Annotated in this window: 51 protein-coding genes and 1 tRNA gene (2 of these 52 cut by a window edge); 11 read left to right on the forward strand and 41 right to left on the reverse strand. The window is 45.8% G+C overall.

The window, feature by feature from the left end:
- The 7 genes from BUA34_RS10185 to tyrS all read right to left on the reverse strand — a co-directional run.
- A protein-coding gene (locus tag BUA34_RS10185) for a tetratricopeptide repeat protein (protein WP_072829226.1) crosses the window boundary here: on the reverse strand, positions 1 to 1,879 show its 5' portion. Its footprint begins 353 nt before the window's first position; only the first 1,879 of its 2,232 coding nucleotides appear in the window; it begins with the start codon at positions 1,877 to 1,879; its stop codon lies beyond the left edge, outside the window.
- 11 nt (positions 1,880 to 1,890) lie between these two features.
- Positions 1,891 to 3,348, reverse strand: a complete 1,458-nt coding sequence (locus tag BUA34_RS10190) for an OmpA family protein (protein WP_254794427.1) — start codon at positions 3,346 to 3,348, stop codon at positions 1,891 to 1,893.
- A 247-nt stretch (positions 3,349 to 3,595) separates the two neighbouring features.
- Positions 3,596 to 3,796 (reverse strand): hypothetical protein, encoded by a 201-nt coding sequence (locus BUA34_RS10195; RefSeq protein ID WP_014546551.1) that lies wholly within the window; start codon positions 3,794 to 3,796, stop codon positions 3,596 to 3,598.
- Between the two features lie 126 nt (positions 3,797 to 3,922).
- Positions 3,923 to 4,714: a 1,4-dihydroxy-6-naphthoate synthase gene (locus tag BUA34_RS10200; protein WP_072829230.1), complete on the reverse strand. Its 792-nt coding sequence runs from the start codon at positions 4,712 to 4,714 to the stop codon at positions 3,923 to 3,925.
- Between the two features lie 19 nt (positions 4,715 to 4,733).
- Positions 4,734 to 5,444: a futalosine hydrolase gene (gene mqnB / locus BUA34_RS10205; RefSeq protein WP_072829232.1), complete on the reverse strand. Its 711-nt coding sequence runs from the start codon at positions 5,442 to 5,444 to the stop codon at positions 4,734 to 4,736.
- A 9-nt stretch (positions 5,445 to 5,453) separates the two neighbouring features.
- The gene (locus BUA34_RS10210; RefSeq protein ID WP_072829234.1) at positions 5,454 to 6,410 is read right to left on the reverse strand and encodes a 1-phosphofructokinase family hexose kinase; all 957 of its coding nucleotides are present in this window, start codon (positions 6,408 to 6,410) and stop codon (positions 5,454 to 5,456) included.
- Between the two features lie 8 nt (positions 6,411 to 6,418).
- Positions 6,419 to 7,636 (reverse strand): tyrosine--tRNA ligase, encoded by a 1,218-nt coding sequence (gene tyrS / locus BUA34_RS10215; protein WP_072829236.1) that lies wholly within the window; start codon positions 7,634 to 7,636, stop codon positions 6,419 to 6,421.
- A gap of 294 nt (positions 7,637 to 7,930) precedes the next feature.
- Here tyrS and BUA34_RS10220 point away from each other — a divergent pair, with 294 nt between their 5' ends.
- Both BUA34_RS10220 and BUA34_RS10225 read left to right on the forward strand, forming a co-directional pair.
- Positions 7,931 to 8,548, forward strand: coding sequence for an outer membrane beta-barrel protein (locus tag BUA34_RS10220; RefSeq protein WP_072829238.1), 618 nt, complete (start codon positions 7,931 to 7,933; stop codon positions 8,546 to 8,548).
- An 84-nt stretch (positions 8,549 to 8,632) separates the two neighbouring features.
- A complete protein-coding gene (locus BUA34_RS10225) occupies positions 8,633 to 9,256 on the forward strand; it encodes a hypothetical protein (RefSeq protein WP_072829240.1) in 624 nt (207 codons plus the stop codon).
- A gap of 60 nt (positions 9,257 to 9,316) precedes the next feature.
- Here BUA34_RS10225 and BUA34_RS10230 read toward each other — a convergent pair whose 3' ends face one another.
- The 5 genes from BUA34_RS10230 to BUA34_RS10250 all read right to left on the reverse strand — a co-directional run bounded on the left by BUA34_RS10230 (position 9,317) and on the right by BUA34_RS10250 (position 14,696).
- Positions 9,317 to 10,228 carry a LysR family transcriptional regulator gene (locus BUA34_RS10230; protein WP_254794428.1) on the reverse strand — a complete coding sequence of 304 codons (912 nt, stop codon included), beginning with the start codon at positions 10,226 to 10,228 and terminating at the stop codon, positions 9,317 to 9,319.
- Position 10,229: 1 nt separating this feature from the next.
- Positions 10,230 to 11,759 carry a sigma 54-interacting transcriptional regulator gene (locus BUA34_RS10235; protein ID WP_072829243.1) on the reverse strand — a complete coding sequence of 510 codons (1,530 nt, stop codon included), beginning with the start codon at positions 11,757 to 11,759 and terminating at the stop codon, positions 10,230 to 10,232.
- Between the two features lie 87 nt (positions 11,760 to 11,846).
- Positions 11,847 to 12,317 carry a GatB/YqeY domain-containing protein gene (locus BUA34_RS10240; protein ID WP_072829245.1) on the reverse strand — a complete coding sequence of 157 codons (471 nt, stop codon included), beginning with the start codon at positions 12,315 to 12,317 and terminating at the stop codon, positions 11,847 to 11,849.
- Positions 12,318 to 12,443: 126 nt separating this feature from the next.
- Positions 12,444 to 12,653, reverse strand: a complete 210-nt coding sequence (rpsU, locus tag BUA34_RS10245) for a 30S ribosomal protein S21 (RefSeq protein ID WP_014546541.1) — start codon at positions 12,651 to 12,653, stop codon at positions 12,444 to 12,446.
- Positions 12,654 to 12,761: 108 nt separating this feature from the next.
- Complete coding sequence (locus BUA34_RS10250; protein WP_072829247.1) at positions 12,762 to 14,696, reverse strand: SpoIIE family protein phosphatase; 1,935 nt, start codon at positions 14,694 to 14,696, stop codon at positions 12,762 to 12,764.
- 333 nt (positions 14,697 to 15,029) lie between these two features.
- On the opposite strand from BUA34_RS10250, the gene BUA34_RS10255 reads away from it, so the two are divergent.
- On the forward strand, positions 15,030 to 15,581 hold the full coding sequence (locus tag BUA34_RS10255; RefSeq protein ID WP_072829248.1) for an SPOR domain-containing protein: 552 nt from the start codon (positions 15,030 to 15,032) through the stop codon (positions 15,579 to 15,581).
- A gap of 79 nt (positions 15,582 to 15,660) precedes the next feature.
- On the opposite strand, the gene BUA34_RS10260 is transcribed toward BUA34_RS10255, so the two are convergent.
- Positions 15,661 to 16,113 carry a hypothetical protein gene (locus BUA34_RS10260; RefSeq protein WP_072829250.1) on the reverse strand — a complete coding sequence of 151 codons (453 nt, stop codon included), beginning with the start codon at positions 16,111 to 16,113 and terminating at the stop codon, positions 15,661 to 15,663.
- A gap of 194 nt (positions 16,114 to 16,307) precedes the next feature.
- Between BUA34_RS10260 and rimO the strand changes: the two genes are divergently transcribed.
- Both rimO and BUA34_RS10270 read left to right on the forward strand, forming a co-directional pair.
- Positions 16,308 to 17,621 (forward strand): 30S ribosomal protein S12 methylthiotransferase RimO, encoded by a 1,314-nt coding sequence (gene rimO, locus BUA34_RS10265; RefSeq protein WP_072829252.1) that lies wholly within the window; start codon positions 16,308 to 16,310, stop codon positions 17,619 to 17,621.
- A 98-nt stretch (positions 17,622 to 17,719) separates the two neighbouring features.
- Positions 17,720 to 17,791, forward strand: a tRNA-Arg gene (locus tag BUA34_RS10270).
- A gap of 55 nt (positions 17,792 to 17,846) precedes the next feature.
- Here BUA34_RS10270 and BUA34_RS10275 read toward each other — a convergent pair.
- From BUA34_RS10275 to BUA34_RS10305, 7 genes are all read right to left on the reverse strand, one after another.
- Positions 17,847 to 18,866, reverse strand: a complete 1,020-nt coding sequence (locus tag BUA34_RS10275; RefSeq protein WP_072829254.1) for a hypothetical protein — start codon at positions 18,864 to 18,866, stop codon at positions 17,847 to 17,849.
- Between the two features lie 122 nt (positions 18,867 to 18,988).
- Complete coding sequence (locus tag BUA34_RS10280) at positions 18,989 to 20,074, reverse strand: DUF3108 domain-containing protein (protein WP_254794429.1); 1,086 nt, start codon at positions 20,072 to 20,074, stop codon at positions 18,989 to 18,991.
- Between the two features lie 164 nt (positions 20,075 to 20,238).
- Positions 20,239 to 20,718 carry a 5-(carboxyamino)imidazole ribonucleotide mutase gene (purE, locus tag BUA34_RS10285; RefSeq protein WP_072829257.1) on the reverse strand — a complete coding sequence of 160 codons (480 nt, stop codon included), beginning with the start codon at positions 20,716 to 20,718 and terminating at the stop codon, positions 20,239 to 20,241.
- 12 nt (positions 20,719 to 20,730) lie between these two features.
- A complete protein-coding gene (gene purD / locus BUA34_RS10290) occupies positions 20,731 to 22,014 on the reverse strand; it encodes a phosphoribosylamine--glycine ligase (RefSeq protein ID WP_072829664.1) in 1,284 nt (427 codons plus the stop codon).
- An 80-nt stretch (positions 22,015 to 22,094) separates the two neighbouring features.
- Positions 22,095 to 22,541, reverse strand: coding sequence for a hypothetical protein (locus BUA34_RS10295; protein ID WP_072829259.1), 447 nt, complete (start codon positions 22,539 to 22,541; stop codon positions 22,095 to 22,097).
- Positions 22,542 to 22,577: 36 nt separating this feature from the next.
- The gene (locus BUA34_RS10300; protein WP_139255925.1) at positions 22,578 to 24,002 is read right to left on the reverse strand and encodes a hypothetical protein; all 1,425 of its coding nucleotides are present in this window, start codon (positions 24,000 to 24,002) and stop codon (positions 22,578 to 22,580) included.
- Between the two features lie 16 nt (positions 24,003 to 24,018).
- Complete coding sequence (locus tag BUA34_RS10305; RefSeq protein ID WP_072829263.1) at positions 24,019 to 25,035, reverse strand: TonB family protein; 1,017 nt, start codon at positions 25,033 to 25,035, stop codon at positions 24,019 to 24,021.
- A 141-nt stretch (positions 25,036 to 25,176) separates the two neighbouring features.
- Between BUA34_RS10305 and BUA34_RS10310 the strand changes: the two genes are divergently transcribed.
- The gene (locus BUA34_RS10310; protein WP_139255926.1) at positions 25,177 to 26,040 is read left to right on the forward strand and encodes a hypothetical protein; all 864 of its coding nucleotides are present in this window, start codon (positions 25,177 to 25,179) and stop codon (positions 26,038 to 26,040) included.
- A 182-nt stretch (positions 26,041 to 26,222) separates the two neighbouring features.
- Here the strand turns inward: BUA34_RS10310 and tsf are convergent, their stop codons facing one another.
- The 5 genes from tsf to BUA34_RS10335 form a co-directional block, all read right to left on the reverse strand.
- The gene (gene tsf, locus BUA34_RS10315; protein ID WP_072829267.1) at positions 26,223 to 27,104 is read right to left on the reverse strand and encodes a translation elongation factor Ts; all 882 of its coding nucleotides are present in this window, start codon (positions 27,102 to 27,104) and stop codon (positions 26,223 to 26,225) included.
- 1 nt (position 27,105) lies between these two features.
- Positions 27,106 to 27,846, reverse strand: a complete 741-nt coding sequence (gene rpsB / locus BUA34_RS10320) for a 30S ribosomal protein S2 (protein WP_072829269.1) — start codon at positions 27,844 to 27,846, stop codon at positions 27,106 to 27,108.
- Positions 27,847 to 28,100: 254 nt separating this feature from the next.
- Complete coding sequence (locus tag BUA34_RS10325) at positions 28,101 to 29,024, reverse strand: FISUMP domain-containing protein (protein WP_175545450.1); 924 nt, start codon at positions 29,022 to 29,024, stop codon at positions 28,101 to 28,103.
- A gap of 62 nt (positions 29,025 to 29,086) precedes the next feature.
- Positions 29,087 to 29,896 (reverse strand): alpha/beta fold hydrolase, encoded by an 810-nt coding sequence (locus BUA34_RS10330; RefSeq protein ID WP_072829274.1) that lies wholly within the window; start codon positions 29,894 to 29,896, stop codon positions 29,087 to 29,089.
- A gap of 12 nt (positions 29,897 to 29,908) precedes the next feature.
- Positions 29,909 to 30,607 carry a DNA alkylation repair protein gene (locus BUA34_RS10335; protein ID WP_072829276.1) on the reverse strand — a complete coding sequence of 233 codons (699 nt, stop codon included), beginning with the start codon at positions 30,605 to 30,607 and terminating at the stop codon, positions 29,909 to 29,911.
- 86 nt (positions 30,608 to 30,693) lie between these two features.
- Here BUA34_RS10335 and BUA34_RS10340 point away from each other — a divergent pair, with 86 nt between their 5' ends.
- Entirely contained in the window at positions 30,694 to 31,449 is a 756-nt protein-coding gene (locus tag BUA34_RS10340; protein ID WP_072829278.1) for a flavodoxin family protein, read from the forward strand.
- Positions 31,450 to 31,680: 231 nt separating this feature from the next.
- On the opposite strand, the gene rpsI is transcribed toward BUA34_RS10340, so the two are convergent.
- The 4 genes from rpsI to sppA all read right to left on the reverse strand — a co-directional run bounded on the left by rpsI (position 31,681) and on the right by sppA (position 36,471).
- Positions 31,681 to 32,085: a 30S ribosomal protein S9 gene (rpsI, locus tag BUA34_RS10345; protein ID WP_072829279.1), complete on the reverse strand. Its 405-nt coding sequence runs from the start codon at positions 32,083 to 32,085 to the stop codon at positions 31,681 to 31,683.
- An 18-nt stretch (positions 32,086 to 32,103) separates the two neighbouring features.
- Entirely contained in the window at positions 32,104 to 32,532 is a 429-nt protein-coding gene (rplM, locus tag BUA34_RS10350) for a 50S ribosomal protein L13 (RefSeq protein WP_072829281.1), read from the reverse strand.
- A gap of 558 nt (positions 32,533 to 33,090) precedes the next feature.
- Positions 33,091 to 34,149 (reverse strand): hemolysin family protein, encoded by a 1,059-nt coding sequence (locus tag BUA34_RS10360; RefSeq protein WP_072829285.1) that lies wholly within the window; start codon positions 34,147 to 34,149, stop codon positions 33,091 to 33,093.
- A 24-nt stretch (positions 34,150 to 34,173) separates the two neighbouring features.
- Positions 34,174 to 36,471: a signal peptide peptidase SppA gene (gene sppA / locus BUA34_RS10365; protein WP_254794430.1), complete on the reverse strand. Its 2,298-nt coding sequence runs from the start codon at positions 36,469 to 36,471 to the stop codon at positions 34,174 to 34,176.
- A 69-nt stretch (positions 36,472 to 36,540) separates the two neighbouring features.
- Here sppA and BUA34_RS10370 point away from each other — a divergent pair, with 69 nt between their 5' ends.
- The gene (locus BUA34_RS10370) at positions 36,541 to 38,637 is read left to right on the forward strand and encodes a polysaccharide biosynthesis tyrosine autokinase (protein ID WP_072829287.1); all 2,097 of its coding nucleotides are present in this window, start codon (positions 36,541 to 36,543) and stop codon (positions 38,635 to 38,637) included.
- Between the two features lie 16 nt (positions 38,638 to 38,653).
- Here the strand turns inward: BUA34_RS10370 and BUA34_RS10375 are convergent, their stop codons facing one another.
- Together BUA34_RS10375 and BUA34_RS10380 are read right to left on the reverse strand one after the other, a co-directional pair.
- Positions 38,654 to 39,931: a glycosyltransferase gene (locus BUA34_RS10375; protein WP_072829289.1), complete on the reverse strand. Its 1,278-nt coding sequence runs from the start codon at positions 39,929 to 39,931 to the stop codon at positions 38,654 to 38,656.
- 14 nt (positions 39,932 to 39,945) lie between these two features.
- A complete protein-coding gene (locus BUA34_RS10380) occupies positions 39,946 to 41,445 on the reverse strand; it encodes a lipopolysaccharide biosynthesis protein (protein ID WP_072829291.1) in 1,500 nt (499 codons plus the stop codon).
- A 206-nt stretch (positions 41,446 to 41,651) separates the two neighbouring features.
- Here BUA34_RS10380 and BUA34_RS10385 point away from each other — a divergent pair, with 206 nt between their 5' ends.
- The 3 genes from BUA34_RS10385 to BUA34_RS10395 are packed head-to-tail and all read left to right on the forward strand — an operon-like array spanning position 41,652 to position 44,877.
- Positions 41,652 to 42,518 (forward strand): beta-1,6-N-acetylglucosaminyltransferase, encoded by an 867-nt coding sequence (locus tag BUA34_RS10385; RefSeq protein ID WP_072829293.1) that lies wholly within the window; start codon positions 41,652 to 41,654, stop codon positions 42,516 to 42,518.
- Positions 42,519 to 42,523: 5 nt separating this feature from the next.
- Positions 42,524 to 43,504, forward strand: a complete 981-nt coding sequence (locus tag BUA34_RS10390) for a glycosyltransferase family 2 protein (protein ID WP_072829295.1) — start codon at positions 42,524 to 42,526, stop codon at positions 43,502 to 43,504.
- A gap of 8 nt (positions 43,505 to 43,512) precedes the next feature.
- Positions 43,513 to 44,877, forward strand: coding sequence for an O-antigen ligase family protein (locus BUA34_RS10395; protein ID WP_072829297.1), 1,365 nt, complete (start codon positions 43,513 to 43,515; stop codon positions 44,875 to 44,877).
- Here BUA34_RS10395 and BUA34_RS10400 read toward each other — a convergent pair.
- The 10 genes from BUA34_RS10400 to ptsP all read right to left on the reverse strand — a co-directional run.
- A complete protein-coding gene (locus tag BUA34_RS10400; protein WP_072829299.1) occupies positions 44,822 to 45,592 on the reverse strand; it encodes a polysaccharide lyase in 771 nt (256 codons plus the stop codon). The genes BUA34_RS10395 and BUA34_RS10400 overlap by 56 nt on opposite strands.
- Positions 45,580 to 46,704 carry a glycosyltransferase gene (locus BUA34_RS10405; protein ID WP_072829301.1) on the reverse strand — a complete coding sequence of 375 codons (1,125 nt, stop codon included), beginning with the start codon at positions 46,702 to 46,704 and terminating at the stop codon, positions 45,580 to 45,582. The genes BUA34_RS10400 and BUA34_RS10405 overlap by 13 nt, the downstream gene beginning before the upstream one ends.
- Before the next feature lies 1 nt (position 46,705).
- On the reverse strand, positions 46,706 to 47,920 hold the full coding sequence (locus BUA34_RS10410; RefSeq protein ID WP_072829668.1) for a CDP-glycerol glycerophosphotransferase family protein: 1,215 nt from the start codon (positions 47,918 to 47,920) through the stop codon (positions 46,706 to 46,708).
- An 11-nt stretch (positions 47,921 to 47,931) separates the two neighbouring features.
- Positions 47,932 to 48,999 carry a glycosyltransferase family 4 protein gene (locus BUA34_RS10415; protein WP_072829303.1) on the reverse strand — a complete coding sequence of 356 codons (1,068 nt, stop codon included), beginning with the start codon at positions 48,997 to 48,999 and terminating at the stop codon, positions 47,932 to 47,934.
- A 59-nt stretch (positions 49,000 to 49,058) separates the two neighbouring features.
- Positions 49,059 to 50,270, reverse strand: a complete 1,212-nt coding sequence (locus BUA34_RS10420) for a glycosyltransferase family 4 protein (protein ID WP_072829305.1) — start codon at positions 50,268 to 50,270, stop codon at positions 49,059 to 49,061.
- Positions 50,271 to 50,275: 5 nt separating this feature from the next.
- Positions 50,276 to 51,589 carry a nucleotide sugar dehydrogenase gene (locus tag BUA34_RS10425; protein WP_072829307.1) on the reverse strand — a complete coding sequence of 438 codons (1,314 nt, stop codon included), beginning with the start codon at positions 51,587 to 51,589 and terminating at the stop codon, positions 50,276 to 50,278.
- 24 nt (positions 51,590 to 51,613) lie between these two features.
- Positions 51,614 to 52,984 carry a nucleotide sugar dehydrogenase gene (locus BUA34_RS10430; protein WP_072829309.1) on the reverse strand — a complete coding sequence of 457 codons (1,371 nt, stop codon included), beginning with the start codon at positions 52,982 to 52,984 and terminating at the stop codon, positions 51,614 to 51,616.
- 103 nt (positions 52,985 to 53,087) lie between these two features.
- Entirely contained in the window at positions 53,088 to 53,927 is an 840-nt protein-coding gene (locus BUA34_RS10435) for an EamA family transporter (protein ID WP_072829311.1), read from the reverse strand.
- Between the two features lie 33 nt (positions 53,928 to 53,960).
- Positions 53,961 to 56,240: a lytic transglycosylase domain-containing protein gene (locus BUA34_RS10440; protein WP_072829313.1), complete on the reverse strand. Its 2,280-nt coding sequence runs from the start codon at positions 56,238 to 56,240 to the stop codon at positions 53,961 to 53,963.
- Between the two features lie 17 nt (positions 56,241 to 56,257).
- A protein-coding gene (gene ptsP / locus BUA34_RS10445; RefSeq protein WP_072829315.1) for a phosphoenolpyruvate--protein phosphotransferase crosses the window boundary here: on the reverse strand, positions 56,258 to 57,671 show its 3' portion. 425 nt of this gene lie beyond the right edge of the window; 1,414 of the gene's 1,839 nt are visible here — the last part of the coding sequence; its start codon lies off the right edge, out of view — the gene reads right to left on this strand; it ends in the stop codon at positions 56,258 to 56,260.

The following is a 57,671-nucleotide window of genomic DNA, read 5'->3' on the forward strand; positions in this document are numbered from 1 at the left end:
GCTTTTCCGTGCGAGATTCAGCCTGAGTCAAAGCTTCAAGAGCGTTCTGGTAATCTTTCTTCATGAAGTAGCAGTAACCCATAACGAGGTAAGCTTCAGACACGAGGAAGGATTCCGGAAGGTTGCTGATGATCCACTTAGCCGGCTTGATAGCTTCATCCGGCTTGTTAACCTTAAGGAAGGACCAAGCAATACCGAGCATAGCTTCGTCAAACACCGGAGATTCCTTCTGGACCTGACCATACATCTGAGCAGCTGCTGCGATGTCCGGCTTTTCACCAGAGAAGAAGAGGTGGCCGAGCTTAACTCTTGCAGCGTCCTGAAGATCGCGTTCAGACTGGTTGGAAACCGGCTGTTCCGTAATATCGCGGAAGCAGTTTTCAGCTTCGTCAAACTTGCTCATACGGCTGTTAGCAATACCCATGGTATAGCGAGCGTAGAAGTAGTTTGCGTTACCCGGAAGAATGGAGGCGAGCAAGTCAACGGATTCCTGATAGAGACCCTGTTCGAACTTGATCTGGCCAGCAACGTAGTCAGCGTCAGCCTTCACGTCACTTTCACCGAACTTCTGAGCAATGTTCTGATACTTGTTCATAGCTTCCGTGTACTTGCCTTCCTTATAGTCGATGTTCATCAACTGGAAGTGGTACTTGGCGCGTTGGTCACTCTGCGGATAGCGCTTGATAGCATCTTCGTAGATGGACTTAGCAGCCTTGTGCATACGGAGGTTTTCGAAAGACTTTGCCTTATAGAAAGCAGCCTGGTCGACAAGGTGGAATGCCGGGTACTTGGTCTGAACCTTACCGAATGCATAAGCAGCAGCAAGGAATTCACGGTTCAAGTAGAGACGCATTGCAGCACGGTAGTCGTTTTCAGGTTCGATCTTCAAACGGCGATAGCGTTCTTCACCGATTTTCTCTTCACGGGTATCACCGAAGCGAGAAGTCAGCTTGACAGCCCACACAAAGCCACGGTTCTTCTTAGCCCAGAGATCGTCGTGAGACATTTCGAGGTCAAGAGCGAGGTAACGGAAGATGCTGACATCCTTGACGTTAACCGTAGCACCGAGGACCGGGTAGCCTTCCTTAGTGAAGCGGCCGCGGACACCGAGGTGAGAAGAAAGATAATAGGTCAAGGAGAAGCTCATTTCGAGGTTGCAACCCTTACCACCTTCCTTAGAATCGTGGATGAGGTCAATCACGGAGAGTTCGGCCTTGAATTCGAGAAGACGGTTGAATCCGCGATAGAACAACGAAATGTTGAGGTTCGTCGGAATCTTGTAAGCATCGTCAGCGCCCATGAGCACGAACTTGAAACTACCGTCGCCATCAGCTTCGCTGACAGCCGGAGCAAGGAGGTTCTGCACGGCAACGCCAATGAGCAAGTAACCATACTTCGAAGAAGCAAGCGGGTTCCAGCTGAAGCCTACGTCAGCACCGACAGTGAGCTGCTTGAGTTCATCAAACTGGTTGATGTACAAGACAGAGAGGTCGACACCGAGAGAGAGCAAGTGGAAGAGTCTGTAAGCGTAACCAAACTGAGCGGCAATTTCGCTATAGGATTCGCCACCTTCAATGGAAGCACCGTTTTCGAAAAGAGAGAAGCCCAAAGTGTGCTTGTAGTCAATCGGGTATGTCAAGCTGACATATTCCTGGCTAGCTTCGCCACTAATGGTGCTAAAGAATGCAGCACTGAATTCGAGCTGATCAGTTTCAGAAATACCAGCCGGGTTCACATACATAGAGGTGTTACCACCAAATTCGGCAAACCAGTCATTCTGCTGATACTTATTCGGCGTGTAGGTGGCCTCTGCAAACAAAGATGTGCTGGCTACGGCAAGTCCGAGAGCGGACGTCTTGATGAAACTAGTACGCAACATCACCTACTCCTTTACTTAATATCCGTGCGGGTGAACTCAATACGACGGTTCTGCGCACGTCCTTCAGGTGTTTTGTTGGAAGCAACAGGCTTTGTATCGCCCAAGCCCTTTGTAGTCATACGGCTTTCGGCAATGCCCTTTTCGACAAGGAAATTCTTCACAGCGTTAGCACGGTCTGCGGAGAGAGTCATGTTCTTGTCCTTGTTACCGATGTTATCGGTATGACCCACAATTTCGAATGTGGCTTCAGGGAAGGTTTCCATGATATCGACAACCTTCATCAAGGAGATGTAGGAGTCCTGAGTAATGGTAGCCTTACCGGATTCGAAGTTCACACCTTCAAGAACGAAGACCTTCTTCGGCGGCTGCGGAACTTCGTCCGGGCATCCATCGTCGTCCTTGTAGTTGTTCAAAGCTTCAGCCTGTTCCGGGCAGAGGTCCACACCCTTACAGATGTGAGCGTACTGGGAAAGCATACCCTTAGCTTCAACCCACGGGTCGCAGAGACCGTCGCGGTCGTTGTCGGCATCCGGGCAACCATCGTCGTCCTGGAAGCCATCGAAGTCTTCGGCTTCTTCCGGGCAGTTATCGAAACCAGAGCAAGTGCCGGCGTACTTTTCGGAGAGACCTTCTTCAGAAACCCACGGATCGCAAAGGCCATCGCCATCGGTATCCGGATTACGGGTTTCTTCGACAGCTTCTTCTTCCTTGACGACGTCAGTTGCAGTAAGACCGATATCCAACTTGCCCTTACCACGCTTGATCATCGGGGAAGTGGACTGGCAGAAGAAGTTCGGGTTACCGAGAGACGGGTTCATGAACTTCGGGTCCAAAGAAACGTTCGTGCGGTTCACCTTGATGAACTGGTTGAACGGATAGTAGTTCTTGTAGATGTTGTTGTATTCCACCTTCGTCTGACCGGCAGCCGGGTCAGCAAACACACCGTAGTAGTGGTTTTCCATGAAGATGTTGTTACGGGCGACCAAGTTGGTCGGGCCCTTCAAAGCAAGGCCAGAGTAGCCGTTGCGGAGCACAACGTTCTGTTCGATGTAAGCATCGAGAGACTTAGCACCCCAGGCGAGAATACCGGACCAGCGGTTGCCGTAGACCACGTTGTTGCGGAGCCAAGGCAGAGAAATAAAAGCACCGATACCCGTTGCATGGTTATCGATCACATAGCAATGATGGATGTAGGGGGCTGCGTTTTCGCAAAGGATACCTTCAAGACCGTTCCTCACAGTGAAGTGCGACATTTCGGCGCCCGAAGTACCCATGACGGTCGGACCGCGGCGGCCACCATCGATGATGGTAGACAATGGGTCCTCACCTTTAAGAACAACACCCATGATCAAGGTGATGTTTTCGTTATAAACACCGCGTTTGACAAGGATTGTATCCCCGGCATCCGCATTTCCGAGAGCATCTGCAATCTTTGCGAAATCGCCAGGCACGTTGATATTCTTTGCCATGGCGGTTCCTGAAAGAAGCATCGCCCCGGCCGTAATTAAGACCAGTTTCTTTAGGGTCATACTGCTACGTTTCTCCAATCATAGAACACTTAAATTCGTTAAACATACGCTTGCCTGTTTGGCAAACACAAAACCCATGGTGGAATATACCTTCAAAAATGACTTTAGTCAAATACTTTTCGTCAAAAACGCCATTTTTCGTGTAAAAAATACGCAGGTATAGCCATTTTGGGGAAAAACTTATCTGTCAATCCTCGCTCGGAAGATCGTCCTTTTCCTCCTCCTTCTTTGCACCTTGAATTGAAACACGGATCTCTTGGCAGGTCTTTTTGATATTCTGCAAGACCTTGCGAGCGCGTGTACCAGCAGACTTGTTGCCGCGTTCGAACTTTTCGTATTCGCGTTTGAAATTTTCAATTTCTAGTTCAAGATCGTTTACTAAACTCATAAGCAAACTCCAAAAAAAGATGCTTTTTGGAAAATAAATAAAGTTTTTGCTAAAAATTCGCTGTTTTGCAAAATTACGTTTACGTTTACAAACTATTACATAGGTTTAGAGTAATTCAACAACTTATCAACAGTGTGATAACCGCCACAGATTCTCCAAAGCCCTCCAACCCGCCTCACCGACATTTTCTGAAAAATCATTCACAAACATCGCGATATGGGATCGGATGACTTCTTCGTCATCGATTTGAGCTTTTTCGACAATAAATGGCGTTACCGGATTATTCCTTTGGCGGGCAATTTGCAAACTGCGACGGATTTCGCGTTCGACAGATTCGATTTCGGCAAAGGCAAGTTCCTTTTTGGCAACTGCAATCCCCAGAGGAATCGGAGAACCTGTTTCTTGCTCCCAGAAGGCCCCCAGATCCTGCAAAAGGTGGAGTCCGTCGCGCTTCCACGTAAAACGGTGTTCATGGATAGTGACGCCCTGGAGGGTATTTTTGCTCAAGAGCCCCTGGTAGACCTCGTTAAACAGCGCATAATCGATTTTTGGGGCGTTTTTGAACTTATGGGCGTACCAGAACTTAAAAAGGAGCGCAGCAGTCGTATTTGCGCCCGGAAGGGTTGTCGAAAGGTCCGGATTGAACGTACTCCCCTCCGAAGAGAGCAAAAGCGGGCCACAGCCGTACCCGATAGCGCCCCCGCAACCGAGGCAACGGTAGGTATCCCGAATTTGCGGATAGACCTGAGCACTGATTTTTGCCACATCCAGTTCGCCACGCATAACCATTTCGTTGAGTGTCTGCACGTCGGCATACGTTACTTTCCATTCGAAAGGGGAATTATCGAGCCCCTGGATCAAGGCTTCGTAAATGAACGTGTCATTGGGGCAAGTGGAAATACCGAGAGAGAGTTGCATAAGATTTAGTTGGCTGAATTTAGTGGGTAGAGCTTAGAACCGTACGAAGGGCAGAAAGAGCATCAGGAATGCGCCAGGTGGATTTGTCACGGTCGGTAGCAAAGTTGCTTACCGCACGAATTTCGAGGCAGGGCATGCCGAAAGCATGGCAAATCGAGAAGCAGGCGGCCCCTTCCATCGATTCAACATCGACATTGAAGTTTTCGACACGCTCAGAGGCCATCGCAGCTGTCCCCGTGCAGCAGTTTACAGTGAGACCAGCCACGGATTTCAATTTTGCAAGCCCATCGGGAACGCCTCGCAACGAAGAAGATTCGTAGACGAGTGCAGAGATCGAGTTTTGCGCATTTTCGGAGTCATTGCAAACTTTGTGCCAAGGAACAAATGTTCCATCGCGCTCGACAACGCCCAAATCCCCTACCCTCTCGGAATCGACTCGAACAACATCACCAATGTTAAGTCCACGCCCTGGATAGGCGCCACAAATTCCCGCCTGCACCACATGCGTAAACGGGCCTTCCGCAGCAAAACGGGATAGCAATACAGCCAAATTTGTAGAAAATTGAAGCGAGCCAACACCAAGAACGACCGCAAAACCGCGGCCATCGGGCAATTCAACAATTTCACCTAAACGAATGTTTTTTTGAACAAAGTTTTGACATTCAGGGAAGGTTCCAAAGAATTCCACGTTCGACGCAAAGGCAAACAAAGGAACAAAAAGGTCTTCCATGGCAAAACCTTATTCGAGACGTTCGACCTTTCCAGCAAGTTCGCTTTCAAACTCAGCGACACGATCTAGGCTCAAGTTCCACGGGCGTTCCACTTCGCAACGAGCACAGGCTACGGCCGTTGCCTTGGCCAAGCAATTTTCAAAACTCAAGTTTTGTTCAAAAGCATAGAGCCAGCCCGCAAAGAACGAGTCCCCAGCGCCAATGTCATTTTTGACCGTAATTGTTGGCGGCTGGAGCTGGACTCCCTGGAATTTCTTTTCCATGAGGCGGAAAGCACGAACAGGAGAATCTTCATCCGTCACGACAAGGTTCTTGATGGGCAAGCGTTCAAGAACAGCCGTTGCCGTCATCTTCCAGAACTGCGGACTAGACTTGACCAACGGTATGCTCAAGCGTTCAAGCAGCTTGCAGTATTCCAGCATATTGATTTTCAAGAGTTCGACGCCCTTCGCAAGAAGTTCATCGATTCCATCAATCGCATCGACAAAGATATGCTTGCCATTAAAGTCAAGATCATTGAACATCTTTGCGTTAAAGCCCTGCGGGAACGTTCCACAGAGAGCAACGTATTGCGTGGAATCCCAATGGTCCGTTAGCGTTTGTGCAAAATCGTCGTTCTCGGAATCGGCAAGCATCGGAGATGGTTCGACAAGTTCCGTTGTATCGCCATTGCAGGCAATGGTCGTACAGATACGCGTGTTTTCACGAATCCAAATCGGAACCTGCTGAATGCCACAAACAGAAAGCTCGTCAAAGATTTTCTCGCCATGTCCGGTCCCTAGGAAATGCATCAGACGAGGAGTGCCACCCAAAAGCTGCAAAACACGGCAGCAGTTGATGCCCTTGCCCGAAGCGTATTCCTTGACCTTGGAGATGCGGTGCACTTCGCCTGGAGTAAACTTATCCAGAAAGAACACCCTCTGCCATGCAGGATTGAGACCGAGAACTAAGATTTCCCTAGACATGATAAACCTTAGAAGTTCACCTTGTAGAACTTGCGTTTGCCCACTTGGACAACGAGTTGATCGCCACCCTTGATTTCAATCTGGGCCTGCGGGTCTGCAAGTTTTTCACCGCCAATCTTGACGCCACCGTTCTGCACCATGCGGCGTGCTTCGCCCTTGGAAGCAAAAGCCTTGATGTTCACGAGGAAATCGAGAGCGCCATAAGAACCGGCATCAACGCTACATTCGGCAGCATCGCTCGGAATGGCGTTACCGCTGTGAATTTCACGTTCCTTGGCGGCAGCTGCTTCGGCAGCTTCGGCACCATAGTACTGCGTCACGATGTCGATAGCGAGGCGATGCTTGGCTTCGTTCGGGTTCATCTTGCCCGAAGCGACATCAGCCATCATCTGCTTGACTTCTTCGAGCGGGATGTTCGTCAAAAGTTCGAACCAGTTTTCGACAATGCTGTCGGAGAGGCTGTAAATCTTGTGGTACATCACGTCAGCAGGTTCGTTAAGGCCAACGTAGTTACCGATGGACTTAGACATCTTGACCTTGCCGTCAGTACCGAGGAGAATCGGCATGAAAAGACCGATCTGCGGTTCCATGCCTTCGAAAAGCTGAAGGTCGCGGCCACGGAGTACGTTGAACTTTTGGTCGGTACCGCCGAGTTCCACGTCGCTCTTGATAGCGACGGAATCGTAGCCCTGCATCATCGGATACATGAATTCGTGCAGGCTGATCGGCGTATTGGCTGCATAGCGGTTATGGAAGTCTTCGCGTTCGAGCATCTGGGCGACAGTGAACTGGCCCATGAGTTCGGTAACCTTGCTGAACGGAAGCTTGGAGAACCATTCACCATTGTAATGGATTTCAACCTGATCGCGACGAACAACCTTGAAGAACTGTTCCTGGTATTCCTTTGCGTTTTCGAGCACCTGTTCGTGCGTGAGACGCGGACGGGCCTTGTTGCGGCCGCTCGGGTCGCCAATCTGTGCCGTGTAGTCGCCCACAATGAGCACAACAGTATGACCGAGGTCCTGGAACTGGCGGAGCTTGCGCATCACGACCGTATGGCCAAAATGGACATCCGGAGCCGTCGGGTCCACACCCATCTTGATACGGAGTGGAACGCCGGTGTCGTAAGACTTCTGGAGTTTCTTTTCGAGTTCGTCTTGCGGCACAATGTCAGTAACGCCGCGCATCAAAATTTCAAGCTGTTCTTTTACAGGACGGAATTGCATGATTCTAGTTAATTGGTTAGTGGTTAGTGATTAGTGGTTAGAAAGAAGCTAACGGCGCCAATCACTGGAAGCCCATTTTGAAGGAATGGATAATCATAACGTGGGTAAAGATAGTAATCAGGAGAGCGGTAAATTGCACCCGTAAACACAAGAACACTCTGATAAACAGCCAACTTTGTATCACCAAGATACACGTAAACGTATTTTTACACACAATCAAAATCTAAACGCTTTGAAAAAAACTGCGATTTATTAGCTTTGCATAAAACAAAAAACTTATCAGGAAAACATTATATGAAAAAATTTCTTTTGTCTATTGCTCTCGCAGCTGTGAGCGCATTTGCAATTTCCGCACCGAAAACTCATGACGGTTTCTTCTTGAACGCCACAATGGGCGCAGGTTATTCCAGCTTTGAAGACAAGATTGAAGGCGGTCTCGGCAAGATTACATGCGATGGAGGCGCTTTTGAGGCATCCTTTAAAATCGGCGGTACAATATACCCCAACTTAATCCTTCATTTTACCTTCATTGGCAACTCCATTTTCTCAGACCTCAAATTCAAAGCCGGGCGCGACGAAGAGTCTCTTGAACATGACGGATTCAACATGTTTATGCTCGGTGGTGGTTTAACTTACTACGTTGTCCCTGAACAAAATATTTACGCTAGCGCCTCTTTCGGAATTACCGACATCAGTATTTCCGTCAACAATAACGATTACAGCTTCGACAATCTCGATACCGGTTTCGGTTTCAACATTGCCATCGGCAAAGAATGGTGGCTGAACGATGAAAACGCTCTCGGCGTGGCATTCTCGTTCTCCCATCACTCCGCTGACGGTAACTATCGTGGTGAAAAGAACGAAGCCTCCTCCAATTCGTTCTCCATCGTGGCATCCTACACGTTCAACTAATCACTGTATAAAAACTTATATGGAGCCTCTGTGTTTTACATAGAGGCCTTTTTTAACCCCGAATATAAAAAGGAGAATTTGTTTATGAGAAAAATCGTTTTGCTCATCGCAATTGCTGCAAGTTGCATTTTCGCTGCATCGGCACCAAAAACACATGATGGCTTTTTCTTGAACGGCATCGCCGGCTTGGGGTATGGAAATTACGTCAATGAGATAAAGACTGAAGGCGTCAAAATAGAGAGTAAAGGTGCGAAGCTCGAATCAGGATTTAAAATAGGCGGAGCCATTGTCCCTAATGTTATTTTACACGCCACCATTAATTTAAGTTCAATCGTTACAGACATCAAAGCATCTAACAGCGAAGGCGAAACTTCAACGTTACCTCTCAAAAATGAAGCCTACAAAGTCCTCGTCTTTGGTGCCGGTATTACATACTACATTCCTCATGAATCCAACATTTATTTTAGCGCTACGGCCGGTTTAGCAGATTACTCTGAATTTTGTGCCAGTGGCAGAGTCGTCACCGAGCACCACGCCAATTTCAGTTTTAACCTGTCTGTAGGCAAGGAATGGTGGGTGAATAATGAACTCGGCATAGGCGTTGCATTATCATACAATCATTCCTCTGCCGATACTAAACTTGTCGGTTATAAAGGCGAAGCCACTTTCAACTCATTTGCCGTTGTCGCCTCGTTCACTTTCAACTAATTGTTGAATCATACTTTTACAAAAGAGCCTTCACGATAAACGTGAAGGCTTTTTCGTTCTCTACTTTCGCTTGCATTGCTGACGACGACGGAGAATGTACTTCGTCAGGAAATTGTAGAACTGTTCCGTCTTGGAATTATCCTGTTTGTTGCGACGGAGCGAAATGACGATATCGCGCTTAAAGTCCGTATCGGTAATTTCGAGAAGACGGACGCGCTTGTGATCCATTTTTCCCCACGAAAGTTCCGGCCAGAATCCAACTCCGATACCCGCAGCAACAGCCTCCTTGACAACGGACGCGTTATCGCTTTCAAACGTTACATTCGTATGGAATCCGATGCTATCACAGAGTTCATTACAAATCTGGCGGTACTGTTTTGAACCATAAAGACGAATAAATTTTTCGTCCTTCAAGTCAAACAACGATATGGAACTGAGCTTTTTGTATTGCGCGGTATTTGGAACGGCCAAGAAAATCTTTTCGGAAAGGACAAAAGTTTCGTCACTTTCGGTGTTGTCCAGTTCCGGCCTGTAATTCGCGTAAGTACGAACGCAGATGTCAAAGACGCTCGTTTCTTCATTCTGCACAATATCCACATCGATGTCGGAATTACTACGCCTGTACTCAATCACAGCACTCGTAATGAGCGTCGATGCCGCAAGAACGTTCAGCTTCACGTTGTTGTTCTGCTTGTTCGCCGTTTCTTTCAAAAGCGCCGGAAGCGCCATCATATTTTCGTAAAGCGGCTGAAGCTTTTCGTAAAAGAACTTTCCGCTGTCCGTAAGCTTGATGTTACGCCCTGCATTCTTGAACAGCAATACACCTAGCTCATCTTCGAGCTTGTGTATAGCTTGCGTGAGGGCCGGTTGAACAATACAGAGGTTCTTTGCACTTTGCGTGACATGCTCCGTACGCGCCACCTCTAGGAAGTATTTGAGCTGTGTGAGTTCCATGGCGTAAAATATAAACAAGCTACTTGCTAAAGGCGGCAAGGTCGATGCCGAGTTGCTTGATTTTGTAAGTCAAGATGCGCGGAGTAGTCGAAAGGCTACGGGCGGCAGCAGCCATTTTACCCTTGGAACTCTTGAGCGCATCGCAAATGATGTCGCGTTCGTACGCTTCGACCATCAACTTGAGATTTCCGCTCACAGGGGTTCCGCTCGTTTCGTCTGTCTGAATCGTCGGCGGGAAGTGATGCGGGTAGATGACATCTTCTTCGGTCAAGAGAACCGCACGTTCAATGGCATTTTCGAGTTCACGCACATTGCCCGGCCACGGGTAACTCATGAGCATTTCGATCGTTCCGCGAGCAAGACGGCGAACGTTTTTGCCCACCAAACGGCAATAATGTTCTACAAAGTAATCCGCCAAAAGAACAATATCGGTGCGACGCTTGCGAAGAGGCGGAACGTAAATCGGGACTATGTGAAGCTGGTAGTACAAGTCTTCGCGAAAGGTTCCTTCGGAAACCATCTGCTGCAGGTTCTTTGTCGTTGCGCAAATCACGCGCACGTTCACTTTTTTCGGAAAGCGCGCTCCAACGCGTTCCATTTCGCCCTGCTGCAGAAGTCGAAGCAACTTTATCTGCAAGTTCGGGGTGAGTTCAGCGACTTCATCGAGGAATAGCGTTCCGCCTTCGGCTTGTTCTACGCGGCCCGGCGCCTCGTTGACGACGCCAACCAAGGCGCCCTTTTCGCTACCGAAAAGTTCCCGGTCCAACACGGACTCCGGGAGGGCCGCGCAATGCACTCGCACGAACGGCCCTAAATTACGGTCAGAACGGAAATGAATGGCTTCTGCAACAAGCCCCTTGCCTGTCCCAACCTCGCCCACAATGAGCGCAGGGAGCGGGCTTCGAGCCACCTGGTCGATTTGCATGTAGACCTGTTGCATTTCAGGCGTTTTTCCGATGATGTTATCCGGTTGAAAACGTGCCTTGAGTTCCATCGCCATGCGTTCGTTTTCGGCCTTGAGGATTTCGTTTTCTTCTCGGGCCTGGCGGCGGAGTTTTACTGCAGTCGCAAGCATCTGCGCGATAATTTCGAGCAAATGAATTTGGTCATTGAGGTTCGCTTCGTCAGGATTGTGTTCGTCGGCACTCAAGGCGCCAACGACTTCCTGTTCCATGATAATCGGGACGCAAAGGAACGCCTTGTCTTCGGTCTTGCCGCGGCCCGTGCGGTCCAAGAAGTCCGGGTCTTTCGCAACAGACGGGATGATAATGGGCTTACCGGTTTCAACGACACGGCCGGTAATACCTTCACCCACCTTATAGCGGCCCTTGCTCGCCTGGCGGCTGCTCAAGCCTTCTGCAATTTCAATAGAGATTTCGCCGGTATGGCGATTGTACAAAGTGAGGGTGGCGTGTTCAACCCCCATCACCGATTCAACGGTCTGCAATACAGGATGCGCAACAGTCTCAAAATCAAGACTCTGGTTCAAAATGGAGCTGATCTTGTAGAGGAGTTCAAGTTCTTGAATTTTTGATTGAGTGTTGGGCATACAGATTTAATATAAAAAAGGCGACCCCGGAACGGAGTCCGGGGTGACAAAGCATGACTGGATGGGGCAAGCCCCAACCTCTTTGCGTTACTTAAGAGCTTCTTGCACGAGGGCGGAAGCGCGCTTGGAATCAAAGCGGCCCTTGACCTTCGGGGAAAGTTCCTTCATGATCTTTCCCATGTCCTTCGGAGAAGAGGCGCCCGTTGCAGCCTTGATTTCGGCAATGAGGGCCTTGACTTCTTCTTCGCTCATTTCGGCAGGCATGTACTTGCGGTACAAAGCGATGCAAGCTTCTTCTTCAGGAATCTTGTCCATGAAACCGCCCTTCTTGAGGATTTCGATGGCTTCCTGCTTCTGCTTTACGCTCTTGGCAAGAACGTCAATGCACATTGCATCCGTAATGGTATCCATAATCTGAGCCGGAGCGGCACCAGCCTTCATGGCTTCGTTCTTGATATCAGAATGAAGCGTACGGAGCGTTCCAAGTGTTGCAGCATCATGAGCCTTCATGGCGGTCTTGATGTCATCAAGAATCTGGGTAAGCAAAGCACAACTCATATTGATCCCGAGCGATTAGAAACGCCTCGCCCAAGCGATGAAGTTTTATAAAACACCTAATGAGTCATCGACATTCATCGACAACTCATTAAATTTTAGCAAAAATCTTCCGATTCAGAAATCGAATTAGTAGAGACGCTTGCGGTTCTGGTCAGCAATCTCTTTGAGACGCTTGCGACGAGCAGCCGTTTCAATACGCTTCTTTTCTTCGGAGGGCTTTTCGAAACGCTGACGCTTCTTGACGTCGGAAATGATACCATTCTTTTCGCAAGACTTGGTGAAACGCTTGAGAGCGCGTTCGAAAGGTTCGTTGGACTTAACAATAACGCCGATCACGATAATCCTTTGGTTAAAAATTCAATTTTTTGATAGCCAAATATACCTAAATATTTAAAATCTGTCAAGGGTAACATTTTCCAAGCACTTTCACAAGTGCTTTCCTGCTTAAAGAGCACTACCCCCTTTATATTCCATTGCAAGCATGGTAATGTCGTCAAATTGCGAGGTGTTTTTTGCAAACGCATCGATTTGGCGTTTAACAAAACGACATGTTTCACCTGTGCCCTTTCCTCCACCAATAGAAAGCGCGTCGAGCAATCGATCGTTACCGAACAATTCATTATGCTCATTAGTCGCTTCCGTCACGCCATCGGTATAAAGGAACAGCATATCGCCAGGAGCAAGGTCAAGCGTTTGCAGTCTGTAACGCGAGTTTTCCATTGCCGCAAGCACAATCCCCGCCTTGCTCTTCGCAAATTCAACGGAACCGTCCTTATGCCGGATTACAGGCGGATTATGTCCCGCCGAAGCAAATTCAACATGTCCCGTTTTCAAATCGATAAAGCCCATCCACACCGTCACGAACATGTTCGCACGGTTTCGTTTAGCAAGTTCGTAATTCGACTTTTCGAGCGTTTCGACTACGGACTTCAAGTTTTGCGCCATGGTCCTCAAAACAATTCGAGAAACCATCATAAAGAGTGCCGCAGGAACGCCCTTTCCCGAAACATCACCCACGACCACGCATAGGCGGCCATCATCCAGCTTGAAGAAATCATAAAAATCACCGCCAACCTCCTTGGCCGGTAAGAGGAACGGAGTCAATTCATGATACGGATCTTCGGAGCCCTCTTCCTTCTCGTCCATCGACAAGAATCCGATCTGGATATCCTTTGCAAAATCGAGTTCGCTTTCGATGCGGTCCAAATCCTTTTGCTTTTCCATGTGTTCTTTAAGCGACGTGCGCATGTTCAGGAACGCCCATGCAAACTGCGCAATTTCATCGCGTCCCGACAGGTGCGGGATTTCCACATCAAAGTCGCCCTGCCCCATTTTGTTAGCCGCCACAGCCAGTTCTTTAAGCGGACGGGACACTCTGGTCGAAATCACAAATATCAGGATCAGCATCACGACATAGCCCGCAAAGCACATCCACGCAAACATTTTTTCCAGGGAACGCTGACTCTCCATAAATTCATTTGCAGGCCACACAATCATGAACGTCCAGCCGTTCGATTCCATCGCCTTGAAGTAAATGACAGCATCCTTACCGTCGGCTGTGGTCCCCATGAAGAGTCCCTTCTTCATGCTTTGCACGGTCTTTTCGAATTCCGTAACCGCCTGCGCGCCAACTCCTCCAGAAATGTCGGACAAGCTCTCTTTGAAAACAATCTCGTTCTTAGGGTGCGCGATAATGGTATTATTCGCAGACAACACAACGACGTAGCCCGAGTTCGACACGGGGATTGACGCCACCGTTTCCTTGAGAAACGCAATTGACATATCCACGCAAAGGACACCCGCAAAAACGGTATTCCCGTAAGCGTCTTTCTGATAAATCGGCACCGTGTAAATCGCAATCGGCTCCCTGATAAAATCACCAACAAACGGTTCCTGCCAAAGCCCTTTCTGCAAGTTTTTCGTGCTCTTGTACCAAGTCTTTTCAAGATAGTCGCCACCCTTTATCAACTTGATTTCGGATCCTGAATATTGGGCAAGACGCATCACCTCCTGGTGCCACTTGGACTTGGGCGCCATTCCCGGTTCGTAGGCAACGACAACGGCCAGCACCTGCGGAAGCGTTTGCCTAGCATCAAAAACGGCCTGAGTCAAGAAGTCGTCGAGATCCTTTCCCGAAAGCATTTCCTTGCCAAGCACTTCGGCATACTCGTCGCCGAGTTTCTTGCCTTTTTCAAAAAGTTTTTCGATTATGGCGACATTCGCGAGACTGATTTCTTCGCCTTTTTCTGTGAGCAGTGTCGAAAGCTCGCTTTGCACCTGAAAACTGAGAACCCCGAACAACGTCGCGAATACGATGCTGAAACCGACTAGGGTCATCATGGACTGTTTGAACGCCAGTCCGTGCATATTGAAGCCCATAAAAAACCTTTTCTTTTTACTACATCAAAAATCGTTTTTTATTACATGCAAAAATATATGTAACTTAACAAACCTTGTTTAGACCCCTTAACGATTTTTACCGGATAAAACAACCATTTTTGAGAGGAACTGCAAACGGAACGTTTTTATAATAAACATTTGAGCACCAAATATACTCAAAAGATTCGCTTTTTATTGTATTTTTTTGTAAAATTTCAACTTTTTTCATAAAAATAAATCTTCATAACTTGCGAAGTATCAAAGACTTATGTATATTCTTTGTAAGATTATTCCAATTTGCTGGAGAAAATTTTTTCAATGTGGAGTTCACCCATGAAACTGCAATCGGTATCTTTACTCGGGGCAATCACCCTTTCCTGCGCCTTACTTTGCGCCTGCGGTAGCAAGGAAGAACAACCCGCACCTCAAGTCGAAGCCAAGCCTGTTGTCGAAACACCCGCTCCAGCTCCTGTCCAGGAAGCGGCACCAGAACCTGCTCAAGAAGAACCCGCATTGGTACCTATCCAATCCCTCAGCGAAGAAAAGAGCGCTCCGGTCGAAGAACGTCCGGCACCAGTCTCTAGCGTTGAGCAGGAATCTTCCGGCCCGTTCGTGATTCAGGTGAGCATCCAGCCTTCTAGAAGAGCCGCAAATAGCGTTGTAAGCAAACTTTCTGACCAAGGCATCAAGGCTTACGTTGCCGAAGTCGAAAATCCCGGTGAACTCGAAGGCACGTTCTACCGCGTGCGCGTTGGCTACTTCTCCACTATCGCAAACGCACAGCAATTCGGCAAGGAAGTTCTCGCACCGCAGGGTTATGCCGGTTGGGTGGACAATCGCAAGAACGATCGCATTGGCCAGCCCGGCGCAAGCGAAGACATGTAATTTTACAAAAGCAACGAACTGTTAAAGGCCCCGCAATGCGGAGCCTTTTTTAATTGAACTTAAATCAATTTAGAATCAATTAATCCCAATCTTCGTAGTCTTCAAGGCCTTCTTCGCCGGCCCTTTCTGAAATTTTGCATAGATAGTTGAATTCTTCTTCGCGCTTGTCCAAATCGGCATCGGAGCTGACTTCGTGAGTTTCAACAGTGTTACCATAGCACTGGACCTGATAGGAACCATCTAACCAGTGAGTTGCTTCTTCCCTTTCTTCAGCGCAGTTTTCAGCGGCTGCACCTGCATCAGGAACGGTTTCTTTCGATACGATTTCCGAATAGTAGTAGCCATCATTGCCAAGCTTTACAGTCACGGTCGATTCATAATAATAGGCGCCATCCATCATCGATTCAACAATCTTGACAGAATTTGCAGAGCGTGTAACGTTGCACTTCAAGGCAGTGTCGCTAGAACTTGTGCTAGATTCACAGCCAACCAATGCAAGCAAAATTGCAGAAGCAAGAATAAATTTTTTCATATAAACAATCCTTATGTTAAATTATTAGAAAATAATTTAGTTAAAATTTCCGACTGTTATTTACCGACCAAAGGCTTCACCATATTCTTTCGGCAAGTTCAAGATTTTAATTGTTTTTGAGCAAAGCCCCCAAGATTTATCGATAGACGCCAACGACAAAACCACCTCCCTGCCGTAAAATCTATATTTGGGGTATGCCTACAAAAAAGCCAAAAGTATTCGTTGTGCATCTTGGATGCGCCAAGAACCAGGTCGATGCAGAAAACCTCGTCGGCGAAATGCTCCATGCAGGTTTTGCTACCTGCGATTCCGCAAACAAAGCGGACTACATCCTCGTGAACACGTGCGGTTTCATCGAAGCCGCCAAGGAAGAATCCATCAACGCAATTCTCGCACAAGCTAAAGCGAAAAAAGCAAAGCAGAAGCTCATTGTGGCAGGCTGCCTCAGCGGTCGCTACGGCGAAGAACTGATGAAGGAACTGCCCGAGGTGGACTACTGGGTCGGCACGTACAAGCCCGGCAAACTTTTGAAGAAGATGGGTATTGTCGCCCCGCAAGGCTGTGAAGCTGAGAACCTTGCCCGCATGAACTTGGGTGGATTCCCACACCACGCTTATCTGAAAATAGCAGAAGGTTGCAACCGCCGTTGTGCCTACTGCGCCATCCCGCTCATCCGCGGCAAGCAGGACTCCCGTTCTATCGAAGATATCGTTGCTGAGGCCAAAGACCTCGAAGCGCAGGGCGTCAAGGAAATTACTTTGATTGCACAGGACACGACTTACTTTGGACGAGAAAAGGGCAAGAAAGGCGGCACGTTAACTCAACTTTTGCGCGCCATTTTGGACAACACGAACATTCCGTGGATCCGTATGCTTTATTGGTACCCGATGTTCGTGGACGATGAACTCTTGGACTTGATGGCAAACGAACCGCGCCTTGTGAAGTACGTGGACATGCCTATCCAGCATGCAAGCGACAAGATGCTCAAGTACATGAAGCGCAACTACCGCAAAAAAGAACTTGTCGATCTTTTGCACAAAATCCGCGAACGCATTCCGGGCGTAACGCTCCGCAGTACGGTACTCGTAGGTTTCCCCGGTGAAACGCACGAAGATTTTGAAGAGCTGATGGAACTGTTGCAAGACGTGCAATTTGACCATTTGGGCGGTTTTGTGTTCAGCCCCGAAGAAGGTACTCCGGTGATGGAAATGGACCTCCCTGCCGTGGACGAAAGCGATGCCCGCGCAAGGCTCGAAGCGGTCACGGATTTCCAGGAAGAACTCGCTGCCGAATACGCCGAGAATATGATCGGAAAGACAGTAAAGATTATCATCGACCAGGTCGCCGAAGAAAGCGAATACCACTTCTATGGCCGCACCGAAGGCAACTCGATGGAAAATGACGATATCGTGAAGGTCATCGAAGGTGATGGCGACGTGGGCGAATTCCACAATGCACTCGTCGTTGATGCCGAACCGCATGAACTTGTAGTGAAATTGATAGACTAGGAAAAGGCGCCCCGGCACCCCGGAACCAGTCCGGGGCAAGCTCCAGCCGGGGTGACAAACGCCTTTTTTACTATATTATACCCGCCTTAACGGCATAGGCCCGTGTATCACAATGGATAGTGTCCTTCCCTCCGAAGGAAGGTATTCCGGTTCGATTCCGGACATGGGTATTAAAAACAAAAGAGCCCGCCATGAACTGGCGGGCTAAACTTTTATGCGCTTAAACTAGCGGTTCCAGGCACTGGTGCCTGCAGCAGCCTTGTTGCGTTCCTTTTCACGCTGGCGGCGACGCTTTTCGGTATCATCCGGGAAGAATTCCGGGAAGGCATAACCAATCGTAATGCCAAACACGATACCCGTCTTGTCCATTCCATTCGGCTTGCCCACAACGCGAGAAGCATATGTATCGACAGCTTCGGTCTGAGAGTCTCTCGTCTTCTTGAAGCTCGGGTTCTTTTCAGGAGCCTTGCCAAGATCCGGAGCATAGTACATACCGAAGGAGAATTGCAAGTAGTACCATTCATTAGAAAGGTAAGCAATCAACACGTCAAACTGATAACCCTTAACAGAAATCAAGCTACGAAGGCCATCGGCATCCGGTTCCATGTCGTGGTCGAAATAGACCGTACCGTAAGAAGCGGACAAGCCCAAATGAATAGGAATCTTCGGGAAGAAGTAGTAGTTAAGGCCAACTTTATAGCCCGTACCACCTTCGAGCTTCATATAATCAAATTCGCTATCCTTGACCTTCGGCAACATACCGAAAGAAGCAAAGGCGGCAATATGCCAGCGAGTAATGTATTCAATACCGGCACCGAAGCCCATGCCCATGCCAGATTCACCCATGAACGGCATACGAGAACCGAGACCTACTTCAAAAATCAAGCGATCCTTAAGCCAGTCACGACGACGTTCGGAGTTTGCATATTCATCCAAACGCTGTTCTTCTTCGAACTTTTTACGAGTGAGAAAATCGTTTCTCTGGGCTGCAGTCATGCCAGCCGTAGCAGTTTCGACATTTTCCTCTTCTTCGTCATCATCAGCAGCCTTGACGGCAGAAGATGAAGATGCTTCCGTGACAGACATAAAGCCATCATCGGAATCAGCCGTGGCAGCAGGAGCTTCCACCGTTTTTTCGGCAACCGGAGCTGCCTTTTTCTTCATAGACGCTTTACGCCCCTTCGAAGGAGCAGCCCATGCAACCAAACTAGCCAAGCACAACAGCAACAACAATTTTTTCAGCATTAAAAAGCCTCGGATAAATAACCACGCTTGGAATATAACTTTTTATAGAAGTTTTTTTCGAAAACTTCATGTAAAAGTTGTATTTTCGTTTGATTTTACAATTTTGTAAGTTTCAAATAGGCCTATTCGACCTTTGTCAGCTCAGCCTTGATGCTTCCAAGCTTGATTTCGCACTGCATGAGTACCGGAAGGCGCCTGTCGTCGTCAGTAAACCAGATAAAAATGCGGCCGCTGGACTTGAAAATGCCATCGCCATCCAAAACAGGCTCGACCTTGACCGTATTGAACTCGCCAAGATCCGTTTTAATCTTTTCGCGCTTGTGGATAACGACTTTGAGTTCGTAGCGTTTCTCCCCGCTCACTGCAGCAAAACGAGATGTAGAGCCCTCTTTGAGAGGTAGGGTACGCACAAGGTAGAACGCAGACATAATGCTGTGTTCGAGCCCTTCGATGGTCACAGACGTATCGGCCGAGCGCTTTACGTAGTGGTTGACAGCGTCCTTAAAAACCGTATCGGAAAGGAAAGCCTTCTTTGCATTGCGGTCGAAGCGGATCATCGACTTATTGTGGAAAGTTCCTTCGTGGAGAGTCTTGCGGAACACATCCGTCATGAGTCCTTTGTTACGGACAAGCGTGTAGACAGTGTCGTGTACCGGATAAAATTTATTGACAGTCTTGTTGGCGGTTGCAAAAGTCAGGAATTCCGTCTTGCCGTCTTTGCGCGGTTTAACCTCGAGCGTAGCATAGCCAGCCGTAATGAACCCCCAGCTGAGGGTGTAAGACAACTTTTCGCCCTTCATCCACGGAGCCTTCATCTCTGGAAGGGTCTGCCATTTGGGGAGTGAAGCGGAGGAAGAAGCTATGGAGCTTGACGATTGCGCTACGAGAGTCGCCGAGGACTGTGGATTAGCTAAAGCTTCTGCAACACGAGACTGCGCTGCGCTTGAGGACTGCGCGGATGAGGAGGAAGAATATTTTTTAGAACTATCTTTTAATAAGGTCCAACAGTCAAATGATATTTGTCCTTGGGTTGCTGCAGCAAATCCAGATTCCCCAAGCCTTCCCTTTGAGCAAGGATCTGAGGATGTAATCAAGCCAGCCTCTCCTCCAGACAAGCCAGACTGAGCAAAAACAACATGACCGGCAAATGGCACGGCCAAGAGCAATAAAAATCCCAGCAAAACACTTTTCAAAGCACGATAAAACATAGGCCCCAAAACTCTTTATTAATGGACAAAATTTAAGATAAGGACAATATATAAAAGTCGAAAGCGATAGATACGGCTACATGTGCGCAAAATCAAAGAGACTGTGACAAAAAAGCAAAAAACGCTGACGAAACGCCAGCGTTTTTAATTCTGAATTAGAAGGCTTAGCCTTCGATGTCACCGAGGCTCTTGCGGTAAGCAATGAGCTTCTCGCGGACAGCCGGATCTGCGATGGCGACGATGTGGGCGGCGAGGTAACCGGCATTCTTGCCGTTGCCGATGCCGACTGTGGCCACCGGGATTCCCGGGGGCATCTGCACGATGGAGTGCAGTGCATCGACGCCGTTGAGCGGGCCGCCGGCGCAGGGCAGGCCAATTACCGGAAGAATCGTGTGCCCTGCGAGCACGCCCGGGAGGGCTGCAGCGAGGCCAGCAACACCGATGAGGACCTGGAGGCCTCGCCCGGCGGCTTCGCGAGCATACTTTGCCGTAGCATTCGGGGTGCGGTGAGCGGAGAGAATGTTGAATTCCCACACGATGCCGAACTGGTCGAGCACGGCGGTGATCTTGTCTACAGTTTCCTGGTCGGACTTGCTACCCGCAACGATACCGACCTTTGCATTCGGAACTTCATTAATCTGCATTTTTAAGTTTCCTTATTTTGCGAGTCTTGCAAGGCCTTTCTTACCGATGTCCTTGCGGTAGAACTTGCCTTCGAACTGAACTTTTTCGCAAGCGGCGTAAGCGATGTTCAAGGCTTCCTGAAGCGTTGCACCGTGACCGACAACGCCGAACACGCGACCACCGTTGGTCACGAGCTTGCCGTCGACCATCTTGGTACCGGCATGGAGCACCTGGGCGCCATTCTTTTCGGCTTCTTCGATACCCGTGACGACCTTGCCCTTTTCGTAGGAGCCCGGATAGCCGGCGCTTGCGAGCACGACAATAGCTGAGCTACCCTTCGGAGCCTTCGGAGCACCAAGCTTGGCAAGTTCGCCCTTTTCGGCAGCGTCGAACAAGGCAAGCATGTCGCCGTCATAGAGCGGGAGCACAATCTGGCATTCGGGGTCACCGAGGCGGCAGTTGTATTCCACGACCTTCGGGCCCTTGCTCGTGACCATGATGCCCACGTAGAGCACGCCCGTGTAGGGCTTGCCTTCGGCGGCCATACCCTTGAGGGTCGGTTCGATAATAGTCTTCTTGACTTCGTCGAGGAGAGCGTCTGTCACAACCGGAGCCGGGCTGTAAGCGCCCATTCCACCAGTGTTCGGGCCCTTGTCGTCGTCAAAGACGCGCTTGTGGTCCTGGGCAGAAGAGAGAATCACGTAGTCCTTGCCGTCGCAAACCACGAAGATGGAAGCTTCTTCGCCGTCCATGAATTCTTCAATCACGACCGTCTTGCCGGATTCGCCAAAGACCGCCTTGTCGCCGAGCATTTCTTCCACAGCGTCGTTCGCTTCCTTGTCGGTCATGCAGACGATAGCGCCCTTGCCCGCAGCGAGGCCCGACGCCTTCACCACGATCGGAGCCGGGTGTTCGGCGAGGAACTTCTTGGCAGAGGCGAGATCGGTGAAGGTCTCGAAGGCTGCCGTCGGCACGCCGTACTTCTTCATGATATCCTTACTGAAGGCCTTGGAGCCTTCGAGCGCGGCAGCAGCAGCAGTCGGGCCGAAAGCGCGGAGACCGCGGCGGCGGAATTCATCCACCACGCCAGCGACCAGCGGAATTTCGGGGCCGATAATCGCGAGGTCAATCTTTTCGGCGACGGCGAGGTCGGCAATAGCCTTCGGGTCGGCCACATCCACCGGCACGCACTTGCCCAGGTTTGCCATGCCCGGGTTGCCCGGAGCGCACACGAGAGTGTCGCACAGCGGCGACTTCTTGACTGCAAGAGCGATGGCATGTTCGCGACCACCGCTACCAACGACGAGAATATTCATAAGCGAGTCCTTATCTTTGAACGGGAGAAAATGTAGAAAAAAGAACGAATCCACCGTTTTCAAAAAGCTTAATAATAGGCCTACTTTTTCTTGATTTTTTTGAACAGCAAAACAACCCCATCTACACAAAGAGCAATAGACACAGGAATCGCAATTGAATAAAGAATCATGTTCACGCCTTCGTGCGTGGAAATTTGCGGAAGGATTCTAAAAGGGCTAATCGACATGTAGTAAAAGAACAAAATGCTCTCCGGGCCGTTTGACCAATGAAGTTGCGTTTCCAATAAACCAACAAGCAGCCACGCCAAATGATAAAAGGCAACAAGCCCAAATACAGACAAGGTAAATTTAAACTTTTGCAGTTTTGATGCAAGTTTCCATAAAAAAAGAACATACGTCAAAATAGATACCAAGCCAATGGCGGACATAACAAAGCAAAAGGATGGTATCGGTGGCAGAAACAAGCCGACGACAAACAGAACCAAGCCAAAAACATATAGCGAATAGAAATAGATATTGTTCATCATTCTAGACTCATACAGATTTGCTCATCACAACCCACCTTACGGCTTACCGCTCTTTGGGCCGTATTCTATTTTACCGTCATGGCGGATGATTACGTAATCACAAAGATTAAGAAGATCCGATTCCGAAAAATTTTCTTCACATCGTTTCATATGAGATGCAAATCCTCGGTGATTCCAAGGAGAAAAACGATCAATAGCAATATTGAAAAAATCTTCCCCTTTCTGAACATCCGCAACCGATACAAGAACATCGCCATTATCACTCAACATAAATACATACAACGGCACGATTCCTTCGCCAAATTGCAGTGTCGCCACATAATTTCCCGACATATTAAGTTTTTTCCAAACACTATCTTTGGAAATTTTTTCGTTCACAACAATAAAATCTTGTTCATAAGAAAGGCTCATTCCTCCATCATTTCTCAAAAGTTTCTTATACTCAAGCCATTTTTCAAATGACGGATTTTTACGGACCGCCATAAGCGTTTTTAAGAACAGTTTAACATTTTCAACAGGATCAGCATCAAACGATTCCGCCATATCACTCTTATACAGGCGGAGAATCAATTCCCTAAACGGAGTTTTTCCTTTCAAGGCTACATAAAAACTATAACATTGATTCAATCCATAATAATAAGTGTTCACCGCATTGATTGTGAAAAAATCTTCAAATCGTTTAAAACGTGAATCAAGACGGGCTTCTTGAATATACTGCATTTTTCCATTGTCATCTAAAGCCTGCTGAAGACTATCTAACACATGATAATACGATGCAAACGGAGTCTGGTTTTTCTGATAAAGTTTCAGCGACTTTGTCTCCTTAATTTTTCCGGGCATAGTTTTCAGAGACTTCACATGTTTAGAAATCATCCCTCTAAATAAAGGAAACTGCGCTTCGTCCAATTCCCGTTCATATTCCTTCTTTTGCAAAGACAAAACTTTACCTTTTTCTACTTGAATTCTATAATATCCCTGAATGCATGAAAAATTAAGAAATCCATTTACAAAATCGGCAACCAAAGGCTCATTCTTTTTTTCAGCAGTTTTATTCAAGATAATTTCTTGCAGAGGAACGCGAACAGAAACTATTTTGGGAGCCCCAGACGATTCATAATCAAATGAACGCGTCCACGCACTGATAGTCACACTATCCAAATAGAACATCGAATCACGAATACTCCAAAAAGCCTGATATCCGCCGCCTTCTTTAGGCGCAAGATAACTGTACATCGGTCGGATTGAGCATGCAGGGTATTCATCTATTGGGCGAAACGGCCATGCCTCATAATTGCTTTTAATGTAATCATTGAGCGGAAAAGAATTTATACGGCAAAGGCCATTTTCATGAATAATATGATCCGTTCCGCCTTCAAAATGGGCTCGCTCAGGCTCCACGGTAGCCATCACCACGCTAGCAAACAAAGCAATCAAAAATAGCAGTCGTTTCATTCGATCCATTATCACAAATCCATACTTACTTTTTATCGAACTTTAACGGCAAGGTTACGCGAGTTACATCATCCGCCTCATCAAAAGTCCATGTGGAAATTGCGTCACATATTGCTTTGTCAAATTTTTCATTTCCTGTTGATGATGACACTACTTCAATTTCACTAATTTTTCCATCGGGCGCAATAGTAAATTTTACTACGATGTCGTATTGAATTTCTGCATCTGGATGTTCACTGTTTTTTACTTCTTTTAAACGAGGCGCCTGCATTCGGTATTTCTTACGAATACTTGAAAGTTTTGGTTTGTTTTTATCGACAATCTCTTTTACATGCGAAGCTTTTCTTCTTTTAGCAGGCTTCTTTGAAAAGTCAGGATCACTTATTCCATCCCATTTTAAAGGTTTATGTGCAGAGTATGAAAGCTTTGAGTCCGTGATGTGCAACCATTGTTTATTGCAAGAATGCTTAGAACTTTCCCACGATTCAATCTGTTCCTTGCTGTATTTTTTGAGCAGAAGATTCTTATATACCTTATCGCTAAATTCTTCCTCTTTAGCAAGCAACCTTATCTTCGAGAATCCGGCGGCCTTAAGTTTTCCAAAAAACTTCTTGTATTTGTAAATACTTTCATCCTGATACGGGAACGAAACATTTATCTCGTCGCGGTCAACTTTATCAGCGTTTTTCGCTCGTATTTCTTTAAGGACATTAATTACTGAATCCGGCGATGCTTGAGAAACGCCATAAACTCTAGTCCAAACAGGATGTTCGCGAGAAATATCGCTTGTAAAAATACGGGTGGAACTAGCATCAACTTCAATCGAAGCAATTCTACCACCAACATGGCGGTCAACAACAAAGTAGCCATCAAGAATAAGAAGGTTAAGGCCAGTCGTATTCGCTTTACAGAACTCATTGCTTTTCACGTCATCACCAATTAATTCTGCTAAGTATTCTCCAATTCCTGTAAACAGGGAACTCGAGGACTGCGCATATAAAACGGCAGTTAACGATAAAAGCAATGCAAGAACAAACTTCATAGATTTAAAATACAATCTTTCCACGGGCTTTTTGTTTCTGTGAGCCTTCTTTTAAGCAAATTTACATTGATATTTTTGTAATTTGCCTATGTATGCATAACTTAAAACAGAATTTTCTTTTCATTCTCGCGACATTTATAATTGCAGTCGGGATTGCCGCGTGCGATTCCGCTAAAGAAGAGGCTTCAAGACTCGCCTGAAAATAAAGCCGCATTCGAAAGCGCTATCAAGAAAATATCTGAAGGATTCACCAAAGACAACTCATGGATAAGCATCGCTCAATCTCCATATATTCTCACGGGAACGCTTCAAGTCGATACAAATGAAATCAAGAAAATCATGCGAACAAAAAGCGCATACATCGAAATCGACTTTGCAATTGATACTGTTTTAAAAGGAGATATTCCTTCAAAAGAAATCATTATCAACAAATACATTTACAGCAAGAAGGAAAAAAGGCAAAACCGCAACGATTCGAATTTATTCTTATTCAATGGCAAAAAATCCATTGTTTCTCTAGCCCTTGGATACTCGGGCGGCTACTATCTTAGTTCAATTTTTCCCGTAACAGACGAAGTAAAGAATGAATTAGCAAAACAGAACGAGATTATTGCAAGCAAAGCATACACGAAAATCTGTCCGACAATTCAACATTCTTCTAAAGTCAAAAGTCTCATAGACGACATGCTTGTAGAGTCCAAAGCAACAGCTGCATACGCCAAACTAGAAGAATTAGGCATTCAGGCTGTTCCCGCTATCATTTGCCAAATGGATGACCAAAGAGAACTTGCAGTCAAACATATTACGCTTAAAAACAAATCCCCCACCGCTTGGGAGGCGACACGGCATTACAGCCCCGAGCTTGTTGTCGATGTACTCGAAGCCATTTTGAATCAGATAACCGGCAAAAGTTTTGGCAACATTCACAACGGCGGAATAGAAGAAGAAAGAACCAGCACCATCAACGGCTGGCGAATATTCCTGTGGCATTCATTTAATGATTAATTTATTCTAATATTTGTATAGAACAAAAAAACTGGCCGCCCCGCGAGGGACGACCAATTTAATTTCGCTAGAGATTGCTTCACCCCTACGGGGTTCGCAATGACGTCCAAGGTTATACAGCACGGGTGCTTGCACACGTATTGGATAACCGAAGCGTCATGCGCTTGCGCAATGACGTAAGCTTAGTTACCGCGTTCGAAGCGGATGAAGTTCACGACCTTCAAGCTGGTAAGACCGAGCTGCTTTGCAACGACTTCCTGGAGGTAGTCCTTGACAGAGAGCTTCTTCGGGTTCTTTTCAGACATGAAGAATTCCTGGTCTTCGAGAACGATTTCCTTAAGGACCTTAGCCACGCGGCCATCAATCTGGCGCTGCATGAATTCAGGCTTGGTCTGCTTGCCAGAAGCTTCGATCTGAGCCTTGGCAATTTCCTTTTCCTTTTCGATCGTTTCAGCCGGAACCGCAGCATCGTTCAATGCAACCGGAGCGAAAGCAGCGGCCTGCATAGCGATGTCCTTAGCAGCCTGCTTGAGAGCAGCTTCGTCAGCAGAGCCTTCGAAAGCGAGTTCAGTGATAACACCGATCTTGCCCTTCATGTGGCTGTAAACGCCAAACACGGAGTTCGGGACCTTCTTGATTTCAGCGAACTTGCGGAAGTCAATGTTTTCCTGAATCTTCACGAGGACGTCCTGGAGGCGGTCATTGATCTTGACGCCGTCAACAACAGCGTTCTTGAGATCTTCAACGGAAGCGATAGCCTGCGTTTCGACAGCCTTGGTAGCCAAAGCAGCGAGAGCAACGAAGTCGTCGTTGTTAGAAACCGGTTCGGTTTCGCAGGTGAGTTCGAAAGCAGCAGCCTTGTCTGCGGTTTCGATAAGGTAAACGCGGCCTTCCTTAGCAGCCTTGTCTGCGCGCTTTGCAGCAACAGCAGCACCCTGCTTGCGGAGGAGTTCCAAAGCCTTTTCCATATCGCCGTCAGTTTCGGTGAGTGCCTTCTTGCACTGCATCATGCCGACGCCAGTCTTCTGGCGGAGTTCGTTAACGAGGGAAGCGGTAATCTGCATATTACTTGTCCTCGCCGTTGTCGAACTTCTTCACTTCTTCCTTGGATTCCTTCTTTTCAGCAGCGACGCGCGGCTTGACGTTAGCAGCGATGTAGTCCACAATGAGCTTGAGGGACTTCACGGCGTCGTCGTTTGCCGGAATCGGGTAGTCCACGAGGGTCGGATCGACGTTCGTGTCGCAGATGCCGATGATAGGAATGTGGAGACGGCGAGCTTCTGCAACAGCGATCTTTTCGTGAGCGAGGTCGGTCACGACGAGAAGGCCCGGGAGGTTCACCATTTCGCGGATACCACCGAACACGTCGAGGAGCTTGGCGCGTTCACGATTCTTGTCGAGGACTTCCTTCTTGGAGAGAGCCTGGAAGGTGCCGTCCTGTTCCATAGCGTCGATCTTGTCGATCTTCTTGATGGACTTGCGAACAGTCTGGAAGTTCGTGAGCATACCGCCCAACCAACGGTTGGTGACGGAGAACTGGTTGCAGGTAGCAGCAGCGTCGAGCACGCACTGACGTGCAGTCGGCTTCGTGCCAACGAAGAGCACGGTCTTGCCAGATTCAGAAATCTTGGCAGCAGCCTTAGCAGCTTCTTCGAGGAGGTCACGAGTCTTGGAGAGGTTGAGAACGTAGATGCCGTTCTTTTCTGCCAAGATGTACGGTTTCATTTTCGGATTCCAGCGCTGAGTCTGGTGACCAAAGTGGGAGCCTGCAGCAAGCAGATCTTCGACGGAAGGCAAATTAGCCATAGTATATTTTCCTTTTCGGTTGTTACTACCCGGACTGCAATTAAGCCACAAAGCGAAGTTCAATATTAATTGTACCGCGCCACCGAAGCGACTCTTGCAAGCCGGTGATTGTTTACGCCCAGGCGATATTGCTTGGGCTAGCGCAAAGATAGAAATTATAGGGAGGCGTGTCTAGGGCGGGAATGCGCGCCATGAAAGAAAACGAGCCTCTAGAAAAATTCACACCGCTTGTGGCGACGCATTAAAAGGCAGAATCAAAGGTTTTCGTTTCCAGAAGCGGAGGAACTACTCCTCTCTTCTTTGGGAATCATCTGGTAGCAACGGACCGCGCCCCCAACAGATTTCAAAGTTTGACTTGAACCCCACCACCCCCAAGAGTCTCCAAGCAAAAGACCACCAAGTTGCCCAGCGTGATTTGAAGTTTCCATACTTTGCCCCCAAGGCTCCCAATAACGAAACTCTTCACCAACTTTCTCAAATTTGCCATCCTTATAAAAACCATTCGGCAAAGCGGCAAAGCCTAACGAATCGGTACATAAATTTTCATCCCATCCTTTTTTTGCACACAAATTATTTGGATTTATATACTTGAATATAAAATTTCTCCAGTCTCCCTCATTTACAAAAAGTTCCCATCCTTTTGGACAAATTCCCTGAACTCTCAAATAAAAATCTCTATTTTCTTCATGGCGATAATAATCTGTATTGTATCTAGCATTGATATTCAAAGCGGCTGACCATGTGTAATACCTTCCATATTTAGAACAAGAGTCCAAATTATCTTGATAACACCATGTTTGGCCCCGTAAATTCGGATAGTTCACCGAATCCGAAAAGTTCAGATTTTCCGCCATAATACGGAAATTGCTGTGTACAATATACTTGTAAACATGTCCGTCACGTTCATCAGTGAATTCACCGTAAAAAATCGCCGGATTCATGTAATCCCACGCTAAATGCTTTTCGACATAAGACGAAGAACTCGAGCTTTCAGCAGAAGATGACAATTCCACTACAGAAGACTTCCGTTCAGATGAACTACTTTTTACAGACGAAGACGATACGATTATAGCAATTTCAGAACTTGATGATTCAACAACAGGAGAGGAACTGGAATCATCCCCACAAGCAACAAATACGCAAGCTAAGCTCACCAGCATCAAGGTATTACGCAACATTTTTTTCCTTACTAGGTATAAATAATTCAAAAGCAACGTTTCCATAAGTTACCAAACAGGGATTACCTCTTCAAAAACTCCAAAATCCTTGAACGGTAATCCGGGGCTTCATCGTAGGCGGCGTGGCCATAGTTCTCGTAAACGTACAGTTCCACCGGCGTGCCATTTTGCTTTAGCACTTCTGCAATTTCGCGGGAAGCGATTACGCCCAAAACTTGGTCAAGTTCAGCTCCCAAAATGAAAGTTGGGCACTTGAGTTTCAAAAGGCCTTCGTACGCTTCGAACGCGAGGCATGCACGAGCCAACACGCAGAAACGTTTCATGTCTTGCTCCGTTGCATTCGTGTTCATTCGCATTAGGCTCTTTTTGTACTTGCGGATTGTTTCAGCAGAAAAAACTTTATCTATAAAATTCGAACAAAGCGATTCGATATCGCCGGCATCGGCAAGGCGTTTCCATTCCGTCATCACCGCGCGGGACATGTCGTTCAAGCGGGAAGCGCTACAGCCAAGCACCAAGCGTTCGACTTTTTGCGGGAACTGTTCTGCAATGAGTTGTGCAATCATGCCACCTTGCGAAATACCAATCATGCATGCGCGTTCAATACCGATAGCCGACATCGCTTCAGCGGTATCCGCAGCCATTTCTTCCATCAAGTACGATTCGCCAAAATTTTTCTTGCGGTCGAACATGTAGACCGTAAAATCATCTGCAAATATTTTATATGAATCAGCCACCATCGAGGCAATGCCCATAGTGCTTTTAAGGCTCATACCCGGAAGCAAGACGAGCGGGCGCGCGCCCGTGCCAAACTTGAGGTAATCCATTTCAAAATTGTCGGTCTTTACGGTCTGTACTGTATATTCAATCATATTGCAAAGATACTATAATTTTAAAGTTTTAAGATAAGCCTTTTGCTCATCGGTAATGCGATAACTTTCGATTGCCTTTTGGATGGTCTTGTTATGTGTCCAAGCGTCGAGTACACGTTTTTCAATATAAGGTAAAGTCGCTTCATACTGCTTTGCAAGTGCCGTTGCAAAGAACCATGCGACCATCATGTTCAGGTAATATTCTTCGCTGCGAATTTTCGCGACCCACTTTAAAAATTTCGGATCAAAGTCATCATCCAAAAAGAACGACATCAGCGTTTCGATACCAAAGCGGACTGTGTAAACGTCCGTCACGGGAGCTTTCATCCAGCGTTCAACATCTTTCAAAAGGCGCTTACGATTCGCGGCCTTCGCAAACACCTTGGGGCGCATTTGGTCACAAGTTGCCCAATTATCCACGTACGGCAAAAAGGCATCAATATGCGAAACGCAATCATCGTAATCTTTTATCAAAGACAAAATAAAAGCGTGCACCTGATTTTCGTCATAATACTTATGTGGAAGCGTTGACAAAAATTTTTCCACATCCGGGTGATTTGCAAATTCCTTGGCAATCGCGCGCAAGTCAGGAGTGCGTACGCCGATAATCGACTTTGCATCCGTCGTCGGGATCAGCTTGCTATGGAAAGCCTGAAACTTTAAATCTTGTTTTTCAAAAAGAGTTTTTTGAATTTCGTTAATAATTGACATTATTTCACCGGTCTATATCAGTCTTGTCGTGCACCAATCGCCTTGATGTTCAAATAATTTACAAAAACTTTTCTAAATTTGCGCGCATGGCTGAGAAAAAGAAAATACTCGTAATGGTCGCAAGTCCAAAAAATGAACGTAGTGGCACTCTTATCCCGACAAAGGCTTTTGTCGAAGGATTGGAACAGAACGGCGACTACGAGACCGAGTACATCTTTATCGACAAGATGCACATCAAGCCCTGCCGCGGCTGTCTTAGCTGCTGGGGACGCGAGGACGGATCTTGCTTTATCAAGGACGATGACGTTCCGATGATTCGCGAGAAACTTACGAATGCAGACATCGTTATTTGGAGTTTTCCGCTTTTCCTCTTCAGTATTCCCGGACAAATGAAAGTCCTGATGGACCGCATTGTGGGCATGGTTCATCCGTACATGGGTCAGAAGCTCAAGGACGGCGCCAACGCCATGAATTCGCACCTGCATGGGCTACAGTTCCAGAAAGAAGGGCAGAAAATTATTTTGCTTTCAAGCTGCGCCTGGATGGACTTGGACGTGGTTTACGAGCCTATCCGCAAGCAGTTCGACATCATCCTTGGCCATGAAGGCTACACGCTTATTGCATGCCCGCAGATGCGCGCGCTCGACCATCGTGGCGGTCCGCGTCGTTTGAACATGCTTCGCGACAAGTACCGCAAGGGCGGAGCTGAACTCGCTACGACCGGAACACTTTCGCAGGAAGCTATCGACTTGATGCAAAAGCCGATTTTCAGCGATGACGCCTACGAAACGCTCGTCGTGGAATTCGTAACGCACATGTTCGATCGCGACGACAATTTTTAGCGCCTTCGGCGAGTGGCTTGATTGCTCGGCTTTGCCGGGCATTTTTTATATAAAGGAAAGGCCTCCGAAAAGCGGAGACTTCGTGAGCCTCAAGCGATTCGTATCAACGAATCGTGGAGGCGAGAGTGAGGCGATATCACATTCTCGTGCTTGCAAAAGAGCCGAACGGTCTTGTAATAACAGAAAAACCCTGGCGAGAACCAGGGTTTTCCGTAAAAGCAAATTCGCAGATTAGCGCTTGCTGAACTGGAAGTGCTTACGAGCCTTCTTGCGGCCGAACTTCTTACGTTCAACGGCACGTGCGTCACGAGTCATGAGGCCTTCCTTCTTGAGAGCCGGCTTCACTTCTGCGTCGTTAGCAACGAGTGCGCGGGAGATGCCGAGACGAACAGCGCCCATCTGGCCAGCGATGCCACCGCCACGAGCGGTAACTTCGACGTCCCATTCTTCAGCGTTGCCGAGGATGGCGAACGGAAGGTTTGCAATCATGTTCTGCACTTCAGAATGGAAGTATTCCTTGAAATCACGACCATTGATAGTGCGCTTGCCGGAACCCGGCTTCAGAATCACAGCGGCGATGGCGTTCTTGCGACGGCCAGTGCCGCGGTAGATCTTCTTATTCTTTGCTGTAGCCATAGTTTTCTCCGTTCTAAATTAAAGTTCTACGACTTCGGGTTTCTGGGCAGCGAACGGATGTTCGGCACCTGCAAAAATCTTGAGCTTCTTGATCATCTTGTGGCCAAGAGCGCTGTGCGGGAGCATGCCCCAAATGGCAGCTTCGAGCGGAGCAGTCGGGTGCTTTGCCAAAAGGTCGGCAAAGTTGATCCAACGTTCACCAGCAATGTGACCGGTGTGGTGGAAATACTGCTTCTGGAGAGCCTTGTTGCCGGAAACAGCAACCTTTTCAGCGTTGATAACAACCACGAAGTCGCCAGTATCGACGTTCGGGGAATAGATGGCCTTATGCTTGCCCATGAGGAGACGAGCAACTTCGCTTGCAACGCGTCCCATCGGCTTGTCAGCTGCGTCCACAAGCTTCCACTTGCGGGAGACAGTCTTCGGGTTTACCGTAATGGTCTTCATGTAAATCCTCTAGTGAGTGAAATTCCGAGGCACAGGCGCCCCGAGAAAAGCAGGGTAAATATAGATGCTTTTACGGGATGGTTCAAGGGTAAAAAAGTGTATTTTTTGAAAAAAGTAGTATTTTGGCGGGTTAGACATTCTATCAATTGATATAATTATATTAATTAGTATAGTATTTTGGTTGTTAGTCAATGGTCTTTGGGCAATAGTCATTAGAAATACGTCACTAGATGGGGCTAGTAGCCCCAACCTCTTCGGCTCGGTCATACCCATACGAGTATGGTTGCGACACTCGCCTTTTGAGGTTGTCTTCGACTCCGCTCAGGATGACACGTCCCTACCTTAGAACAAATGTATTAATGGCGACCCCGTCCCCATACGCGGATCACGCTCACATAAGTGCTAGTTGCATTCAAGGCGAGTGTCGCGACAGGCTGCTTGCAGACTGTCATGATTGAGCCGAAGATGCTGACGCAAAGCGTCAAAGCACTAAGTGATCAAAGAAAATAAATCCGGGGTGACAATCGGGCATGACAAAGCAACAATTCCGAATTATCCTTACTGTTTACTCTTCTCCTTGCGCATGGAGGCGAGCGCTTTTGACTTGCGGCGGGCGGTTTCTTGCAGGTTCACGGCAACATCGAATTCATCGACGATTTCGCGCCCAAGGATTTCTTCGAGCACGTCTTCGAGACTTGCAATGCCCGCAATCGCACCAAATTCATCAACAACACCGACCATGTGCCCACGCTGTTTGAGGAATCGTAGCAACAGCTTGTCGGTCATAAGGCTATCGGGCACAAGTTGCATTGGACGCATAAGCTGACGAAGTTTCACATCGCGCTTGCCTTCCGCAAGAAGGTTGTATGCATCTCGACGGAGCACAATTCCAATCCATTGATCCTTTTTTCCATCGTAAAGCGGAACTCTGGAAAACGGCCAGTTTCCACGTTCATCCAACGTCTCGCCAATCGTGCTATCTGCAGAAAGCGTAAAGACTACTTGACGGGGAGTCATCACACGACGCACAGGGAGCGACTTGAGCGAAAGAATATTCTTGATGACAAGTGCCTGCTGGCGGTCAATCACATCTTCTCGCAAACCAAGACTCACAAGGCTATTGATGTCTTCGATACTCACATCCTTCTTTTCTTTATCTTCGCGAGTCCAATGCTTGGTAAGCGTAAGGCAAAGCCAAATAATTCCAGTCCAGCTCAGCACTTTTGTAATGTAATAGAACGGCACAGCCACAAGTGGCGCACAGATTTTTGCCTGTTTCACACCAAGCGTTTTCGGAGTGATTTCGCCAAAGAGCAAAATGAGAATCGTGAGCACCACGGGAAGGAGCATCGCCTGCGAAGGAGTCAATCGCTTTACCGCAAGGGCAGTCGCCAAGGAAGCGCCCACAGTATTTGCAACCGTATTCACAACAAGCACCGATGCAATATAACGGTCGATATTATCCTTCACATGCTTGAGGTAACGCGCCGTAAATTTCTTTTGCCGTTCCAGTAGCTCTACCGTCGAAGGCGGGACACTGTAAAACGAAGCTTCAGTCACGGAGCAAAACGCAGAAGCCGCAAGACAACAAAAAACAGTTAAAGCAATTTCAAACATAATTTCGCGCCTCCGGCGCAGTTACTAATAACCATTAATCAACCCCGGTTCAATCGCCCAGAATTGCGTGCGCTCCATATCGCGGACAAAATCGCTCAACGCCTTTGTATCGGCAAACGGAACGATAAACGAATCCTCGGTATTCAATTGAACAAGTTCAATATCCGTGGATTTGGGGATATCGGCAAGTTTACGCACTTCGTCTAGTGCATCATCAAAACCGCCAAGTCCTTGCACAAGGCCGGCCTCTTTTGCCTTCCAGCCCACCATCACGCGGCCACCGCCATACACGGAATCCACCACGGCCTGATTAATTCCAGTCGCCTGCGAAACCACTCCCGTAAAGCGGTTGTAGAAATCATCCATGTATTCCTGGAGGGCAGCCTTTTCCGTGTCTGTCCACGGGCGAGCAAACGAACGAGCATCAGAATAATCGTTAGTCTTCACCGGTTCATTTCTTAGCCCTATTTTTTTCATCAAACCTGAAACATCAATTTTTCCGCCATAGATACCAATGCTTCCGACAATAGCAAACGGCTCTGCAATTATTTTATCTGCACCACATGCAATGTAGTAGGCGCCTGATGTTCCAATATTTCCGATACTAGCAACGATCGGAATATTAAACCGATTCAAGTTCTTGAGCGCACCCCAGATTTTATCGGATGCAATTGCATTTCCGCCCGGTGAAGAAATCCGCACAAGGAGCGCCTTCACGCCCATGCCTGGAAGTCTACGCAAACCTTCGAGTACAGCCGTTTCCATTTTAGAATCAATCGTTCCATTGATATTCAACAATGCAACTTTCGTACGATGGCTCCAGCTTTCATCAAAGATTTTCGTATTTGACGGAGACCATGTTCTAAATCCAGCATAAGGAGCATCTATTCCGAAGAATGTTTTTAAAGCATAGCTCGGCACTTGATCTATATAAAGAGTCGTATCTGCAAGGCCTGCTTTTTTTGCCCCTGTCGCAGTAATCACAGGTTTTTGTGCAAGTTCATCTAGTTTTTCCGTATTAACTGGAGTCGATCCTGTCTTAATCCGCGAAGCCAATCGCATACGAATCAATTCCCAAATATCCTTGTAAAGCGTCTCTACATTTTCGCGAGCATTTACCGACATGGAATCCGCCGTGTACAGTTCCACAGCAGACTTGTAAGCACCATGGCGCAAGAACTCGACCTTGACACCTAGTTTATCCAAAAATCCTTTGTAGAACGTAATTCCGCCACCAAGCCCAAGCCACGTAAAATGCGCCGAAGGTTCCACTACAATGCGGTCTACACTTGCTGCAGCCATAAGTACAGCTGGACGAACATCATCCATATATGCAATGACAAGGCCCCCGCGAGATTTAAGCATTTTCACATAACGGTTAATTTCTTCAGAAATAGCCAAATTGCCAGTATACCCAGAGAAATCAAGCACGACAAGGCCTGCCGCCGGATCACGAAGCAAATGTTCGAATAAATTACGAACCCTCATGAGGCCAATGGACGAAGGTTCAAAGAAAAGGAACTTCTTTTCCACTTCGGAAACTTCCATATTGAGCGGCACACGTATAATCTTCGCCGCATGGGAAGACTGCGGATTACGCGCCGAATGGAAGCCGATACTTCCGCCCTTCGGCAAAAAGTCATCCAAAATTTTGAGGGAAGCATCGACATGCCCGCCAAACGAAGTAGAAAGCGTGAGAGCGAATTCATCGTCATCGCCGTACAAGGGCATTTTAAAGCCAAATCGGTATCCGTAAAGGGATAGTTCCAAAAGCAAACGATGTTCCTTCCAATTTTCGACATCGTAACTTGCACTCAAGAAACTCCCCAAGCGAAGAGTCGCCCCTGCATTATGGATGCGCTCCATAGAAGCAGGCCCCAAATAAAGCAGATTATCACAGGAATAGCCAAGGGAAATAAAGCGGAACGGGCGAATCAAAATACCGGGAGAAAACGTCCACTCCGTCCCCGTAAAATCCGCACTGCGAAACGCCATAAAACGGCTGCCTAAAAAAGCACTTCGGTCAAAAAGCGGGAAACTATACGTCAAGTTCCAACGCGATTCGTCCATGCCCTTATCGTTAAAACGGTACTCAAACCCGGCACCCAGACGGTCCAAATTACCGCCAATCCGTAGCTCGGTAATGCCGTCATCGAATTGGTACGAGAGCAGCGCCCCCTTAGAATCAAGTGACGAAAGCCCCGCAGGGTTCCCGAAAACACCATGCCCACCATCTAGCGAAACAAAACCCGATTCGCCAGGAAGGTAAGCATAAGATAGCGCTGAAAGCGCAAAAAACGCAGCAATTATTTTTCTCATCATTGATATAATAGAAAAATTGCTATCTTGATTAGCGAGTGAAGGAAATAATTTTAACACAGTGGTGGTTCTATGGCTGCATCTTCTAAAAAAGAAGAAACTGACCTCTTTGATTTATTAAAGGAATTCGTCAAAAATTGGAAAATCATGGTTCCGTGCATAATTCTTGCCGGAATTATTGGCGTTTTTGTCGCCATGTGGATTCGTCCGGTTTACAAGGTAGACGCCCTGCTCCAAATCGAATCCAAGAATAACAAAAGTGTCGGCTTAATGGGCGGACTTCCCAGCCTCTTTGCCAGTGCAAGCCCTGCTGAAACCGAAATAGAACTCATTTACAGCCGTCAAATCATCGGCGAAGCTGTGGAAAAGTTGCGTTTGCAATACACGGCAACACCGATAAACAAGATGGACAGATTGTTGCACCACGAAGGCCGCATGGAACTCAGCCAATTCGAAGTGCCTTGGAAATCCATCCCGAAGGATGAAAAAAGGGGACCTTGGATAGCAACAGCAGTAGACAGCACTTCATTCGACCTGTATGATCACAATAACAATAAAATCTTAACAGGAACTGTTGGACAAACATATAGAGTTCCTTACGCTGGAGACACACTCATCTTTAGCGTATTCCACATGGATGCAACTGCCGGACAAAAATTCAAGCTCAACAAATTGGAACGTCTTGACGCTATTGCAAAATTCAAAAAGGCATTTGAAGTCAAGGAAAAAAGCAGAAAGACCGGAATCTTGGAATTCAGCTATCAGGACATCTACCCTGACCGCGCTACAAAAATCCTTAACGAGATTGCAACATCTTATTTGAGACAGAACGTAGAACAGCGAAACGCCGAAGCACAAAAGACGCTTGAATTCTTAGAAAAGCAGCTTCCCGACGTCAAAGCCCAAATGGACAGTTCGCTACTCAAGTTCAACACCTATCGCAACAAAGTCGGTTCCATTGACATTGGTGCAGAAACGCAACTGATTTTGGAAAAGCGCAACAAGTTGCAGCAAAGCTTGCTGGACTTGCAGCAGAAAAAACAAAGCGCAGTCCGCCTTTTCCAGCCGGAACATCCGACCATCAAGACCTTGGAAGATCAAGAAAGCAACTTGAAACGCGAGCTTGCAAGCAACTACGCAGCAACAAAGAAACTTCCGAATACACAGCAAGAAGTTTTGAAACTGACGAATGAAGTTGACATGAGCAAGCACATGTACACCACCATGCTCAACAACATTCAACAGCTTAAACTCGTTTCTGCCGGTGAAGTGGGTTCCGTCCGCATTATCGATTTTGCCGAAGAAGTTTCCAGTCCTATAAAGCCCAAGAAATCCATGATTGTATGCGTTGCTTTATTCATCGGTTTACTCTTTGGTACACTTATCATCTCGATCAAGAGCAAATTTAACAACGGTGTCCGAGACGCGAACTTTATTGAACGCGAAACAGGGTTCAGCGTTTACGCCAAAGTACCGAAGGGGAACCCCAACGGAACTAAAGGCACTCGCCCGCTCGCTGTAGTCGAACCCGATGATGTGGCAATCGAATCGCTCCGTGCATTACGCAGTTCTCTTGAATTTAGCATGGAAGACGAAAGCAAATCCATTATTGGTGTCAGCGGTCTCATCCCTGGAGTCGGCAAGAGCTTTATTTCCGTCAATCTTGCAGCGCTATTCGCAGGATTAGGCAAAAGAGTCCTTCTCATCGATGCAGACCTCCGCAAAGGTCGCCTGCATAAAGAATTTGGAATCAAGCGCGATAAAGGACTTTCTCAGATTCTTTTACACACAGCAACTCCCGCTGAAGTCATCAGCAAAACGGAAGTTCCAAATCTTGAAGTCATGCAATGCGGCAACGTTCCGAGCAACCCCTCCGAACTGCTCGGTTCCAAGCATTACGCCGCCATGATCGAAGAGTTAAAAAAGCAGTACGATCTCATCATCATCGATACTCCGCCGATAATGCTTGTTACTGATGCCGCTCTCGCCTGCCGCGTTGTATCTGAAATCGTTATGGTCATTGAGTACAACCGCCATAGCATTGACGCTATCAAGGATGGCATGAAGCAATTGCTCAAGGGCAACAACGACGTTCACGCAAGCCTCGTGATCAACAAGTACGAACACGGGCATAGCGATGGATACGGCTACAAATACGGGAAGTATTAATAAATCGAAAGATTTATTATTTCACAGGTTCGAATTTACGGGCAATTTTCCTTATAAGCGGTCCGTTTAACCAATATAACGTTTTTTCATTGAACTTCGTTAATGTTGGCGTGACCACTTGATAAGGGTAAGAAGTTTCTCGATTGGTGACCAGCAATACTTTATTCACGTATTTTGACAAACGATCGAGTTCTTCCGTAGTCGGATCCGCCTTGACATAAATGCATTTGGCATTTTTCACGTTGAATCTTTTCATGCCGTCGTTCCAACTTTCTAATGCAATTTTCCGGGAATCCAAATTTCGGAAATGTATTTCGATATCAAAGTTTTCAACGGCAGCCATCGAGAAGAAATCATCCAAATCATTTTGATGCTTTGATTCAGACGATCTAATAAACTTCAAATTAAAGTCTTTTACATAAGACAGGTTGTCAACAACATTGAAAAAGTCATCATCATAAAGGCTTACTTCCGTAAACGGAGAGTGCGATGATGTATTGCAAGAATGGTAGTAATAGTGTCCTAAAGGAATGTTTGAAATGATTGAATAAGGATGCGTGAAATAAAAATATTTTTTATAAACCGAGAAAACACTTCTACCAAAAGTTTTCAGTTTGTTTTTTAAATCTCTTTTAATTTGAATGGGCTCTTTTTTCAACCACGAGCCCGCAAAGTGGTGAATCGAATACGTATTTTCGGTAACCTCAAGTTTTTGCGTATCCCAAGTCTTTGGACTAAACCAATCAACAGGGAACACATTGACAACATCCTTGTCGTAATCAAATTCAGATTGATTTTTTATAAACCGCAATTCATAATTAGACTCAATGCACTTTCTAAAAATAGCGGGCATAGGAGTCATTTGCACGGCACCGTCAGTTGTTATAAATTCTCTGTCTTTGTAGCGATTGTACAAATCGTCTATCAGGCCCCAATGTTTTTCGCATCCCAAAGTTGCAGCCTCAATTCCCTTCGGCGTGTTTTCCATGCCAATGAAATAGGGCAAATGAAGCAAGTCATCGAACGATTTTAAAACTTCAACATCACTATCTAGATATATGCCGCCATAATTGGATAAGGCGTAAAGTCGTATGTAATCAGCGGCAAAGGCGTACTTTCGTTTTTCGAACGCCTGGTCAACCCATTTGGCAGTACCTTTAGGAAATCTCTTGAAATCCCATTTCCAAATTTCATAATCGGGTAATTTTTCCTTCCATGAATCCATGCATTTCTGGATAGATTCTGGATAGGGATCATCACTAAGCCAACAGAAATGGATTATCTTGGGGATCATAGGATTCTCCTAATTTAAAAAACTTTTTCCTTTATCTTTTTCAACAAATAGGCGCGGTCTAGCTTAGACAAGATAATGTAAGCACCAGTAACTATGCACACAACCGTTACTAATGAGAATGCCAAAGCCAGCTGAGCCCATGAGGTAGGTTCAAAAAAGTGCTTTATACCAAAACAAATTACCAAACATATGATAAAATAAGCTAGTGCCTTAAAGAGGTTTTTATAGAACGTAGTCTTTGGCAAAAGCAGGCAACGAGCACCATACATAGGCAAAAATACAAAGCCTCTGATTATACCACAGAAAGAGCGGGTTCCGGCCAAAACGTACAACCTCATTTCAGAAGATTCGACAATAAACATCGAAGCGAAAACAATCAAGAATACGGTGACGTTATTGCCTAACATGAACAGCGTAGAATACTTCAATTTATTTGTTATAGTGAATATATTCCAGAAAGATTCAAGAGGCAAAGTATACGCTAACGCAAAGGTACCTAAAATAGTAAGGAATATCAAATCATCAGCATTTTCGCTCGGGAGCCACAGCCTATAGAATGAATCGCCATAAACATAAAGACACGTTAACGGAATCGCAGTAAAGAAAGACAGAATTCGAATAGACTTGTGACATTCATTGAGCAACTCGTCATGTTTCTTCTCGGCAAAGTACCTCGTCATCGTAGGCGCAAACACCGCGGATATCGACTGAAAGAGTCCTAAAATAATAACAGGAACATTTTTTGTAATTGCAAAATATCCCATTTCAATCATGCCAATATACAGGTTTGCAAGCAGCAAATCAAAGCCTTGACCGAGGATTTCACCTAGTCTCGAAATCAAGCTCCACACGCCCGATTTCAAAAGCTCTACAATTTTGCTAACCTCAAAGTTTTCTTTTTTTACACCAAGTTCTGGCGTTAAAACGCTTGTGAACCTATAGTTTGCAAACGCAGTGTATATAGTGAGAAGCATTCCTGCCAAACCAAGATACCAAACATGGGGCTTAAAGAAACTGAACAATAAAATCAGGGACAAAGCCTTTATTGCTGTTCCAATAATAGTACGGACATTACTTAAATCAAGTCTATTTTTTATAAACGTTGCGATAGTCCATGTTCCTGCGAGAAGGCCTATAATATTGTTTATCGCCATAAGGGCAAACAACAATTTAACATCAAACACCAAATTTTCTGGTATATTGATGAGGTACTCTAGCCATACAATACACAAAGAAACAACGAACGTGATGACGAATGCAAGAATTATGTTCGAAAGGAATACCGAAGCATAATATTTATTGGCCTCATCGATATTCCCTTCACAATATTTAATGGTGATAAAACGTCCGACCATTGAGTTCAAAGCAATAGTTATCAGACTTGTATAAGTAAGAATATTTGCAGACAATCCGATAAACCCGTAAGCTTCTGGGCCAATGGTTCTTACGATATACGGAGTCAACCCAAAACGAATACCCAAACCGACGACAAAAGTTATTAACGATGCCGCCATATTGACAACGAATTGCCTGTTTTTCGATGAATGAGTGGGCACTTTCTATTACTCTTTATAAAACTCCAAATTGCAAACGCAAAGATAGCAAAAGACAAAAACCACGGCAAAACAAGCTTCCACATTAAGGCTATTTAGATGGTCGCAACCAAGCCCCTAAGCCCACCCTTACATGGATAATAACTATATTTTAATTGAGGTTTTTCATGTCAGCTCGCAAACACGCATTTCTTATTCTTGCCCATAGCAATCCCCAATTTGTAGCAAGATTAGTAAACAGCTTAGTAGCCCCCAATCACTATTTTTTCATACACATCGATAAAAAATCAAAGGAAGATTTTTCCTGCCTTAAGCAGATTCCAAACTGCACTTTTTTAAAGAAGCGCGTGAGCTGCAACTGGGGTGGTTTTAGCCTTGTAGAAGCAACACTAAACCTTTTGAAAGAAGCAAAAGCCGCAGATAACTTTTCCTACTTTCATTTACTTTCCGGTACCGACTATTTCTGCTCCACAAACGAAGCCTTCGATAAGTTCTTCGAAAACAACACAAAGAGCTATTTAGAAATTAGAGACGGAAGCCAATTCGAATGGCGTCTTAAGATATACACATTTAACGACTTCATCAATCGAAGAGGCCGTTGGAAAAACATTCTTTGGCATACAGACGACATCCAAAAAAAGCTCATCCGTCATATTACCATTCGAAAGCCCCTTAAAGAAACGTTCTATTACGGATCGCAATGGTTTTCCCTAAGCAATGAAGTCGTCGATTACGTATTGGACTTCTGCAAAAATAATCGATGGTTCGTTCGTCGCTTTTACTTAACTTTCGTGCCGGACGAATCGTTCTTCCACATGATTATCTTGAACGGACCTTTGGCAAACCAAATCGTCCCCAAGAATCTCCGCTTTATCGACTGGACCAGGAAAGTTCCAAAAGAACCGCTTCCCCGCACTCTCGATATCAACGACTATAACGACATTATTCAAAGCGGATGTTTCTTCTGCCGCAAAATATCTACAACCAAATCGGCATCACTAATAGACAAATTTGATGAATTGAGGAACAAATAATCAATATGGGCCAGTCTCTCATTTCCATAATTGTTCCCATTTACAAAGTCGAGCCTTATTTGCATCGATGCGTAGACAGCATCATTAATCAAACATATCAAGACCTTGAGATTATCTTGGTCGATGACGGATCTCCAGATAACTGCCCCCAAATTTGCGACGAGTACCAGCAAAAAGATTCTAGAATCAAGGTCATTCACAAGCCAAATGGCGGCCTGTCCGATGCTAGAAACGCAGGGCTAGACATTGCCCAAGGCGAATACATCATTTTCGTGGATTCGGATGATTTCATCCACCCTGAAATGGCTGCAGTTTTATTTGAACTGTTGCAAAAGAACGGTTCCGACATTGCCATTTGCAACTTCGTTCCATTTACACACGATGTAACAACATCAAACGAAGCCCCCGTTGTCGAAACGCTTTCCGGAGAAGAAGCCGCTTTACGACTTTATCAAAAAGAATATACAACACAATCCGTTGTAGCTTGGGATAAGATTTACAAAAAGAGCGTCTTCAACAATCTTCGTTTTAAAGTAGGTAAATTCAACGAAGACGAATTCTTTTCATACAAAGCGATGCTTTCGTCATCGAAAATTACATATACGTCACAGGAACTATATTACTATTTCCTCCGCGATACCGGAATTTCAAAAGCCATCACAAATCCAAAATCGCTAGACGGACTTGAAGCAAAACAAGAGGCAATCGCCTATTACAGGGAAAATAAACACTTTGCTCTTTTGAGAGCAGCCGTCTCAAGCTTTTTAAATTTCACCGCCAAGAGATATTGTTTTGTGCACCATCAAAAGGGCAACCACAAAAATTTATTGGCAGAAATCAAAAAGCATCACTTCAAGGTTTTCAGCGAAAACAAATTCGTTCTGGACAAACGACTAACTAGGCGAGCACAAGTATTCCAGTTCATGCCGTTATTATATTGGTTCTTTATAAAATACGATAAGTTCAGGCAGCAAATTCAAAAATAGGGGTAATCATGCTTGTTTTATCGTTATTCGCATATATTCTTTTTTTCGCCTTAGTCTTTTTGGTCATCAAGGGGAACCGGGAGCAGCAATTACTCTCTCTCATTCTTGTAAACATTCTCTTTTACATCAATATTGCATTAATTGCAAAACCAGAACTGACCCCCTTCCAGCTTATCCCCTACATTTTTTTCGCAAAAGAAATTCTCTTTAACAGCAGCGAATTTAGAAGAACGTGCGCATCGTTTCCTGTAAAAACAGGTTTGTTAGTAATCTTTATCGCTTATTTCTTGACAACTTATTCAAATGGCGGTAACTCGCATGACTTCTACAGTTCTTTACGTTATTGTTTCGACAAATATATACCCATAATTGCAGTATTCATCTGCGCGAAAGATATCGATGAAAAAATTTTGACAAAGCACTTGTTCTTCTTCTTCCTAATTTATTCCGGTTGCGGACTTCTTGAATATTTGTTAAACCACAACTACATTCGAGAAATCATCGCAACAGCCTTCCCGTCCACAAAAAATACAGACATGTTCGGCCCCGCAGGAATTACGAAAGGATTATACTCTTCTAGCTGGAGACCGAGAATTTCTATTACAACAAAACATCCAACGGCTTTAGGAACACTGCTTAGCACCATGTTCCTATTCACCTTGGCTTATCTTAAAATAGCCCCGGAAAAGTTTGACATAAAGAAAGTAAAAATAGTCCTTGCAGTTTTGGCAGGAGCGGTGATATTATCAGGGTCGAGAACAGCGCTTGGTTGCATATTGTTAGGTTCTTTAATCTATTTCACAATGCAACTTTCACTTAAAAAAAGACTTTTTGCAATCATCTTTTATGGTTTTATCGCCCTTCAATTGTCTTCATTTGCCTTAGAATCATTTGAAGAAAAAGAAGGCGGAAGTTCTCTTTCTCTTAGGCAACAACAGCTTTTGTTTACGCTCATCGAATTTGCAGAAAGGCCAGTATTCGGCCATGGTCTTTACTTTACCAACCATACGATTTTAGCAAGCGATGACGATGGCAACAGAATGTATTACTCTAAGGAAGAAACAGAGGGGCTTGAATCCATCGTCTTCTACACCCTCTTGGATATCGGTTTATTCGGAGCGCTCGCTTTACTGATATTCTATGGGCAAATGCTCTTTTACTTCTATAGACATCGGAAAGCAAACGAGCATTTGGCCACGCAAGGAATATTGCAAACATCAATGCTCATTGTGTTCCTAATCCTTTCGGGAGAAATCGGAAGAAATACCGAAATGAGCATCCTCTTTATCGGAACATCACTTGGACTGCTACAAAAATCTATTGAAAGTGATCAGCACGATCTCGTGATATCTTCAAGCGACGAAAACGAATAAACGAATCCCATCGAGGCGCATAATTATCGTCGTTTCCTCCATGGAATGTCGAGAAATAGAATTTGTCTATTTTCTGATCACGCCCATTTCTAAAGAGCATTGAATCTTCTTTCACGACCAGGCTATCATCAAACCACGTTTGAATATAGCCGTTTCTAGAATAATTATTTAGAGAATCAACATCATTCAGCCCAACATGCATTACAATTTTATGCCACTGGCCTCTGGTGATTTTCTTCTGATCAAACTTACCATTTAAATCCCACTTGATGTTATCTGCATATTTCCCTTTCTGGGGGGCCGAATAAACGTATTGCGTCAAGAAGCCGTCCTTCTTCCACATAATACGATTGCTCCAGCCATCGGCTTCTTTCGGCGTATTGCCACCGGTATAGCATTTTCCACCACAAAATCCAGGCAGTTTTCCACCACTTCTAAAATCAAAATTCTTTTCGAAATAAACTTCGTACGAGCACCACAATTCTTCGGCACTATCCTTTTCAAGCGGAATCGTAAACTGCAACGCACAACCATTTTTTCTAGATGTGCCAAAACAACCTTTAGGGTACTTCAATCGAAGATAAGTGCCACTTGAATCAGGCACTAATTCTGCCATTGAAGAATTCTCGATACTTGCAACAATGCCACCCACAACATCTGCAGGAATGGACAAATTTGAAAAAAAGAATTGCAAGAAAAGAGCTAGATAGAGCATAGCATTTCCCTCCACATCGGCAAAACGTTTTCTATGTCAAACCGACTAGATAACTCCAAGCAATTCAAAGCAACGTTCGCTCTCATGTTATCATCTTTCATTAAATCTAACATCTTTTGAGCATACATCTTTAAATTTCCATAAGGAATCAAGAAGCCATTTTCTCCATCGAATATAATATCCTTGATAGATGCATAGCTATCAAACGCCAAAGGAACAACTCCAAATTGCTGAGATTCCGTAAGAGTCAACCCCCAGCCTTCAAACGACGATGTCATCATAGACATCGCAGCCGTTTCATAAAATGGTCGCGGATTTTGTTTCCCCATAAATTGGACATTCTTCAAATTCATTCTTGCAGCAAGCTTTTTATAGTCCTGCAAATTTTCGCCATCACCGATAATTTTCAATGTCCAAGTTTCTGCAATCTTGCTTTTCTCCACTTCTCGCCATATTTTCAAAGCTAGAGAAATTCTTTTTTGAGGCTCCTTCATTCTCGAAACAATCAGCACTTCATTCTTTTTCTGAGCTATAATCGATTTGTCATTTCGCACGTCAAATGACAATATATTCGGGATAGCAGTTATCTTATCCGAAGATACATGAAGATTTTTCTGGAAGAAGGGGGCAAACGAATTCGAAAGCAATAAAATTTTAGACACCCTCGGGATTATCTTACCCCAACGAGCATGAAAGCGTTTCAATTCTTTCCAATAAAAAATAGGGAAAAAAGCCATCCTGACAAAGCGCTTTATTTCATCACTAACAGAACCGAACGTTTTCGTGGAAGCCACGCGCCAGGACTTGACGAATGTAGGCGGCGCAGTATGCCATGCGACAATGTACGGAATATTTTTCGCCTTGTTGCTCAGATATCGACTCACAACACAATCACAAGCAAGTTGCTGTACAACAACATCAATGGACTTGTCTAAAAAGAATCGTTCTACATCAACAGTTTTACCTTCAAACAAAGTTTCGGTTCCTGTATCCTGCAAATAGAACGATTGTATTCCATATTTCAAAAGCCCCCGCATAACAGAAACCGTTACGCGTTCTACGCCACCAGCCATCGCATCTAAAGGATTATTAAAAACAAACAGGACATTCATTTTAAAGTTCCTTAATTGCATTGAAATTTCTCAAGCAATTCTGCGTATCATTATACAAAAAGAACGACTTCATCCGTTCCATATACTGATCCGACATTCTGCAATCTTGGCTTAACATAGATTCCACATGCACGACGACATCATCCAAGGATTTTGCGACCGGGCCGAAAGCATCCTGATCCGGATCAAAATAGCCTTTTCCCTGGTGTCCGCTTTGATATGCTTCACGGTCAAACTGGTACAACAGAATAGGCTTTTGCATATATGCAAAATCAAACTGTACACTTGAATAATCCGTAATCATCATGTCACATTCAATCATCAACTTTTGTACATCATAATTCTCAAATGATGCAGCAATCACATTCTTTTCAGGAATTGTGAACAAATGCAAGAATTTTTGCATTTCGAAGTGAGGATAGAAAATCAGTTCATAGCCATATTGGTCCAGCAAACTTAGCAAACGTTCACTATTCAACAGCGAATTAAACGATTTAAAATAATCCGTTTTTTCAAAATCTTCTGCCGTACATTTCGATAAATAATGTCTCCAGGTCGGCATCAGCAGTATTTTTTTTGTTTTTTGATGAGTCAACGGAAGAGCGTCATACCTAGCAAAACCTAAAGATTTCACACATTGTGCAGGATGACCAAATCTTTCAATGACAAATTGTTCTTCCCTTTTCGAGACCGTGACAAAGAGGTCAAACCGAACCTTATCTCGGTGTAACCAAGGTCCATCTGCTTGAGTCACGCCATGCTGAAGGAACACGTATTTTCCTTTTACAAATAATTTCTTCAAGAAAGAAACATGATCCATTCGCAAAAAGAGATTTCTTTCAGGCGCCCCACCAAATATATGCGCACTCACTTTTTTCTTTGCGACCAGATAGCATAAATAATGTTGCCAAGACCCATGATAAACAATTCGGCCAACATCCTGAACATTTTTTAAATCAGGCGAATCTTTTGTAATAATATAGACCGCATTAACATCAGGGCACTTCTTACAAACATAACGGAACAGATGCATTGCATTATCTCTAGCATCGTTTCCACGTTCTGCAAAGACCCATAAATCTTTATACTTCCTGTTTTTCCCAATAAAAACAAGAAGTATCTTGGCTATACAGCATTTAGCAAATATTCCTAACCACTTTATATATTTTCTCAAGCCGTTTTTTTTGACAAACGAAAGAAAGGTTTCTTTTTTCATATTAGGCATTGCTAGAAGTGATACAAAGAAATCCAAGACTTTTTATAATTTTTCCAAGACCGTTTCTCGATATAGTCAAAAGCATTCTGTTCCTTTATGCGAAGCTTACCATCAGCGAAATCTTCTTTCACTTGTTTAAACACGCTTATAAGGGAATCTTCATGCGACTGGGCAGAATCATAATCATACGAATACACAGCATCCGTAGATTTTAAAACATCGCGAATGCATCCAATTTCCGGGCATATCATTGTTTTGCCATAGGAAAAAGCCATCCACAACGTACCTGAATTCAAAGTGCATCGTTTATCATACGGAGCAACCAGCAAGAGCGATTGGGTCAAATAGGCTTCCATCTGGTCAACCGGAATAAAATTAAAGTCCAAAATGATATTTTCATTTCCCTGTGCAGCTTGTTCAATCTTATTCCTATACGATAAATCACGGCAAGATCCACAAACGAGCAGCACAAAATCACTTTGTCCAATATTTGACTGTTCAAATGCACGAACTAGAACATCAATATTCTTGTAGGGATCAATTTTTCCACAAAATAACACAATCTTCTTTGATTCTGCTATTCCATATTTTTCCCTAATATTCAAATCCGATTTAGGATAATTCTGTATATAATCCCCATGCGGAATACAGACAACTTTATTCCTGTATTTTTCTAAAGCAGGGATTTCATCAAACGTTGCATCACATAAAATATGAATACGGGTGCTCCATTTCAGCAACGATCTCATCATTATTCTAGAAAAAGACTTTCCTAGTTCCTGCCCATGGACTTCCTTGTTATGGATTGTCCAAATAATAGGCTTTCCTCGCAACCTAAAATAAATCAAGGTAGCAAAGCGAAAAATAAAGTTCATCCAAACTTTAATCCGGCTTTTGCCACGAATATTTTCTAACCAATTTAGATGGACAACATCATAAAAGAAAAGGCTACCCCATTTTCGTTTTATGGCTTCATTAACACCAACAACGGTGTATTCGTCGGAAATAACACTAGTTATATTCCCCAAATAACTATTCTGAGGAGTCTCTTTTTGCGGAAAAACTAGAATTCTAATCATCAACCAATAATAGACCGGATCTCATTTATCAATTGTTCTGAAGCAAAGACAGTTCCTTTTTACAGTCCAAGTAACTTCTTGTACGCGCTAATCAGCTTCGGTTTTTCATAATCCCAACATAGTTCGTTTTGCACACGCTTGCGACCAAAGGCGCCCATTTCCGCCGCCTTTTCAGGATTGTCCAAAAGCCATAGGATTTTTTCGGCAAAGTCATCTGTATCGGTATTCTTTGCATAGAGCGAAGCTTCCTGTGCAGAGAACTTACCTTCCTTGAGCGTAAACTGCACAATCGGCTTTCCGAACGCCATATATTCCATGATTTTGTTCATGGTGGACTTGTCATTCATTTCAGAAGGCAAATCCGGATTGACGCACACATCAGCCGTGTTCATCACATCGGCCAAGAATTCGTCACTCACGCGACCAGGGAATTCCACATAATCGGTAAGCGCCATCGTCTTGTTCAATTCGCGAAGTTCTTCCAAAGAAGGTCCCCCGCCCATAATGCAAAAGCGGATGTCCTTGCGGCCCTTCTTGTTCACGATGTAATCGACAGACTTGAGCAAAAGATCAATGCCTTCCTGCTTGCCCATCACGCCGATATAACCAATCAGATACTTAAAGCCTTTCTTAACTTCCGGCTTGGCGGGGCCAATTTTCAACTTCGAGAGGTTTGGACCGCTGCGCACAATCGTCACATCCTCTTCGCGTTTTTTGCCACGGCGCATCGCAATTTCCTTATACGATTCATTCGTGACAATGGCATGCTTTGCAAAAAAGTACGTAAGACGTTCCACCAGAATCATCGCGCGGTAGCCCAAGCCTTTCTTGCCAAATTTTGCAATCCAGAGTTCCGGATTAATATCGTGGTGGTCAAAAAGGAACCTGCAACGCGTAAATGTAAAGAACAAGAACGCCGCTATAAAAATCAAGTCAGGCGGATTGCAAGCATGAATCACATCCTGTACGCCCTGCTTTCTAAACACCTTGAACAAGAGACGAGTCTCATGATAAAGTGCACAAAAATATTCCTTGAAATAATCAAGCGAACGCTTTGCTTCTGGCAACGGATGGCGATAAATTTTGATACCATCAAGTTCCTCATATTCCTGAGGATACTTCTTTGTCTTCGGGCAAATTACGGTTACTTCGGCACCTGCTTCATGCAAAGATGTCGCTTCCTGCCAAACACGGCGGTCAAAAGGGACCGGGAGATTTTCAACGACAATGCAAACTTTCTTTCCCGAAAGTTCCTTCAAAGACTGTTCCATAGAATTTACCAGCAAAAACCTTCGTAATTAGAAAGCGTTTCTACAGACGGATCCTTCAAGCGAACGAGATCCAAGAAATGAACTTCAGGTTTCTTACGAATCAGTTCCGAGATCTCAGGATTTCGAACGGTAATAATGACAAGTGAATTATTTTTCACAACATCTTCAACTTCATTCACAAGAAGCGGAAGCAGGTGCGGAATACGCTTATTCAATTCACGCAGGTTTGTTTCTTTTTCGCGAGCGATATTCAAATAGCGGTCATAGATGCTCAACGAGCAACCCTTGCCCAAGACGCCTTCGGCCAAACGAATTGCGGCCGAATTACGCAAGTCATCCGTTCCCGCCTTAAAAGTAAGCCCAACAATGCCCACAGAACGCACGCCTATTTCTTGCACGCGGTCTAGCACTCGGCGAATGTGCATGTTATTGCTGTTTTCAATCGACGAAAGAACAGGAACTTCGACCTGATGAGATTCGGCCAAGAAATTCAAACCACGCAAATCCTTAGGAAGGCAAGAGCCGCCGTAAGCGAATCCCGGTTTAAAGTAATACGGCGAAATGTTCAGCTGGGTATCCTTGCAGAACAAGTTCATAACACTATGGCTATCGATATCGAGCTTTTTACAAATTGCGCCTATTTCGTTTCCAAATGTAACCTTCAAGGCATGGTATGAATTATTGACAAACTTGATAATTTCGGCAACTTTCGGCTCGACTTCTACAATTTCACTACCCAAAGGAGCGTAAAGATTTCTAAGAGCATCAAGGGCTCGACGACATTCGCACCCAATAACAGTCAACGGAGGATTCAAATAATCGGCAACAGCCATACCCTCACGGAGAAACTCTGGATTCGAGGCCACAGCAAAATTGATTCCTTCACGTTTTCCCGAAACCTTTTCAATCAATTCCGCAGCAGCAGCATTCGTTCCAGGAGGCACGGTACTACGAATAACGACGATATGGAATGTCGACTTAGAACGAATAGCTTCGGCAATCGAACGCACAGCAGACATCAAATATGTTGTATCAAGGCGTCCGTCTGGAGCATTAGGTGTACCGACACAAAGGAACGATACATCCGTTTTTGCAACCGCCTCAACAGCTGAAGATGTAGCCGAAATAAGTCCGGCCTTATAGCCATCCTGCAAAACTTCATCAATATCCCTTTCGACAATTGTCGGAAGTCCGGCAGCAATTCGATTTACCTTATTAACATCGACATCGCAGCCAATCATTCGATGACCTAGCTTTGCAAGGCAGGCGATTCCAACACAACCGACATACCCTAATCCAAATACACTAATAGAAGCCATAATATTTATCTCTTAGTAAAATTTTTACTCCGCTTTGCCCTTTCCGATGCTTGTTACTTCAAAGCCAATCTTCCTAAGGGCGTCCGCATCCAAAATATTGCGACCATCAAATACAAAGGCAGGTTTCGCCATCGAGCTGTAAATGCGTTTCCAGTCAAGTTCAGCAAAGCATTTCCATTCGGTACAGACGACAACGGCGTGAGCACCTTCGGCGGCCTTGTACGGGTCTTCTTCAAATGAAACCTGATCAATCACATCCTTAAGGTCGCGCTTGGCATCCGGGATAGCCTTCGGATCAGTCACGACAGGCAGTGCGTGTTCGGCAAGCAAGTCGCGAACCACGAGGTTCGCCGGGCTTTCACGGGTATCGCCCGTATTGGCCTTGAACGCAAAACCGAACACGGCAATTTTCTTGCTGGCGATAGTATTGAACATTGTTTCGAGCATGCGGTCCACCACGCGGTGAGTCTGCCACTCGTTAATTTTCACGACGCTTTCCCAATAGGCAGCCACTTCCGGTAGTCCGTAGTAACCGCAAAGGTAAACGAGATTCAAAATGTCCTTCTTGAAGCAGCTACCACCAAAACCGATAGAAGCTTTGAGGAACTTAGGACCGATACGGCGGTCCTTGCCCATTACATAAGCGACTTCGTCGACATCTGCACCGGTGCGTTCACAGAGAGCGCTAATCGAGTTGATGGAACTGATACGCTGTGCGAGGAATGCATTTGCAGTAAGCTTCGTCAGTTCGGAGCTCCAGAGGTTCGTCGTAAGTATGCGATCGCGCGGCACCCAGTGAGCATAAACATCAACGAGCTTCTGGCAGGCAGCAAGGCCCGATTCCGTCTGATGGGAGCCAATGAGCACTCGATCGGGCTCAAACAAGTCGTTAATGGCGGTACCTTCTGCAAGGAATTCCGGATTCGAGAGCACTTCAAAGTGAAGGCCCTTATCGTTTGAATTCAAGATGCGTTCCATGGCCGCAGCGGTACGAACCGGGAGCGTCGACTTTTCGACGATGATCTTTCCTTCGTCAGCAATTTCCAAAATGTTTCGGGCGGTCTTTTCCCAATACTGGAGATCAGAAGCCTTACCGGCACCATGTCCAAACGTTTTCGTCGGGGTATTCACCGACACAAAGATAATGTCCGCTTCCTTGATGGCTGCAGGAATATCCGTGCTGAAGAACAGATTACGGCCACGAGCGCGCTTTACAACATCATCCAAGCCGGGTTCAAAAATCGGGAGATTTTCGCTATTCCAAGCGTCAATGCGAGATTGGTTGATATCAACTACGGTAACCTTAACATCGGGGCACTTGTCAGCGATAACAGTCATGGTAGGCCCACCGACGTAGCCTGCACCAATGCAAACAATTTTAGTTTCGAAACTCATGATGTTATAAAATAGCAATTACACCACGAATCATTATCACCCATAGGCAAAATAAAGGCTTTTTATAAGCCATTATTAAGGGTCCAACGACAATACAGACAAACTAAGCAATCTTTTTTTTTCTCGGCCTGCGAACAATAAAAAGACAGGCACCAATGAGCACTAAGCCGACCGAAATAACCTTCCCTATCGGGAACGCTTCATAAAAAACAAGAGCCCCCGCTAATGTCGGAACCGCAGCACCGACTGCCGCACTGAACGGGATAATAAATAGGGCTCGTCCACGCGAAAAAGACACTTGCGAGTACAAAAAAGCAATGCCATAAGTAGCGACATAGCCAAGCGTCCTAAAATCCATAAGCAAGTTCGCCACCGAAGAAAATTCGATGTGGTCGAGGTCAAAATCCATGGCAAGGCTCTTATAAAACGCAGCCGAAAGTCCAAAACCAACGCCCATAATGAGCGAGTCCACCACTTCGCGATCTTTTACCCAAAGGTGCGCAATTAACGTTGCAAAACAAAGCCCACCTGCATACGCCCAAAGGCTCCCGATATTCTGCACAGCAGTCGATTCGCCAAGATTTTCGACAGAATAAAGAAGGCCAGCCACAACAAAGCAAATCGCCACGACAATACGCTTGGTCAAGACTTCTTTCAAAATGCAGAAACCCATGAGTGCCGTCAGCACCGGATTCAAGACCATCATCGGTTGCACCTGGCTCAAATCATATTGGGCCATGGCAATGTAATAACCTAGCGTTGCAAGCCCAGAGCATGCAATGCCAAGCCACCAAAATTTATTCGTGATAACGCCCTTGAAAAATTCCCAGGGTCTAGAAGTACCGCCCGTGCGTTTGCCTACAGTAGATACTCCCGATTTTTCAAGAATGTTTCCACAGGCAAAAAGGAACGCCGGACCGATGGTTAAAAGAAGAAATAACATAGCAGTTGGCAGAACTTATCGAGTTACTAGATACTACTTATCTCGATATATTTCCTGATAAATCCAGTAATTTCCCATGACGCGTTTGACATAGTCGCGGGTTTCCCAGTAGCTGATTTCTTCGACGCGCAAATCCCACGGGAGACCTTCGCTTTCGGACTGCCAACGCTTCGTCGGTTTCGGGCCTGCATTATAGTTGCAGAGCACGTACATGTAGTCGTTCTTGTATTCATCCTTGAGATCCACCAAGTAACGGATTCCCAAGCGAATATTCATATAGGCATTGTAAAGGCGCTTCGGATTGAAGTTCGAAATTTCTTCCTTGTCCGCAAGCATTTTTCCCGTCGCAGGCATAATCTGCAAAAGGCCGCAAGCGCCCGCGGGCGATGTAATCTGGAAATCGAAAATGGATTCCTGACGCATCACGCTATACACAAAGAACGGATCGATATTGCTCCCCGAATGGTAAACGACCGGATCGGCGTACGGCACCGGGAAGAGGTAATGCAACACGTCAATCGGCGGAGCCATCAACAAACGTCTATCAATTTTCGCCTGGAACTGACGTGCAAGTCTGTACCCGGCAGCAGTTTCGCCCATTTCATAGAACAGCTTACCGTATTCGTAAAGGAAATCAAGACGCTTAAAGTTTTTCTTCTTGACTTCTTCATACAGCCTGAAAGCTTCTTCCTCAAAACCATAGAGGAACAATTTCTTGATTTTTTCAAAGCGTTCCTTGCTATACGAAGCATCGGGCTTTCCGAGTTTGTTCACCGAGCGGATCCAGTCAATCGTTGCTGCATGGGACATCGCTACACCATGTGCATACGGAATCTGATCTTCCGGCAGCAAGCGTTTTTCCAAAAGTTTAGTACGGCTGCGATGAGCATAGTACGAGAGCGGGAAATCCTTGATACAATCGAGGTACGCAGCACGGGCAAGCGAATCCTCGCCCATTTTCATGTACGAATCGCCAAGGAACATTCTCGAAGCGCTACCACTCCACAAGAACGGGTCTTTCGTTGCATCACGGAAATATGCAACAGCTTCAACCCACATGCCACGCTTAAAGTAGCAATAGCCTATGCGGAATCTCGCCCATTGGCGTTTTAAGTTGCTTTTAAAACGTTTGTGAATGAGTTTCTTGTAGCACTCAATCGCCTTGTCGTACATCAACTTCTGTTCAAATTCAAAGCCGCGCAACCAAAGATTATTGGCATTTTCGTTGCTATACTGGCTCACGTCCTGCAAAAGCGAATCGTACATGTGGATTTCTTCGTCAAAGAGACCTGCAGCTTCCTTGCGGTAAAGCTTGAGAATCGCCTGGATCCAGGACGGACGCGCTTCTACATTTTCAATCAAGTTGCGATACTGTTCAATGGCATCTTCATTGCGGTTCAACGCGCGCAATGCACCAGCGCGTTTTTCCCACAGCATAATACGCGTGTTCAAATCTAGCGTGCTCTTCTTCAAGCGCGCATAGGCCGGGTCATCAAGCACCACCACCGAAGCCGGATTTTTCTGAGCCTGCTGAGCATCCAGAATCTGGATAGAATCTAGCAACTCCAGGCAATTTTTCATTTCGTCCTTGTTGCATGCCATCTTTGCATAAGCGACTTTTTCAGCAAGCGTTTCAGGCGTGCCAAGCACTTCTCTCAAGCGACGGATTGAAGCATACGCAGAATCCTTGTACGATGTACGGCTCGTCAAAAGCTTCATGTAAAGGCGCTTTGCCTGCTTCAACTGGTAAGAATCTTCTAAATAGCGTGCGTAACGATACTTTAAGGGATCGACATCATCGCCATCCGGATTTCCATTAAGGAATGCCATCAGCGAATCTGCACGGGCTACATCATTCAGCGAAAAATCAGCCATTGAGGCTTCGATTCTCAAGCGGTCCGCCGATTCGCGCCAAGCCCTGTCATTTTCCAGGCTCTTTTCGAGGCGCAGCGTTTCGCGCATCTTGGCGTACTGTTCCTGTTTAAAGTTCGCCTTTGCCATACGGAGCACAACGCTTCCAAGCAATTCCGGTTCACGCTTGCGCAAAGAATTGTAGGCGGCATAAGCACTATCCCACTGACCACTGTAATAGTAATAGGCTGCACGCGCAAAATCACGATGGTTCTGCGAAACAGAAATATCATTCATTGTTTTCTTTGCCCGAGCAGCACGGATAACAGCATCCTGGAACTGATCCGGAGCCACCATTTCCTGATCCGAAAACGGAGACTTATACAAAGAATATGCCGATCCATCCACCTGAGCATACAAGGCGGCTGTGCATGCAAACAACAACGAATAAAATATTTTCATCGACCAACCAACTCTTTTTATTTTTCTACCTGTCCCACAAATCCAGATATACCAAGTTCCATAATGGTTTGAGCATACTTTTTGTGCAAAAACTCATTTACACTCTCGGCATCATCCATTTGCAAAACAGTCAACGCAGCTTCACGAACATCTTCAAAGTTGATAGAACGGATAATTTTCTTCGTGGTCATCACGCTCCACGGAGTCATTGAAAGTTCATCAACACCAAGGCCAACCAGCAACAAAACGCTCATCGGATCCGTACACATTTCACCGCAAACAGCCACCGGGATTCCTTCACGGTGTGCAGCCACCACAGTCTGATAAATCATGCTGAGCACAGAGGGGTGGTGCGGCTGGAACATATCTGTAATAAGTTCGTTCGTACGGTCTACGGCAAGCGTAAATTGGATCAAGTCATTTGTACCCAAGCTAAAGAAATCGACTTCCTTAGCAAGTTTATCCACAATCATTACGGCAGCGGGAACTTCGATCATTGAGCCGATTTTCACAACGGGCAACTTATGACCTTCGTCTTCCAGCTGTTTGCGGGCTTTCGCAATGCAAGCCTTTGCACGGCGCAATTCCGTCATGCTCGATATCATCGGAAGCAAGATGCGCAAATTGCCTTTTGTATTTGCAAGCAGCAGAGCACGCAACTGCGTAATGAAAATATCTTCGCGATCAAGGCATACGCGGATGGAACGCCAACCCATAAACGGGTTAGATTCATTTACTGCCGAAACACCCGACACCAGTTTATCGCCACCCGCATCAAGCGTACGGATGACAACCGGGAACGGAGCCATCTTCTCGAGAATATGTCTATATGCGCTTTCCTGTTCTGCTTCAGTCGGAGTATCTTTCCTGAAGAACAAGAATTCCGAACGGTAAAGACCAATACCCGTTGCGCCAAAGTCCGTTACTTTGTCCGCTTCTGTAGGAATTTCGATATTTGCATGAAGCACAATGTACTTGCCATCGCGAGTCATCGGCTCCAACTGACGCATCGTGAAAAGTTCACGGCGCTGGCGTTCGAACATTTCCTGGCGTTCATGGAATTTGCGGATATCGTCTTCGTTCGGATTGATGATAACCTTACCATCAGCACCATCGACGATAATTGTATCGCCGCTTTTAACGAGGGCCGCAACATTTCTAAGACCGGACACAGCAGGAATCTGCAACGCTCTCGACAAAATGGCGACATGGCTTGTACGGCCACCAGTATCCATCACGATTGCGTTCACCTGGCCCGGTTTGAGCGTCATCAAGAAACTTGGAACAAACTCATGAGCAACAAGGACAATGCCTTCTTCGTCAGACACGTCCTCCAATACCGGTCCGGAGTCATCCATTGCCGACATCAAGCGGTTGTACAGGTCCCTAAGGTCCGCCGCCTTGTCGCGCATGGCCGGAGAATCTATTTTC

Source organism: Fibrobacter sp. UWB12 (genome assembly GCF_900142485.1).
Lineage (GTDB): Bacteria > Fibrobacterota > Fibrobacteria > Fibrobacterales > Fibrobacteraceae > Fibrobacter.

What these genes read in the sequence shown, in the direction of transcription:
- BUA34_RS10395 (WP_072829297.1), top strand. Translation starts at nt 43,513, where the DNA reads ATGCTTGTTTTATCGTTATTCGCATATATTCTTTTTTTCGCCTTAGTC.
- BUA34_RS10420 (WP_072829305.1), bottom strand. Translation starts at nt 50,270, where the DNA reads ATGGAACAGTCTTTGAAGGAACTTTCGGGAAAGAAAGTTTGCATTGTC.
- tsf (WP_072829267.1), bottom strand. Translation starts at nt 27,104, where the DNA reads ATGCAGATTACCGCTTCCCTCGTTAACGAACTCCGCCAGAAGACTGGC.
- BUA34_RS10430 (WP_072829309.1), bottom strand. Translation starts at nt 52,984, where the DNA reads ATGAGTTTCGAAACTAAAATTGTTTGCATTGGTGCAGGCTACGTCGGT.
- BUA34_RS10435 (WP_072829311.1), bottom strand. Translation starts at nt 53,927, where the DNA reads ATGTTATTTCTTCTTTTAACCATCGGTCCGGCGTTCCTTTTTGCCTGT.
- BUA34_RS10260 (WP_072829250.1), bottom strand. Translation starts at nt 16,113, where the DNA reads ATGAAAAAATTTATTCTTGCTTCTGCAATTTTGCTTGCATTGGTTGGC.
- BUA34_RS10390 (WP_072829295.1), top strand. Translation starts at nt 42,524, where the DNA reads ATGGGCCAGTCTCTCATTTCCATAATTGTTCCCATTTACAAAGTCGAG.
- mqnB (WP_072829232.1), bottom strand. Translation starts at nt 5,444, where the DNA reads ATGGAAGACCTTTTTGTTCCTTTGTTTGCCTTTGCGTCGAACGTGGAA.
- BUA34_RS10360 (WP_072829285.1), bottom strand. Translation starts at nt 34,149, where the DNA reads ATGTTTGAAATTGCTTTAACTGTTTTTTGTTGTCTTGCGGCTTCTGCG.
- sppA (WP_254794430.1), bottom strand. Translation starts at nt 36,471, where the DNA reads ATGATGAGAAAAATAATTGCTGCGTTTTTTGCGCTTTCAGCGCTATCT.
- tyrS (WP_072829236.1), bottom strand. Translation starts at nt 7,636, where the DNA reads ATGCAATTCCGTCCTGTAAAAGAACAGCTTGAAATTTTGATGCGCGGC.
- purE (WP_072829257.1), bottom strand. Translation starts at nt 20,718, where the DNA reads ATGCAGATTAATGAAGTTCCGAATGCAAAGGTCGGTATCGTTGCGGGT.
- rpsB (WP_072829269.1), bottom strand. Translation starts at nt 27,846, where the DNA reads ATGGCTAATTTGCCTTCCGTCGAAGATCTGCTTGCTGCAGGCTCCCAC.
- BUA34_RS10250 (WP_072829247.1), bottom strand. Translation starts at nt 14,696, where the DNA reads ATGGGCTTCAATATGCACGGACTGGCGTTCAAACAGTCCATGATGACC.
- purD (WP_072829664.1), bottom strand. Translation starts at nt 22,014, where the DNA reads ATGAATATTCTCGTCGTTGGTAGCGGTGGTCGCGAACATGCCATCGCT.
- BUA34_RS10440 (WP_072829313.1), bottom strand. Translation starts at nt 56,240, where the DNA reads ATGAAAATATTTTATTCGTTGTTGTTTGCATGCACAGCCGCCTTGTAT.
- BUA34_RS10225 (WP_072829240.1), top strand. Translation starts at nt 8,633, where the DNA reads ATGAGAAAAATCGTTTTGCTCATCGCAATTGCTGCAAGTTGCATTTTC.
- BUA34_RS10200 (WP_072829230.1), bottom strand. Translation starts at nt 4,714, where the DNA reads ATGCAACTCTCTCTCGGTATTTCCACTTGCCCCAATGACACGTTCATT.
- rplM (WP_072829281.1), bottom strand. Translation starts at nt 32,532, where the DNA reads ATGAAGACCATTACGGTAAACCCGAAGACTGTCTCCCGCAAGTGGAAG.
- BUA34_RS10335 (WP_072829276.1), bottom strand. Translation starts at nt 30,607, where the DNA reads ATGTCAATTATTAACGAAATTCAAAAAACTCTTTTTGAAAAACAAGAT.
- BUA34_RS10340 (WP_072829278.1), top strand. Translation starts at nt 30,694, where the DNA reads ATGGCTGAGAAAAAGAAAATACTCGTAATGGTCGCAAGTCCAAAAAAT.
- BUA34_RS10300 (WP_139255925.1), bottom strand. Translation starts at nt 24,002, where the DNA reads ATGGATCGAATGAAACGACTGCTATTTTTGATTGCTTTGTTTGCTAGC.
- BUA34_RS10385 (WP_072829293.1), top strand. Translation starts at nt 41,652, where the DNA reads ATGTCAGCTCGCAAACACGCATTTCTTATTCTTGCCCATAGCAATCCC.
- BUA34_RS10380 (WP_072829291.1), bottom strand. Translation starts at nt 41,445, where the DNA reads ATGGCGGCATCGTTAATAACTTTTGTCGTCGGTTTGGGTATTCGTTTT.
- BUA34_RS10235 (WP_072829243.1), bottom strand. Translation starts at nt 11,759, where the DNA reads ATGCCCAACACTCAATCAAAAATTCAAGAACTTGAACTCCTCTACAAG.
- BUA34_RS10305 (WP_072829263.1), bottom strand. Translation starts at nt 25,035, where the DNA reads ATGAAGTTTGTTCTTGCATTGCTTTTATCGTTAACTGCCGTTTTATAT.
- BUA34_RS10425 (WP_072829307.1), bottom strand. Translation starts at nt 51,589, where the DNA reads ATGGCTTCTATTAGTGTATTTGGATTAGGGTATGTCGGTTGTGTTGGA.
- rimO (WP_072829252.1), top strand. Translation starts at nt 16,308, where the DNA reads ATGCCTACAAAAAAGCCAAAAGTATTCGTTGTGCATCTTGGATGCGCC.
- BUA34_RS10255 (WP_072829248.1), top strand. Translation starts at nt 15,030, where the DNA reads ATGAAACTGCAATCGGTATCTTTACTCGGGGCAATCACCCTTTCCTGC.
- BUA34_RS10275 (WP_072829254.1), bottom strand. Translation starts at nt 18,866, where the DNA reads ATGCTGAAAAAATTGTTGTTGCTGTTGTGCTTGGCTAGTTTGGTTGCA.
- BUA34_RS10370 (WP_072829287.1), top strand. Translation starts at nt 36,541, where the DNA reads ATGGCTGCATCTTCTAAAAAAGAAGAAACTGACCTCTTTGATTTATTA.
- BUA34_RS10325 (WP_175545450.1), bottom strand. Translation starts at nt 29,024, where the DNA reads ATGTTGCGTAATACCTTGATGCTGGTGAGCTTAGCTTGCGTATTTGTT.
- rpsI (WP_072829279.1), bottom strand. Translation starts at nt 32,085, where the DNA reads ATGGCTACAGCAAAGAATAAGAAGATCTACCGCGGCACTGGCCGTCGC.
- BUA34_RS10195 (WP_014546551.1), bottom strand. Translation starts at nt 3,796, where the DNA reads ATGAGTTTAGTAAACGATCTTGAACTAGAAATTGAAAATTTCAAACGC.
- BUA34_RS10295 (WP_072829259.1), bottom strand. Translation starts at nt 22,541, where the DNA reads ATGATGAACAATATCTATTTCTATTCGCTATATGTTTTTGGCTTGGTT.
- BUA34_RS10375 (WP_072829289.1), bottom strand. Translation starts at nt 39,931, where the DNA reads ATGATCCCCAAGATAATCCATTTCTGTTGGCTTAGTGATGATCCCTAT.
- BUA34_RS10330 (WP_072829274.1), bottom strand. Translation starts at nt 29,896, where the DNA reads ATGATTGAATATACAGTACAGACCGTAAAGACCGACAATTTTGAAATG.
- BUA34_RS10400 (WP_072829299.1), bottom strand. Translation starts at nt 45,592, where the DNA reads ATGCTCTATCTAGCTCTTTTCTTGCAATTCTTTTTTTCAAATTTGTCC.
- BUA34_RS10405 (WP_072829301.1), bottom strand. Translation starts at nt 46,704, where the DNA reads ATGAATGTCCTGTTTGTTTTTAATAATCCTTTAGATGCGATGGCTGGT.
- BUA34_RS10220 (WP_072829238.1), top strand. Translation starts at nt 7,931, where the DNA reads ATGAAAAAATTTCTTTTGTCTATTGCTCTCGCAGCTGTGAGCGCATTT.
- BUA34_RS10190 (WP_254794427.1), bottom strand. Translation starts at nt 3,348, where the DNA reads ATGGCAAAGAATATCAACGTGCCTGGCGATTTCGCAAAGATTGCAGAT.
- BUA34_RS10280 (WP_254794429.1), bottom strand. Translation starts at nt 20,074, where the DNA reads ATGTTTTATCGTGCTTTGAAAAGTGTTTTGCTGGGATTTTTATTGCTC.
- BUA34_RS10240 (WP_072829245.1), bottom strand. Translation starts at nt 12,317, where the DNA reads ATGAGTTGTGCTTTGCTTACCCAGATTCTTGATGACATCAAGACCGCC.
- BUA34_RS10410 (WP_072829668.1), bottom strand. Translation starts at nt 47,920, where the DNA reads ATGAAAAAAGAAACCTTTCTTTCGTTTGTCAAAAAAAACGGCTTGAGA.
- BUA34_RS10210 (WP_072829234.1), bottom strand. Translation starts at nt 6,410, where the DNA reads ATGTCTAGGGAAATCTTAGTTCTCGGTCTCAATCCTGCATGGCAGAGG.
- BUA34_RS10415 (WP_072829303.1), bottom strand. Translation starts at nt 48,999, where the DNA reads ATGATTAGAATTCTAGTTTTTCCGCAAAAAGAGACTCCTCAGAATAGT.